This is a genomic window from Comamonas piscis, from assembly GCF_014109725.1.
GTDB lineage: Bacteria > Pseudomonadota > Gammaproteobacteria > Burkholderiales > Burkholderiaceae_C > Comamonas > Comamonas piscis.
Genome location: NZ_CP058554.1, coordinates 57,322 through 114,043 on the forward strand (window position 1 = coordinate 57,322; position 56,722 = coordinate 114,043).

Below are 56,722 nucleotides of genomic sequence, written 5' to 3' on the forward strand. Positions count from 1 at the left end.
GATGAGGATTCCTGCTGCGTGGTCTCGGCGCTCAAGGTACCCGTCCATTGCTTGGCCACCTTGCGCGTGATGATGTTGACCACACCACCCATCGCATCCGATCCGTAGAGCGAGGACATGGGGCCCCGCACCACCTCGATGCGTTCGATGGCGCTCAGGGGTGGCAGCCAGCCTTGCTCGATGCCGGCGCCATCGCTGTTGGGGCGGGTCTCGCGCGAGTTTTGCGGCTTGCCATCCACCAGGATCATCGTGTAGTTCGAGGCCATGCCCCGGATGCTGATATCGCTGGAGCTGCCGCCTCCGGTGATGACCACGCCGGGGACATCGCGCAGCGCATCGGTCACATCGCGGTAGGCCTTTTTCTCCAGCTCCTGGCGCGGAATCACGGTGATCGAGGCCGGCGCATCTTCCACCGCCTGCTCAAAGCCCGATGCCGTCACCACCACGGTCGACAAGGTCTTGTCCGCGTCCACGTTCGCCTGGGCCTGCGCCATGGCTGGGCCGCTCAGCATGGCTGCGGCCACCAGCGCGGTGGCGCGCCATGCATGGGGCACGGCACTGCGGGGCGACGGGCCTGCATGCAGCAGCGAGGTTGGGCGGGCAGCGCGGGCTGCAGCAAAAGCTGCAGAAAGCGGGCGGGCGGTCATGGAAAAAGCTCCGGTTCATCAACAAGGTTGGCGCATGGCTGCGCCGCCAGAGCGCTCGTGGCATTCAGGCAAAGCGCAGGCCCAGGGCCGGCGTTTATTCGCGGGGTTTGGCGGTGTCAGTCACGGCGGGGCAGGCAGCAAGTGCTTGCGGCTGGGCCGTCCTGGCGTGCATGCCGGGCTGTGCGGCATGGAGATGGCAGAGGCGCCATCTGGCTGGGCAACGAAAAATAGTCGAGGGACAATCAACAAATGCGAATGCTTCTTATTATATCCAACGATAAAGAAGTGTTGACTAATGTGAAGCTGCGATGAAGCACTTTGGTACCCAGCTGTCGCTGTTATGCCTACACCGTGCCAGCACCCAAATGGTTCAGCAGCCAGCCCAGCCAGAACAGCACAAAGCCGATCAAACCGCCCACCAAGGTGCCATTGATGCGGATGTACTGCAGGTCGCGGCCAATGTTCCACTCGATCAGCTCGCCCAGCTCACGCGCGTCCCAGCGCTTGACGGTATCGGCAATATGGGTGCCGAAGAACTGCGAGATCTCGGGCGCCAGCTCCTGCACCCAGAGCTCCATGCGGGTGTTCAGCGCGCTGCGCAAGGCCGGGTCACCCGCCAGCGATTTGCCCAGCCACAGGCCCATGCCGCGCACATTGCGCGACATGGCCGAATGCTCGTTGGCCAGGTCGGCCTGCAGGCTGGCACGCAGGCTTTGCCACAGCTCCTGCACATACGTGCCCACGGCAGGGTCGTGCTGCAGGTAGCGGCGCACTTCCTCGCCCTTGGCATGCCAGGCGGGGTCCTGGGCCAGGCGCTCTACCCATTCCTGCATGGTCTGGTCAAACTTGGCGCGCAGCACATGGCTGGGGTTGTCGGCAATCGCATCGAGCAGGTGCTCCAGGCTGCTGGCGATCATCGCCGAGCCCTTGTCACTGAGCCAACCGGTGGGCAGCATTTTTTCCTTCATCGGGTGCTCGGTCTTGAGCCAATGCGCAATGGTCTGCGCGATCAGGGTCCGCGTCTCGGCCTCGTGCAGCAGCTCGACCAGCTTGTCCAGCGCCTGCGCCAACAGCACCTGGTGGCGGCCATTGTGGGTCAACACCGTCAGCAGCTTGGACAGCGACTGCGACAGGTCCAGCTGGCCCAGCAAAGTGCGCAGCGCCAGCTTGATAAAGCGCTCCACCTGCGCATCCTGCACGGTGGCCAGCGCGGCGGCGGCCAGGCGCGCCACCTGGTGGCCCAGCAGCTCGGCATTGGCGGGGGACTTGAGCCACTGCGCCAGTTTATCGGCCGGCTGGTGCGTGCGCACCAGCTGCACCAGCGAGTCGCCATCGAGAAAACGCTCGCGCACAAACACGGCCAGGTTCTCGCCAATGCGGTCCTTGTTGCGCGGGATGATGGCCGTGTGCCGGGAGATCCACGGTATTGGAATGTGCTTGAACAGCGCCGCCACCGCAAACCAGTCGGCCAGCGCGCCGACCATGCCCGCCTCGGTCATCGCGCGCAGGCAGCGCAGCGCCAGCTGCCAGTGCGGCGACTGCGCAAAAGGCTGGCCCAGGCACCAGCTGGTCAGGACGAACAGCAGGCCCACGGCCAGCAATAGCAGCAGGGGCGTGCGCTTGGCGCGGCGCAGCAGTTGTTGCTGCTCATGTGTCAGTAGCAAAGGCATACGGGCCACTGTAGCGGCAAGGAGCAGCGCTTGCCAAGTCAGCCAACAGCGCGGTTGCCCATTCCTGGGCACAGTGCCCGCAAAGTGTGGACAATGTCGGCCTGTGCGGCCGATGGCCGCGTTCTCTTCTGCACCAACCATGACCGATACCACTGCCCGCCCCGAACTGCCCGACCACCTGTCCATCGACCCCAAGAGCCCACACTTTGTGCGCGAGGTTTTTGACCACGATATCGGCATCCGCTTCAACGGCACCGAGCGCGTGGATGTCGAGGAATACTGCGTGAGCGAAGGCTGGGTGAAAGTGCCCGCCGGCAAGACCGTGGACCGCAAGGGCAAGCCGCTGCTGATCAAGATCAAGGGCACGGTCGAGGCCTATTACAAGGACTGAGTCCTGACCTGATGGGCCTCGCAGGGCTGCCCCCGCTGCAGTCCGGTGAACCCAAAAAAGCCGACCCACCCTTGCCAATGCTGGCAGGGTGGGTCGGCTTTTTGCATGGCGCATTCAAGGCCGCGCGTGCTTCAGGGGTTCGCGATCAGGCCAGCGCCTCGGCCGGGCCAAAGAACTCGTAGCGCACCTGGGCATCGGGCACGCCCAGCTTGCGCAGCGAGGCCTTGACCGAGCGCATAAAGGGCTTGGGGCCCAGAAAGTACACATCGGCATCGCGCGAGGCCGGCAGCCACTGGCCCAGCAGGTCCTCGGTCAGATGGCCCTGGGCAGCGACCGCCTCACCATCGGCCACCTGGTCATACACATAGAGCGGCTGCAGCTGGCTGTGCGCCTGCGCCAGCGCATCGATCTGCGGGCGGAAGGCATGCACGGCGCTGTCCCGCGCGCAGTGGATAAAGGTGATGGGGCGGTCGGTCTGCAACGCGGCTTCGAGCATCGGCAAGGTGGGGGTGATGCCCACCCCGCCGCTGATCAGCACCAGCGGGCGCTGGCTGACCTGCAAGGTGAAATGGCCGGCGGGTGCAAACAGCTCCAGGGTGTCGCCCACTTGCAGGTCATGCAGGTAGTTGGAGACCTTGCCACCGGGCTCGCGCTTGACGCTAATGCGGTAGCTGCGGCCATTGCTCGGGGCCGACAGCGAGTAGTTGCGGCGCTGCTCGGTGCCATCGACGATGGCGCGCAGGCCGATGTACTGGCCCGGCTGGTGGGCGATCACCGCCTTGCCGTCCACCGGCTCCAGGTAGAAGGAACTGATCTCGGCGCTCTCGGCCACCTTCTGCACGAGCTTGAAATTACGCGCACCGCGCCAGCCGCCTTCGGCATGGGCAATGTCGTCATAGGCCTTGGCCTCGGCAGCGATCAGGATATCGGCCAGCTGGGTGTAGGCAGCTGCCCAGGCATCAATCACCGCATCGGTGGCAATCTCGGCGCCCAGCACCTCGCGGATCGCGCGCAGCAAACAAGTGCCCACGATCTGGTACTGGTCCGGCTGGACCTGCAGCGCCACATGCTTGTTGATGATCTGCGCGGGCAGGTCGCCCAGGTTCTCCAGCTTGTCGATGTGCTTGGCGTACATCAGCACGCTGTGGGCCAGTGCGCGGGGCTGGGCACCGCTTTGCTGGTGGGCCTGGTTGAACAACGGGCGCACCTCGGGGTACTCGCTCAGCATCATTTGGTAGAAATGCGTGGTCAGCGCCTCACCGCCGGTCTCCAGCAGGGGGACGGTGGCCTGGATGATCTGTTTTTGGCTATCGCTCAGCATCTAACTCTCCTTGCATGTGGTTGGTCTTAACAATGCATGCAACGTGCCAACACCGCGTTTGTGGAATATCAATACCTTGCACAATGCATGCAGTCATACTGACAACTGATTAATGCTGTGTTTTTGACACCTCGAGTCGTTTTGACATCCTCCAAAATCCTCAACGCCGTCATTCCGCTGGTGGCCGACCTGGCCCAGGAACTGCCCGAGCGCGAACGCCTGCGCCGCCTGCTCGCCGCCTTGCGCACCCTGCTGCCCGCCGATGCAGTGGCACTGCTGCGCCTCAACGGCGAATGGCTGGAGCCGGTGGCCATCGATGGCCTGGTGCCCGATACCCTGGGCCGGCGCTTCAAGGTGGCCGAGCACCCCCGCTTGGCCCAGCTGCTGGCGGCCGGTCAGGCGATGCGCTTTGCGCCCGACAGCCCCCTGCCCGACCCCTATGACGGCCTGATCACCACCCCGGGCGAGCTGCATGTGCATGACTGCATGGGCTGCGTGCTGCAGACCGGCGGCCTGGCCTGGGGCCTGTTGACCCTGGATGCGCTGGAGCCCAACCGCTTTGCCGATGACAATGCGCTCGAACTGCTGCAGGCCTTCAGCAACCTGGCCGCCGCCACGGTGGCCACGGCCGAGCGGGTGCAGCAGCTATCCCATGCCGCACGCAGTGCCACTGCGCCCTCGCCGCGCAACGCCAGTGCCGATCGCAGCCGCCAGATCCTCGGCACCAGCCCTGCGATCCGCCAATTGCAAAGCAGCATTGCGCTGGTCGCCGCCAGCGACCTCTGCGTGCTGATCACCGGCGAGACCGGCACCGGCAAGGAGCTGGTGGCCCAGGCGGTGCATGCGCAATCCCCGCGCGCAGCGCAACCGCTGGTCAGCATCAACTGCGCAGCCCTGCCCGACAACCTGGTTGAGAGCGAGCTGTTTGGCCATGTGCGCGGCGCCTTTACCGGCGCTTTGAGCGAGCGGCGTGGCAAGTTTGAACAGGCCCAGCACGGCACTTTGTTCCTTGACGAGGTGGGAGAGCTGTCGCTGTCGGTGCAGGCCAAGCTGCTGCGTGTGCTGCAAAGCGGCCAGCTGCAGCGCCTGGGCTCGGACCGCGAGCACCAGGTCGATGTGCGCGTGATTGCGGCCACCAACCGCGACCTGCCTGCCGAGGTGCAGGCCGGCCGCATGCGCGCCGATTTCTACCACCGCCTCTGCGTCTACCCCGTCGTCGTGCCACCGCTGCGGTTGCGGGACAGCGACACCCTGGTGCTCGCCGGCTGCTTTCTGGAAGAGAACCGGGCCCGCCTGCAACTGGGCGGCCTGCGCTTGGATGCCGCTGCCCAGGCCGCCCTGCTGCGCTACCCCTGGCCCGGCAATGTGCGCGAGCTGGAGCACTGCATCAGCCGCGCGGTGCTCAAAGCACTGAGCCGCACCCGGGGCCAGCGCAAGGACAGCGCCAAGCCCCGCATGCTGAGCATTGGCGAGGAAGATCTCTGGGACGGCGCAGCCGCCGCACCGCTGCCACCCGGCCATCAGGCAACGGGCCTAATCGCGACCCTGCCCACTGCCGAAGTGGCTGAAGGGCCAGCCGCCAGTGCCGATACCCCCGGCCTGCGCGCCCAAGTGGAGCGCTACGAGCGCCAACTGCTCAGTGCCAGCCTGGCCCGCCACCACGGCAACTGGGCCGCAGCCGCGCGCGAACTGCAACTGGACCGCGCCAATCTGCAGCGGCTGGCCAAGCGCCTGGGGGTTGAGCGACACTAAGCGGGACAGCATCCGCACAGGAGGCACATGAAAAAGAAAAAGCTCAGTCAGTCAGCCGACTATGTACCGCACCCGCGCTATGGGAGTGAACCGATACCATCGGATGTAAAAGGCGTATCAACAGAGACAATTTTGCGGAGCCATTGGTCCTATAGGTCCAGTGACATCTTTCCTGAGTCGGTGCTGATGGCTGATACCAGCAAGCAACATTTCAATGTTTTCCCGCGCGAGTGCTATGTCGACATGCGCAAAACTTGCCGCAACTGCCAACGCCCCTTCATCTTTTTTGCAGCCGAACAAAAACACTGGTTTGAGGTGCTGCAGTTTTACGTAGACGCGGACTGCGTGCATTGCCCTGAATGCCGTGTGCAACGCACCGCCGCCAAACGCGCGTTTCAACGTTATTCCTCTTTGATTCTGCTTGCCAATCCAACCCAAGACGAGCTGCAGCAATTGGTAGATGCAGCCGCTTTGCTACATGCGCAAGGCACGCTAAAGAGTCGTGAACGCTTGGGCCAGCTTAAAAATGCTGCGCTCCGGCTGATTCCAGATTACCCGGGCACCTTGGCCTTGGTCGAGGCGCTGCGAAACCAGGACGCGTTTCCTGCGACTGAGGAAGGCGACTAAACAAAATAGCCTCCGAGCCAGCAAGACGCGGAGGCTTTTCAGCTTGTGGAGCAGCAGGTTTTACTGGCCCTTGATGCCCAGCAGTTCCACTTCAAAGTTCAAGGTGGCATTGGGCGGGATCACACCGCCAGCGCCACGGGCGCCGTAGGCGATGGAGGCTGGGCAGGTCAGCTTGGCCTTGCCGCCCACCTTCATCAGCTGCACGCCTTCGGTCCAGCAGGGGATCACGCCTTGCAGCGGGAACTCGATCGGCTCACCGCGCTTGTAGGAGCTGTCAAACTCCTTGCCGCTGTCGGGGAAGGTGCCTTTGTAGTGCACCTTGACGGTGTCGGTCTTCTTGGGGCTGGCGCCAGTGCCATCCTTGATGCTTTCAAACACCAGGCCGCTCTGGGTCGTCACAGGCTTGCTCTGGGCCTGGGCGAAACCGGCGGTCAGGGCGATGGCAGCGAACAGGGCGCTGGCAGTCAATGCTTTCATTGCGAAATCCAATCCAATGTTGTCAAACCAAGCAGCATTCTGCACCGGGATTGCCAGCGCAGCGTGACTTCAAACAGTAATTAACCCTTGATACCTAAACCATCCAGCGCCTGGCGCAGATGGCCCACGGTGCGCTCCACGTTGTGCCATTTGTCGAGACCAAACAGGCCGATGCGGAAGGTTTTGAAGTCCGGACCCTCGTCGCACATCAGCGGCACGCCGGCAGCGGTCTGCAGGCCCACGCTGGCAAATTTCTTGCTGTTCTGGATTTCGGGGTCGGTGGTGAAGCTGACGACCACGCCAGGCGCCTGAAAGCCCGCAGCCGCCACGCTGGGGAAGCCACGTGACTGCAGCAGCGCACGCACTTCCTGGCCCAGCTGGGTCTGCTCTTCGCGCAGCTTGTCCAGGCCATAGGCCTCGGCCTCCTGCATCACCTCGCAGAGCTGCACCAGCGAATCGGTGGGCATGGTGGCGTGGTAGGCATGCTGGCCCTTTTCGTAGCCTTCGGCAATCTGCATCCACTTCTTCAAATCGCAGGAGAAGCTGCTGCTCTTGGTGTCCTCGATGGCCTTGCGGGCGCGCTCGGAGAACATCACCATTGCGCAGCAAGGCGGGCCGCTCCAGCCCTTTTGCGGCGCGGTGATCAGCACATCGACACCGGTCTTTTGCATGTCCACCCAGATGGCGCCGCTGGCCACGCAGTCGAGCACCATCAAGGCGCCCACCTCATGCGCGGCAGCGCTGATGGTCTGGATGTAGTCATCGGGCAGCACAATGCCGCTGGCCGTCTCGACATGCGGGGCAAACACCACCTGGGGCTTGTCCTTGCGGATGGCGGCTGCCACCTCTTCGGCCGGGCAAGGCGCCCAGGCATCCTGGGGGCCTGTGCCTTGCGGGCGGGCCTTGCAGATCACCGCGCTGCCGCCCAAGCCACCTTCTTCAAAAATCTGGGTCCAGCGGTAGCTGAACCAGCCATTGCGCACGATCAGCACCTTGGCCTGGTTGGCAAACTGGCGGGCCACTGCCTCCATGCCAAAGGTGCCACTGCCCGGCACGATCACCGCCGTGTGGGCGTGGTAGGTGGTCTTGAGGATGCGCAGTACTTCGCCCATCACACCGATAAAGCGGTGCGACATGTGGTTGAGCGCGCGGTCGGTGTAGACCACCGAAAACTCCAACAGGCCATCGGGGTCAACGTCGGGTAGCAATCCTGGCATGGGGGTCTCCTGTTTGTGGGAAGGGGTACACAGAGAAATTGGGGAGCCAGCTTAGCACGCAGCCACCGGCGTTGCTGCTGTCTGGCTGGCAGGTGGGTGGGAGCCGGTCAGTGGGCGCTGCCGTAGTCGCGCTGGCCAAAGATGCCGCTGCCCACGCGCACCATCGTCGAGCCGGCCTGCACGGCCGCCTGCAGATCGGCGGTCATGCCCAGCGAGATGGTGTCCCACTGCGCCAGCTGCGGCAGGCCCAGCGCGGCGATCTCGTCAAACACGGCCTTGACCCGCTGGTGCACGGCCAGCTGTGCGGCAAAGTCAGCCACCACGTCGGGGATGCTCATCACACCCCGCAACTGCAACTGGGGCAGCTGCGCCACTTGCTGCACCAGCGCTGCCACCTCATCTGGCGCAACGCCGGACTTGGTGCTGCCGCCATCGACATTGACTTGGATGCAGATCTGCAGCGGCGCCAGCTGGGCCGGCCGCTGGGCGGACAGGCGCTCTGCCGTCTTGAGCCGGTCCACCGTATGCACCCAGTCAAAGTGCTCGGCCACCAGGCGGGTCTTGTTGCTCTGGATCGGGCCGATGCAGTGCCAGACCAGGCCCTGGTCCTTCCAGGCGTCCTGCTCGGCAAAGTAGCGGATCTTCTCGACGGCTTCCTGGATGTAGTTTTCGCCAAAGGCGCGCTGACCGGCCTCGGCCGCCTCGGCAATGGCGTCCACCCCAAAGGTCTTGGAGACGGCCAGCAGCTGCACGCTGTTGTCAGGCCGACCACAGGCGCGGCAGGCCTGGTCTATTTGCAGGCGAACCTGCTGAATTTTTTCGGGAATCGTGCTCATAATGTAAAAATATGCACGGCCTTGGAACTGATTGACAACAAGGCCTTGCACGCAAAGCGTACCAAAACAACGAGGGAAATGCAGTGGATATCACCCAATTGCTGGCATTCAGTGTCAAAAACAAAGCGTCTGACTTGCACCTGTCTGCCGGCCTGCCGCCGATGATTCGGGTCCACGGCGATGTGCGCCGCATCAATGTCGATCCGCTGGACCACAAGCAGGTCCACGCCATGGTCTACGACATCATGAGTGACGCCCAGCGCAAGCAGTACGAAGAATTCCTCGAAGTCGACTTCTCGTTCGAGATCGAAGGCCTGGCCCGTTTCCGCGTCAATGCCTTCAACCAGAACCGGGGCTCGGGCGCCGTGTTCCGGACCATTCCGAGCAAGATCCTGACCCTGGAGCAGCTCAACGCGCCCAAGATTCTGGCAGAGCTGTCGCTCAAGCCGCGTGGCATGGTGCTGGTGACGGGCCCTACCGGCTCGGGCAAATCCACCACCTTGGCCGCCATGGTCAATTACCTGAACGAAAACGAGTACGGCCATATTCTGACGGTGGAAGATCCGATCGAATTCGTGCATGAATCGAAAAAGTGCCTGATCAACCAGCGCGAAGTTGGCCCGCAAACGCTGTCGTTCAACGCCGCGCTGCGCTCGGCACTGCGTGAAGACCCGGACGCGATTCTGGTGGGTGAAATGCGCGACCTGGAAACCATCCGCCTGGCGATGACCGCTGCAGAAACCGGCCACTTGGTGTTTGGCACCCTGCACACCTCCAGCGCCGCCAAGACGGTGGACCGGATCATCGACGTGTTCCCCGCCGATGAAAAGGAAATGGTCCGTGCCATGTTGTCAGAATCGCTGCAGGCCGTGATCTCCCAGACGCTATGCAAGACCAAGGACGGCCAGGGCCGGGTCGCCGCCCACGAGATCATGCTCGGCACTCCGGCCATCCGCAATCTGATCCGCGAGGCCAAGGTGGCACAGATGTATTCGACCATCCAGACCAGCAGCAATATGGGCATGCAGACCCTGGACCAGAACCTGACCGACCTGGTGCGCCGCAATGTGATCAGCCCGGCCGAGGCGCGCAGCAAGGCCAAGACGCCGGAGAACTTCCCGGGCTAAGGGCTTATTCATTCGTCAACTGACAAACGGTTGCACGAAGGGCACCAGCGGTCATTGCCAGTACTGCTGGTGCCCTTTATGCTTTGCGGGATCAAAGGAGACCATGGGCCATGAACCGCTTGCATTCCGCATCCCCGGCAGACGATGCCGCCGAGGCAGACACCGGCTTCTTCCTCCATGGCTTTCAGCAGGCCAGCACGTCTGAGGCCCCCTATGTACTGTGGAGCCAGCGCCGCAAGGCCATCCACGCCCAGCTTCTCGCGCCGGCCGACCCTGCCACCGCGCTGCGCATGGTCTGGGCCCAGGATGCGGCGCTCTCCCTGCTCCAGTCCCCCTTTATCGACCAGATGGTGCAGTACCTGGAGTTCTACCAGGTGCCGGCCGATCAAACCCTGATCCAGCAAGGCGAGCTGGGTGACTACCTGCTGATTGTGCTCAGCGGCCAGGTGCGGGTGGATCGGCAACTGGCCAATGGCCAATCCGTGCATCTGGCCGATACCCACCCCGGCGAAGTGCTGGGCGAAATGTCGCTGTTTGACAGCAGTCCCCGTTTTTCTTCGTGCACCACGAGCACCGACTGTGCACTGGCTGTCCTGAAGGCCGATACACTGGACGCCATGATGGAGTTGGACGCGTCCACGGCCGCCTATTTGCTGGCCTTGTTCACGCGCAAACTCTCCACGCGGTTGCGGCAGACCAGCGCCCGGATTGAGCCCTGAGCCTCTCAGGGCGACCATTCCAGGGCGCTTCTGTTGCATCAGCAACAATAACGGTGCCCAGAGAGGATTGTCATGGAACGGGATCAGGCCAGTAAGTTCATCAACGACCTGTTGAAGCTGATGGTGCAGCGCAATGGCAGCGATTTGTTCATCACCGCAGACTTTCCACCGGCCATCAAGATCGATGGCAAGGTCACCAAGGTCTCCAGCCAACCGCTGTCGCCCACCCACTCCCTGACCCTGGCCCGCTCGATCATGAGCGACAAGCAGGTCGCCGAGTTCGAAAAAACCAAGGAATGCAATTTCGCGATCTCGCCCGCTGGTATCGGGCGTTTCCGCGTCAACGCCTTCATGCAGCAAGGCCATGTCGGCCTGGTGCTGCGGACCATCCCGCTGACCCTGCCCACCATTGACGGCCTGGGCGTGCCCCAGGTACTCAAGGACCTGGCGATGTCCAAGCGCGGGCTGTGCATCATGGTGGGGGCTACCGGTTCGGGCAAGTCCACCACCTTGGCGGCCATGGTTGATTGGCGCAACGAGAACTCCTACGGCCACATCATCACCATCGAGGACCCGGTGGAATTTGTCCACCCACACAAGAACTGCGTCGTGACCCAGCGCGAAGTGGGCCTGGACACCGACACCTGGGAAGCGGCACTGAAGAACACCTTGCGCCAGGCGCCCGACGTCATCCTGATGGGCGAAATCCGCGACCGCGAAACCATGGAACACGCAGTGGCCTTTGCCGAAACCGGCCACCTCTGCCTGGCCACCCTGCACGCCAACAGTGCCAACCAGGCGCTGGACCGGATCATCAACTTCTTCCCCGAAGAGCGCCGCGCACAGCTGCTGATGGACCTGTCGCTTAACCTGCGCGGCCTGGTGTCGCAGCGCCTGCTGAGCAAGCAGGACAGCAAGGGCCGGGTGGCGGCTGTTGAGGTGATGCTGAACTCGCCCCTGATCTCGGACCTGATCTTCAAGGGCGAGGTCAACGAGATCAAGGAGATCATGAAGAAGAGCCGCAACCTGGGCATGCAGACCTTTGACCAGGCGCTGTTTGACCTCTACGAGGCCAACCTGATCACCTACGAAGACGGGCTGCGCAACGCCGACTCCGTCAACGACCTGCGCCTGCAGATCAAGCTGGGCAGCCAGCGCGCCAAGCGCAGTGATCTGGCCGAGGGCACGGAGCACCTGACAATCGTTTAAGCTGTCAGCGTTTTGGGTTTTCAGCTACACGGCACCCAGGCCCGCCTTGGGTGCCGCTCTTTTTGGAGTCACCGCAATGGCATCGAGTATTCAAGCGCGCAGCTATGACAGCACCCCCTCCCTGAACCTCGCCTTTCTGGGCCTGGGCGTCATGGGCTACCCCATGGCCGGCCACCTGGCGCAGTCCGGCCACGCCGTCACCGTCTACAACCGCACCGCGCAAAAGGCACAAAACTGGTGCGACGAGTTTGCTGCCACCAAGGCAGCCCAACATGCGGCCACACCGCGCGAGGCCGTCGCCAACGCGGACATCGTGTTCTGCTGCGTCGGCAATGACGATGACCTGCGCTCGGTCGTGCTGGGTGCCGATGGCGCGCTGGCCGGCATGAAGCCCGGTGCCATCTTTGTCGACCACACCACCGCGTCGGCCGATGTGGCGCGCGAGCTGTATGCCGCCGCCCAGGCCAAGGGCCTGCACTTTATCGATGCGCCCGTCTCCGGCGGCCAGGCCGGAGCGGTCAACGGCCAGCTCACCGTCATGTGCGGCGGTGACGAGGCCGTGTTCAACACCGTCAAGCCGGTGGCTATGGCCTTCTCGCGCGCCTGCACCTTGCTGGGCAGCAGCGGCGCGGGCCAGCTGGCCAAGATGGTCAACCAGATCTGTATCGCCGGTGTCGTCCAAGGCCTGTCCGAAGCCATCGCCTTTGGCATGAACGCCGGCCTGGATATGCCCCAGGTGCTGGATGTCGTGAGCAAGGGCGCCGCCCAAAGCTGGCAAATGGAGAACCGGGGCAAGACCATGGTCGAGGGCAAGTTCGACTTCGGCTTTGCGGTGGACTGGATGCGCAAGGACCTGGGTCTGGTGCTGGACGAGGCCAAGCGCAATGGCTCGCGCCTGCCGCTGACTGCCCTGGTTGACCAGTTCTATGCCGATGTGCAGCAGTCGGGTGGCAAGCGCTGGGATACATCGAGCCTGATCACCCGCCTGAACAAGAAGGCCTGATCCAGCTGCTTGACCCGTAAAAAAGGCCGCTGACGCGGCCTTTTTGCTGAGCAGGTGTGCCCATCAGGGCTTGGTCGTAAAACCATCGTTGATCGGTTGCACCGGCGTGGTGTTGACCGGCGAGGTGGTCACACCGGAAGACACCGGCGCCGCAGCGGGTGCGGCGGCGGAAGGTGCTGGCACCACGGTCGCGGGCTGGGTGCTGATGGCCGCAGCGCTGCTGTCGTTGACGACGGGCGCGGCATTGCCGGTGCTGCGGTTGTTGCTGAGCGACTTGAGGTCGTCTTCGCTCAGGATCTCGAACACCCGCACCACTTTTTGCACATTGGCGACGCCCCGGGCGATTTCGGCGGCGCGCTTGGATTCGCGCTCGGTCACGCGGCCCATCAGGTAGACCACATTGCGCTCGGTCAGCACCTTGATGGCGCTGGAGCTGAGGTCCTTGGCATCGATGATGCTCGCGCGCACCTTGCCGGTGATGAGGGTATCGGTCGAGCGCTGCGACAGGCTGGAGTTGAACATCACGCCCACGTCGTTGACGACGGAGCGCACGTTCTGCGCGCTCTTGGCGGCCTCTTCCGCCTTTTGCTTGAAGGCCTCGTTCGGCGCCTCACCGGTCAGCAGCACCTGGCGGTTGTAGCTGGTGACATTGATATGCCCGTCGTTGCCGGCACGCTCACGGATGGCGCTGGCCACGCGCATTTCAATGCTTTCGTCTTCCACCTGGATACCGGCGGTGCGGCGGTCAATCGCCATCACCGTGCCGCCGACGGCAGCGCCGCCGATCACCAGCGGAATGCAACCCGAGACGGTCGCAGCGACCGTTCCAGCCGCCACCAGACACAAGGTCAATCGCTTCCAAGACACAGGCATCATTCCTCTTCTCCTAACAATTGGGTATCGATTCCGTCAATCAGGCAGTGCAGCACCAGCTGGTGCACTTCGCGCACGCGGGTGCTGCGGTCATGCGGCACTCGCATCAGTACATCGGTTTCGCTCAGGGCATTGGCCAGCAGGCCACCTGTGCGGCCGGTCAACACCACCGTCGACATGTCGCGCTCATGTGCCGCGTCCACCGCGCCCAGCAGCGCTCGGTCATGGCCATCGGCACTGATAACCAGCAATAGATCGCCGGGCTGGCCCAAAGTTCGCACCTGGCGTGCCAGAGTTTGCGCATGGCCTTCGGCGGTGAGGCTGCTGCCCAGTTGGGCCTGCGCCAGCGCACCGTTGTCGAGCACCATCGCGGCTAGCTCGGGGCGCTCGCGCTCCATGCCGCTGATGCACATGGCGGCAAACTGCGCCGCCTGCGCCCAGGACAGGCCATTGCCGCAGCACATCACCTTGTTGCCGCTGGTGACACAGGCGAGCAGCGCGTGGATCGCGCTGGCGACGCTTTCGCTCATCTCCTGTGACACCTGGTAGTGGAGATCGGCGCTATCGATAAAGTGCTGTTGGATGTGTTGCTCAAGCATGGAGGCCCGATGATAACCTTGGCAGGTTTCCCCCTCGGGTCGGGATGATGACTTTTCTCAGTCCCACCGTGCGTGTAAAGCCCAGCCATTGCGCACTTCATCCGCCCTCGGGCACATCAAAGGCCGCTTGCAGCCAGACGATCTCCTGCTCGACCAGCACCGCATCAAAACGGCAGGCGGGCTGATGGCGCAAGCTGGCCAGGTAGTGCCGGGCCGCCAAGATAATGCGGCCTTGTTTGCTGCTGCCAATGCTGCCGCCCGCGCCGCCAAAGCCGCTGTGCTGGCGCTGGCGCACCTCGACAAACACGACGGTGCCATCGCGCTCCTGCATCACCAAGTCGATCTCGCCACCGCCGCGCCCGGGGGTGCGGTAATTGCGCGCCAGCAGGCGCAGGCCTTGTTGTTGGAGATAATGGAGCGCGGCATCTTCTGCCCTCTGGCCCCGCAGCTTGCTGGTTTCCGCCCCCTCGCCGGGGACCATCGGCGACACGGCAGGCGCGCTCGGGCCACGCCATTTTTCAAGGATCTTCCACGGTGTCTGCATCTTTCACCTCCGCTTTGCAAGCAGCCCAGGCTGCGGCCGGCACCCAGCACTACCCTGCCTCCACTTTGTATGTGGTGGCCACGCCCATCGGCAATCTGGCCGATATCACCTTGCGCGCGCTGCATGTGCTGGAGCTGGTCGATGCCGTCGCCTGCGAGGACACCCGCCACACCCACAGCATGCTACGTGCCTACGGGGTTGGCAAGTCGGGTGGCCAGCTGATTGCGGTCCACCAACACAACGAGGCCGAGGCGGCAGAGCAAGTCATCAGCCGCCTGCAGCAAGGCCAGCGCATTGCCTATGTGAGCGATGCCGGCACCCCCGGCGTAAGCGACCCCGGCGCGCGCCTGGCTGCTGCCGTGGCCCGCGCGGGCCTGCGCGTCAGCCCCCTGCCCGGCGCCAGCAGCGTGACGGCGCTGGTCAGTGCCGCCGGTGCGGTGGGGGGCGAAGGCGCCAGCAACGGTTTTGCGTTTATTGGTTTTCTGCCCACCAAGGCGCAAGAGCGCCAGCAGGCGGTGGCGCAGCTGGCGCAAGACCCGCGCAGCTTGGTGCTATTGGAGGCACCCCACCGCATTGCCGACCTGGCCCAGGCACTGGCGGTGCTGCAAGATCGCCCCATCACTTTGGGCCGCGAGCTGACCAAGCAGTTTGAAGACATTGCCACCATGCCGGCCGCCGAGGTACCCGCCTGGCTGGCCGCTGACCCGCACCGCAGCAAGGGCGAGTTTGCGCTGCTGCTGCACCCGCAAGCGGTGCAAACCGATGGCCTGGCCGAGGCCCACCGCGTGCTGGCGCTGCTGCTGGCCGAGCTGCCAACCAAGACGGCCGTCAAGCTGGCCGCCGACATCAGCGGCGCGCCCCGCAATGCACTGTATGACACGGCTTTGGCCTGGAAGCGCGATGCCGAGCAAGGCGATGATTAAAGGCCGATAAACGCGCCCGAGGGCATCACAGTGCCTGGCCGTGCACCAGGCCTGCCGCCACCCCACCAAACAGATCGCCCTCGACCTGCGGGGTGTCCGGAAAAGCCAGCGCCAGCGCCGCGCGCAGCGGCTGCAAGGCCGAGGAACCGCCGGTCAGGTAGATCGCATCGATCTGCCCTTGCTGCAGACCAGCGGCCTGCACGCAATCGAGGGCGCATTGCGCCACCTGGGCCAGCAGGGCCTGCAGGCATTGCTGCAGGTCGGCCGGCAAGACCTCAGGGCTCAGGCTCTGCTCCAGCCAGTCCAGTTCCAGCTTTTGCGCGCTTTGGTGGTTGGACAGACCGATCTTGGTCTCCTCGACCGCATTGGCCAGGCGGTGGCCCCAGTGCTCTTGCAACAGGCGTACCAGCCGGTCGTGCAAGACCGTATCGCTGTAGCTGCTACGCAGCGCCTGCACCTCGCGCTGGCGCTGCGGGCTGTACAGCCACTGGATCAAATGCCAGGTCGAGAGATCGTGGAACACCGCGCTGGGCACCTCGCGCCCGCTGGGGCCCACATGCTGCAGGCCCAACAGCGGCATGGCGGCCAGCAGGCTCAGGCGCCGGTCAAAATCGGTGCCTCCAATGTGTACACCGGTGGTAGCCAGAATGTCGCTGCTGCGCTCAGGCTTGTTGCGGCGATCGGGCCCCAGGCGCACCACGGTGAAGTCCGAGGTACCGCCGCCAATGTCAACCACCAGCACCAGGGCCTCATTGACAATGCGCTGCTCGTAATCCAGGGCCGCTGCAATCGGTTCGAGCTGAAAGCGCACATCCTTGAAGCCGGCGGCCTGCGCCGCATGCTGCAAGGCGTTTTGTGCTGCCTGGTCGCGCCCGGCGTCCTCGTCAACAAAATGCACCGGCCGGCCCATCACCACGGTGGCGGGCAAATGGCCCATCTGGCGCTCGGCGGTGGCGGCCAGCTGCTGCACAAACAGCGCCACGATGTCCTGGTAGGCCATCAGCTTGCCATGCACCACCGTTTTCTCCTGCATCAGCGCGCTGCCCAGCAGGCTTTTGAGCGAGCGCATCAACCGGCCTTCGGTGCCTTCCAGGTAGCGCAAAACGGCATCACGCCCATAGTGGGTGCGGTGGTCTTCGGTGTTGAAGAACACGGCCGTTGGCATGGCCAGCGATGTGCCCTCGGCCTGCAGCAAGGTGGACGGGCCGGGCGCGGCCAAATCGGCCTTGAAGGCCATGGCCGAATTGGAGGTGCCGAAATCAATGCCCAGGATGGAAGATGCAGATGACATAAAGACCAGATCCGACGGGGGAATCGGACGAATAAAAAGCAAAGCGTGCTGGCCTGTGCAAACCGCAGGCAGCAAAAAGGGAAAAGCCTCTGCACCCTTGCGGGTGCAGAGGCCGAAATTCGACGGGCCCGAAGGCCACCATGGCTGGCCCCTGCGCAGAAGGAGCGCCAGCGCCTGGAAAATTATAGGCCAAGCGCTTGTTCCCTGTGGCCAGACGGCTGCTGCTATGCTCTGCGCTCGCTGCGCCAGGCGCCCGCCGCTCTGCAGCCCACCGGACCCGATTGCCCGCCATGCAAATCACCCACACCATCGCAGAACTTCGACAAGCCCTGGCCCAGCGCGGCCGGCCCGCCTTTGTGCCCACCATGGGCAACCTGCACGCCGGCCATATCTCGCTGCTGCACGAGGCCAAGCGCCATGGCGCAGTGACGGTGGCCAGCATCTTCGTCAACCGCCTGCAGTTCTTGCCTACCGAGGACTTTGACAGCTACCCGCGCACCTGGGACAACGACTGCGCTCAACTGCGGGCGGCTGGCTGCGACATCCTGTTTGCGCCGCGCGAGAAAGACCTCTACCCCGAGCCCCAGCTGTTCAAAGTGCAGCCCGACCCGGCGCTGGCCGACATTCTGGAAGGCGAGTTCCGCCCCGGCTTTTTCACCGGTGTCTGCACCGTGGTGATGAAGCTGTTCAGTTGCGTGTTTGCCAGCACCGGCGGCGGTGCCGCTATCTTTGGCTGGAAGGACTACCAGCAGCTGATGGTGATCCAACGCATGGTGGCGCAGTTTGCGCTGCCCATCGAGATCATCGGCGTGCCCACCGCCCGCGCCGACGACGGCCTGGCGCTCAGCTCGCGCAATGGCTACCTGAGCGCGGCAGAGCGCCAGCAGGCCATGGCCTTGTCGCAGGCGCTGCAGGCCCTGGCCGCCGCCGCCCGCAGCGCACCGGGCAGCCTGGCCGACCTAGAAGCAACAGCCATGCAAGCCCTGCGCGCCCAAGGCTGGGAGCCCGACTACCTGAGCGTGCGCCAGCGCCACAACCTACTGCCGCCCGCCATGGGCGAGCTGGCCCTCGCGCCCCTGGTGGTGCTGGGTGCGGCACGGCTGGGGAGCACGCGGCTGATTGATAACCTGGAGTTTTGACGCGGCGCCTGCGCCCGGGCACCGCTACCTTTGCGGATGGAGGCGCCGGCTACAACCCATGAAGCCCTGCAGCCTTGCCGTTGCGACTTCGTGCCATTTCGCTTCTTTTTCGATAGCGTTCATGGCCTCTTTTGAGTGCCTTTGAGCGGCTTGCCTTCTGCTGACAATTGTTTGCCACGGCCGCTAGGTTACAGCCGAAAAACATACGCATGTATCCATCTATAGACGGTACATTTTTATCCGAATAGTCAATGCATAGCGGGGTCTGAATGCCCAGACTCCGCGAGGCTCGCGTACCCGCATAGGGTTTTGCACGCCTAGACTATGATGCATATTGATACAAATAGACGCTGTTGGTTACTCAGTCATCTTCCATGAGGTGATGTTGGTCGCCATGGCATAGCAGATTCCAAGGGAAGAGAAATGACCCATCCAATGCGCTTTTTCAGGCTGCTGCTGGCAGCCTTTTTACTGTGTGCGGGGGCGCAGCATGCCTTTGCACAGAAAGTTTTGCTGCTGACCACTAACGTCGAAGCTCCCAATGCAGAGCAGGACGATGCCATCCGTGCTTACAACAATTTGCAGAGCGAATTCTCTTCCCAACTGGCTAACCCGGGCGATCTCACACGGAGGTCCTTTTTGGGCAATGCCAATGCCATCTCAGCGACTACCTTTAGCGATGCGCCCGGCCCCTATGACATCGTGATTGTTGCCGGTACCTACCGTGCCATCCATGACAGCAACTGGACTGTTCTGCAAAATGCAGTCGCCAACCGCTGGGCCAATTCCATCGTGTTTTTTGTCGATGGATGCTGCGAAGGGCAGAACACGGGCAACGCCCGAAAGATGGTTGCAGCCTTGAATGCAGGCACCTTGTCCACGTTTTCACTTGGCAGCACGGTCAATAGCTTTGGCTCTTTTCCATTGAACACGAACTCGCCCTACGCACCCTCGTTCACGGGCCTGAATCCTCTGCAAGGTGGCTACATCACCTATATCGACAATGTGCCCGCCAACAACGCGCTGTATGTGTCAGGTGCCTTGCCGGCAGCAGGCGTGACCCCCACCAACAATGTCTATGGCCTGCTGATTCCCACCGTGCAATCCAACGCGGGTCGAGGGGCTTGCGTGTTCGCCGTGGTGGATATCTCCATTTTTGACGGCAACCCCTGGACCAGCAACCAAGGCAAGATCGCGCCCGCCTTCCTCAACGCTGCCACCTCCGAAACCGGCGCCTGCGGCCTGCCCAAAGTCAGCAAGCGCTTTGACAAGACCGACCTCTACCTGGGCGGCAGCGACAACACCACGCTGCTGACCATAACGCTGTCCAACAGTACCCCCCAGGCCATCAACAATGTCAACCTGACCGACAACCTGCCCGCGCCTTTGCTGGTGGCTGCCGGTACGGTCGGCAACACCTGCACCGCTGGCACGCTCAATGCCGATGCAGGCGCCAACGCCATCAGCTACACCGGTTTCACGATTCCTGGCGACGGTTGCACCCTCACCGTGCCCGTGCAATGGCCCAATAGCGCCGCAGGCCGCCAGGCCTGCATCGACACCCCGTCAGTGACCAATACCATCACGCCGGGCACCGACTTTGTCTCGCCCACCGGCCAGGTCAACACCCCTGCCACCGCATCGCTCGCTTGCCATGCCGCACAGCTGGGCATTGCCAAACAAGTGGTCTGGCCTGCCAATGTCACGCCAGTGGATCTGACGGGCTCAAACTTCCCGGTGTCGGTGGTCTGCACCGGCAGCGATGGCGTAGTCTCGCCCGCCATCGACACCAGCATCACGCTGGATACCGCCACCACCGGCAGCGTCTCGATCACGCCAGTGATCTCCAGCGGCAGCTGCGTGGTGACCGAAGGCACCCGCCCCGCGCCCCCAGCCAACCATATCTGGGTGGAAGACCCGGCGCCGAGCGTCTCCGTCACGATGTCTGCGCCGCCGACAGCCAACAGCGCGCAACTGGTCAACACCCTCGCACGCGCCAACACCGATATCACGATCAGCAAGACGGTGGCAGGCGGCCCGGCTGCGGGCATCAGCGGCAGCTTTAGCTTTAGCGCCAACTGCGGCGTGGATGGCAGCTTCAACACCACGGTGGCCTTGAACGGCAGCAATGCCGGTGCGATGGCAATCATGAATGTGCCCCAGGGCGCCAGCTGTACAGTGAGCGAGGATCCCGCCATGCCAGCGGCCCCCGCAGGCTACGCCTGGAGCGCCACCCTGCCTGCGCCGGTCAGCTTGGTCACCGCGGCCAATGGCAACACCGCGAGCTTCACCAACACCCTGGTGCGCACGGCCCCCGCGGTACCTGCGGCGGTGCCCATGCTGGATAGCGTCAAGCTGCTGTGGATGGCTGCGGCCGTGGCGCTGCTGGGCATGCTGCTGCTGCGACGCACGCAGCGCGGCTAAGGTGAGAAGGTCCCGAGGGACCCTCTGCAAAACCCTCTGCCGTGGTCTGAACGCGGGCTCGGGCGATCGGCGTCCATCCCGCTTGGCGAGGGTTTTGCCGAGGATCCCTAACGGATCTTCACGTTGCCAGGCGGTTCGTAGCGCTGGCCAGGAAAGAACACCCGCTCGATCTCGCGCAGCGAGCCTTCGCCGAGAGAGCGGATTTTCAGCAGCGCATGCGGGTAGGCTTGGCGCAGTTGCTCGGGTGTGGTGATATCGCCGCGCGCCAGTGCGCGGACGATGGCCACCGGCAGCGATCCATTGAGGCAGGAGCCCGATACAAAAGGCAGGGTCGGCATGGCATGCGTCGGGATATAGGCCTGGCCGGGCATAAAAGCGCGTTCAATCTTGCGCAAGCGAAGCAGGCCAATGCCTTTGATGGCCAGCAGGCCCAGTGGATAGGCCTTGCGCACGGCCTCTGCTGAATCGATCCCGTTTTTCAGCAGAATGCGAATGACTTGGACAGGCAGCTTCCCATCCAAGGATGTGGGCGGGGATGAAGCTGAACCATTTGCCATATTGATGACATCATAATCATCTTTACTTAATAGTATTTCTGATTGTTTTCCTGGACTTCATAGGCTCGAAGCGTTGTCCGTCAAAGAAAGTGGCTTCCACCTCACGCAGTGCCTTGATGCCAAAGCCTGTGATCTCCACCAGGCGCCTCGGGTAGGCGGCCACCAGCTGCTGCACGGTTTTGATGCCATGTCGCCGCAGCGTGATCAATACCCGCCGAGACACTAGGCCTTCCAGCGACGTGCCATCCAGGTCATCCGTTTCAATCAGTGCAGGTACAGGCACTTCGTAGCGCCGCCCCGGAAAAAGCAGTTCCTCGATCTGCCGAAACCTGACGGGCCCGAGGTAGTGGATTTTCAGCAGTTTGGCTGGATACAGCGCATCGACTTGGGCCAGCGTTGTGATGTCGTGTCTGGCCAGCAGTTTCCACAGGTCGGGCGGCAGCAGGTCCTGGAGTGGCTTGTCGGGCCGTACAAACGGAGGGGATGGGGATGTCGTCATCTGTAACCATCGTATCTCCTAGGGCTTGCAAAATATTACATGCGAGGCTGAGATTAGATTTGTTGACATGTCTCATATACAGTCCCTAATACCAGCAGCTTTTTGCGTATATGCCCTCCTTGAGCGCCCAGTGCCTGCCTTGTAAAAAGCTATGGCCTCATGCCTTTGACCGGCCCGGCTGCGCGTCATGACGCTGGGCCACCTTGGCCATGTACAGCGTCCCCAGAACGCACAGGCTCAGCGCCGGCCAGCCCACGACGAACAGGCCCAGGAGCCCCTCTACAAAAAACAGCAAACACAGCCCTATCTGCACGGCACCAAACCGGCGGCGCGCCGGGCCTCTGGCTGCGACGGACCCGGGCGTGGCGCTGTTCGGGCCAGCGCCCTCTTTCGGGGCTGGCTCTTCCCGGGCTGGGTCCATTTGTTCAGGTTGCTGGGCATGCTGCATGGCAGGGGTTCCTTTCGTTCGGTGGCGTTGCCCTCGTCTTCAGATATAGCGAAATTACACTGGATTCCACAAATTGAATTCTGGCTCATTCCACTCCAACACACAACCATATCTGTTGGATTTCAACTAGACAGATATGATCAATAAGAAGCCTGCCGACAAGCCCTTGGCCCAGCTGTTGGGACAGCGCATTGCCGAGTTGCGCAAGTCGCGCCAGTGGACGCAGGCGCAATTGGCAGAGCGGCTGCAGGTAGAGCCTGAGACCATCAGCCGTTTTGAACGCGGCGCCTCCGTCCCCTCGCTGCATACGCTGGAAAGCCTCGCTGCCATCCTGCGCGTCAGCATCGGCGACCTGCTCGCCCAAAGCTCCACCGCTCCGGATGACCAGGCCATGCGGATCAGTGCATGGCTGTCGGAGCTGGAGCCGGCGGACCGTGCTTTTGTCACCGGCATCGTGCAGCAGCTTTGTGAGCGGCTGAGATCGCCTAGTGGGTGAACAACGCTGTTTTCCGTCATCGAAATCGCGGCATCCTCGCATCGCAAAGCAGACAAAAACCGTAGTTCAACAAGGGAACGCAGCTTCCATTGACCCCACCGGACTGTGCCATCAACGCGCCTGTTTGTTGTCACGTATTTCGTGACGACAGCATTTGAAGAAATCGCGAAACTCGTGCCCTGCCCCCTTCTCTGCTTGTGCTTGAAGCTGAGGCAGATGGGAGTTGAACGAATATGGCGAAAAAGAGAGAGTACATCACCAAGCGAGTTGGAAATCGCATTGCGGAGCTCAGACAATCGCGCAACTGGTCGCAAGCAGAATTGGCATTCCGCCTGCAGGTCGAGCCCGAAACCATTGACCACCTCGAATGCGGAACATCAACGCCTTCGCTGCAAACGCTAGAGAGCCTCGCGACAGCACTGCAAGTACGCATCAGCGACTTGGTCATCGAACACGCAGCCATTCCCGATCAGCAAGCCATGCAGATCAGGGCATGGCTTGCTGAGTTGGATCCAGCCGACCACGCGATTGTGACCGGCGTCATACAGCAACTGTGTGAGCGCATGCGCGCACGCGGCGGCCACCACTAACAACCTACATTTATAGAAGCAAGCATGACTGCAGCAACCCCATGGCGCCCACCCCAGCACATCCAAGTAAAAGCCATCGGCCTGCACTGGCGCGACGGCCAATTGCTGGCGGCCGAGGTCTTCGATGACGCAGGCCATTTGGTCGGCGTGCGCCCCCTGGGCGGTGGCCTGGAGTTTGGCGAGCGCTGGCAGGAGGCACTGCAGCGCGAGTTCCAGGAGGAGCTGGGCGTAGCGGTGGAAGTCCAGGGTCCGCCCATCGTGATGGAGAACATCTACACGCACCAAGGCAGCGCGGGCCATGAGGTGCTGTTCATCGCCGAAGTCGTTTTTGATGCAGCGCGCTTCGCGCACCAGGACCAGATCCGCTTCCGCGAAAACAATGGAGCGCTCTGCACGGCACGCTGGTTTGATCTGGCTGCGCTGGATAAGCCAGGCAGCCCAGCACTCTACCCGGCGGGACTGAAGCAAGCGCTGCGCAAGCCGGTCGCTTGAGCGGCATTCGCGGCCCCAAGCGACAGCCCCAGACGCAAAAAAGCCCATCACGGAGGATGGGCTTCAGAATGCGTTTGGTGGCCTGGCGCGGAATCGAACCACGGACACGCGGATTTTCAATCCGCTGCTCTACCAACTGAGCTACCGGGCCAACACAAGCTAGCATTATAGCCCGCCAGCGAGCCTGGTTTGGAAAATTGGGGAAATAGATGCGCAGGGCACACAGGCCAGATACAAGAAAGCCTCTGCACCAGATCTGATGCAGAGGCTTGTTGTTTTGTGGTGGCCTGGCGCGGAATCGAACCACGGACACGCGGATTTTCAATCCGCTGCTCTACCAACTGAGCTACCGGGCCCACGAGTGGAATTATAGCCCGAAAAAAAGGGGGCTTTTTCAAAAAACTGAAATCAGTTCTTTTTATTGCGCGTGAGATCCACACCCAGCTGGCGCAGCTTGCGGTACAGGTGGGTGCGTTCCAGGCCGGTCTTCTCGGCGACGCGGGTCATCGAGCCGCCTTCGCGCGCGAGGTGGAACTCAAAGTAGGCTTTCTCGAAACCGTCGCGTGCTTCGCGCAGTGGGCGGTCCAGGTCAAAGCCTTGGTGTGCATTGGGCGCAGCATCGGCTGCCGCGGCAGCAATGGCCACACTGGCAACCACCGGGGCGCTGTAGCCCGTGGGGGTGAAGGTGGGAACCACCTTGCCCGGCGCCGCCACTGGCGCTGCAGCGGCGGGCGCTGGCACGTTGCGCTGCAAGCCCTGCTCCACTGCCTTGAGCAGCTTTTGCATGGTGATGGGCTTCTCCAAAAAAGAGAACGCGCCAATGCGCGTCGCTTCCACTGCGGTATCGATGGTGGCGTGGCCACTCATCATGATCACCGGCATGGTGAGCAGGCCGGTCATCGACCACTCTTTGAGCAGCGACACGCCATCGGTGTCCGGCATCCAGATGTCGAGCAACACCAGGTCGTAGCCGCTTTCGTTGCGGGCCAAGCGCGCCTGGGTGGCGTTCTCTGCAACGTCCACGCTGTGGCCCTCATCGTTCAGGATCTCCGACAGGAGATCCCGAATTCCCAATTCGTCATCGACAACCAGAATATTTGCCATATTTTTTGAAAATCCAGTGCAGCAGGTGTGAGAGCTATTTTAAATCGCCAACTCTTTTTCGATAGCGAATGATAACGACACTTGAGCACCCAAGATTTTTTCCCCCTCGACTCGATTAGAGATTTCTACGCGAGCGCCATGCTCGTCCGCTATTTTCTTGACAACGGCCAAGCCCAAGCCGGTACCCCTGGGCTTGGTCGTCACGTAGGGCTCGAATGCCTTTTGTAATATATGTTCTGGAAAACCGCAACCGCAGTCAGCAATTGTCAACCGTACCCGCTTGCTGTTGCCTCCAAACCGGGTGGAGATCCGCACCGCCGGTGCGGAGGTCTCCTTGTCCACCCAGGCCTGTTGGGTTGCATCCTGTGCATTTTGCAGCAAGTTATGGATGACCTGCCGCAATTGTTGCGCATCGCCCATGATACGTGGGGCTGCGCTATCTAGCTCAGCCTCTACCGGTACCACTGCATTTTCCGCGCCATAAAGATGGAGCACGTCCATCACCAAGGCATTGAGGTCCACCGCATGCAGCTCGGCCGCCGGCAAACGCGCGTAGTCGCGGAACTCGTTGACGAGGCGCTTCATCGCATCGACCTGGTCCACGATGGTGGTGACTGATTTCTTCAGGATGGCCTGGTCCTGGCCTTCGAGCTTGTTTGCCAGCTTCATCTCCAGCCGCTCGGCCGACAACTGGATCGGCGTGAGCGGGTTCTTGATCTCATGCGCCAGACGCCGAGCCACCTCGCCCCAGGCCTGGGCGCGCTGGGCCGAGACAATTTCGGAGATGTCATCGAACACCAGCAGGCGGCGGTTGTCGGGCAAGGTCGCGCCCCGAGCGACCAGATTGATGCTGTTCTGGTTGGGCAGTTGGTTGTTGCCATGCAGCTCATAGGGCTGCTGCCAGTGGTCGAGGTAGTGCTCGTCGGTCACATCGTGCAGGCGGGAAAACTGCTGGTCCACCTCTTGGGCAAAGGCCTGCAGGCCGGGCAGATCACGCAGCGCGCGGCCCTCGTAAGCAGCCAGCGGTGCACGCAGGATGCGGGTGGCGCCGGGGTTGCTGGAGTGGATGATGCCGTCGGCATCGAGCACGATGACGCCCGCGGTCAGGTTATCGAGAATGGTCTGCAGGCTCTGGCGCGCCTCGTCGGTCTGGCGCATGCCGCGCTCCACCGCACGGCGGGCATCCAGCAGCTGCTGGGTCATTTCGGCGAAGGAGCGGGTCAGGCCGCTCAGCTCGTCCTTGCTCGGCAGCACCGGTTTGGGCCGCAGATTGCCCGATGCGACCTCGCGCACGCCTTCGGCCAGCACCAAAAGCGGGCGCACCAGCTGGTTGCCCAGCAGCGCTGCCAGCACCACGGCGCCAAACACGGCCAGGAACAGGCTCAGGGTCAGGGTGCCGATGTACATGCGCCGCAGGCCATCCCGCGCCAGCGCGCGCTCCTGGTATTCGCGGTTGGCCTCTTGCACCTTGAGCGCATTGATCACCAGCGCGGCGGGCAGCGACATGGTGGCCTGCAAAAAGCGGCCATCGGGGATCACGCCCACGTCGCCATTGGCCACCTGCACCAAGGTTTTGACGCGCACCTTGGACGGGTCGCCGGTGATGGCACCGTTGATATCAGCCACCTCTTCGAGACCATCAATCTGAAACGCCCGCTGCTGCTGGGTGGCATTGCGCAGCAAGGTGGCCGAGGGCTTCTCGGGGTTCAGTACAAAACGGGACAGGCCCGTGCTGGCGATGGCCTGGGAGCTGGCCGACCACAGCACCACATCGTCTGCGCCGAGCTGGTCCTTGATGCGCTCCAGCACCAGGCCGGATGCGGCGTCGGATATCTGGGACAGCTGGCTGCTGGCGGTGCGGGTGCGCTCGGCCATGGCGTTGGAGGTGGTATCGAGCGTGATGCGTGCGAGGTTGACGCCGGCGTCGAGTGCGCCTTCGACCTTCACATCGAACCAGCTCTCGATGGAACGCGAGACGAACTGGTAGGACACAAAATAGATCACCACGCCGGGCAACACGCCTACCAGCGCAAAGGTGGCCGCCAACTTGAGCAGCAGCTTGCTTCCAAAGCGCCGCGCCATCAGGCGCCGCACCAGGATGACCACACCCCAGAGCACCACCAGGCTCAGCACGCAGGCCACGCCGATGTTGACACCCAGCAGCACGCCGTAATAGCGCTCGTACAGCACCCGGTTGTTGGTGGCGAAAGACAGCAAGAAGAGCAAGACCAGGCCAATGCCGATCATCGTCGACAGGCCCACGATCACCGACCAGCGCGCGCGGCTGGGCCGGTAGGCCACGCGCATGGACGATGTCTTTTCTATTTTCACTGCGCGCTGGCCTCCGGCAGTGGCAACTGGCTTCTGATCTGCAGGTTCAGGCCCTCGTTGTTAAAAGGAGTGAACTGAAAGATGCGGGGCAGCTGGCTGCTGTCGAGCCGGAAATTGAACTTGACCAGGTAGTCCACATCGTTGAAGAGTTCATCGGCGCTGGCGATCTTCCAGTTGCGCACACGCTTGACGACCAGCATCACCTCGTCGAGGCTGTCAAAGCTCTGGCCCAGCGAGGTGACGGCGCCGGCATCGGTGAGCGGCATGCTGGAGACATGCAGGCGCCAGCGCCGCGTCAAGGGCTGGTAGCTCACACGCAGATAGCGTGCGGTCTTCTTGGCGGTCTTGTCGCGCCAGTACCAGCGCTCCGAGATGATCTGGGCCTCTTGCACAAAATACAGCGCCACGCCTTTGTTGAGCGCATCCTCGATCTGGTCGGGCAAGGCAAATTGCAGTGCCACGGTGGCGAAGGCACCGTCGGCATTGCGTACCAGCTGCAGCTCGACTTTCTTCTCGGTATCCGACGCCATGGCCGGTGCCGCTGCGGCAAAGCACAGCACCAGCGCAAGGAGGAAATGGTGGATCAATCGCATACGGACGGGCTCAACGAAGCGGCTTGTGCAGCAGCGCGTAGTAGAAACCGTCATGGTCCCGCGCCAGGCTGCCCAGGCTATTGTGACCGGCCTCGCGCAACTGTGGCAACAAATGCCCTGGCGCCGGCAGGCGTTGGGCATCCGGGTGGCGGCTCAGGAACTGCGCCACCTGGCCCTCGCCCTCTTCATGGAAAACCGAGCAGGTGCAGTACAGCAGCCGGCCGCCGGGCACCACCAGGGGCCATAGCGCTTCGAGCAGCTCGCGTTGTATGGCGGCGAGCTGGGCGATGTCGGTAGCGCGGCGCAGCCAGCGCACATCGGGCTGGCGGCGCACGATGCCGGAGGCCGAACAGGGCGCATCCAACAAAATTGCATCAAATTGCTGCACACCGTGGCGCGCTTGCACCGCTGGCAGCCAAGTTGCCACGTCGCTGCCGCTGGCCACCACCACATCGGCCTGCAGCGACAGGCGCGCCAAGGTGTCGCCAATGCGTTCGGCGCGCTGGGCATCGATTTCCAGCGCCACCACGTCGATGGGCAAGCTGTCGGTTGCGCATTCCAGCAGATGCGCGGTCTTGCCACCGGGCGCGGCACAGGCATCGAGCACATGCAGCGGGCGGCCATCCTGCGGCGCCAGGCCATCCAGCAGCAGCGGCGCCGCCATTTGCGCCGCGCTGTCTTGCACCGATACCCAGCCTTGCGCAAACTGCGGCAGCTGGTCAACCGGCACGCCGCGCGTCAGCACCAAACCCGCATCGCCCACGCCGACCACGGCCTCAATGCCTGCCTCATCGAGCAGGGCCTGGTAGTCCGCACGGCTGCAGCGCTGCAGGTTCACGCGCAGCGCCATCGGCGCCTGGGCATTGTTGGCGGCCACAATGGCCTGCCAATCTTGTGGATAGTCTTTTTGCAAGCGGCCCAGCCACCACTGTGGATGGTTGTACTGCGCCACCGACTCTTGGGCCACGGCGCGCAGCAGGTCATCGCGCTCGCGCAAAAAGCTGCGCAGGCAGCCGTTGATAAAGGCTGATTGCGACTTGGTGGCCGAGCGCTTCTTGGCCGCATCCACCGCCTGGTTGACCACGGTGAAGCCGTCGTAGCGCGGCACCTCGGGCAGCAGCAGCGCAAGCGATGTGCACAGCAGCGCATCAACTGCGCTGCCGGGCTTGCGCGGTGCCAGCTCAGCACGCAGCGCCTCGGCCGTGCCCAGCACGCGCAGCACATCCATCAACAAGGCCTGCACGCCGGCACGCAGTGCCGGATCTACACCGCCCAGCACGGCGCGAGCCGATTGGCCTTGGCGCACATCCTGCAACGCGCGGGCTACCGCAAGCAGTTGTGCGGACAGGCTGGGGCCTTGGTTGGGCGCCGGGGCGGCGCGGGAGGGTTGTCGTGGACGGGAAGAGGGGTTCATGCCAAAGGAGTGCAAAGGCCTGGATGCCGTTGCGGATCAAAAGGAATACTAATCGATATGCCCTGAAAGGACGCTCTGCAAAGCACCCAGCCCTGCGCCGAGCGCGGGCGAGATGTTTTGCAAAGAGCCATCAAGGGAATGGGAATGGACTGGCGGCCCGACTTCCAGACATTAAAAAACCCGTAATTCCGCGGCGCGAAATTACGGGTTTTCAAGAACGCTTTGACGATCTACGCCCCAAACCTGGCCGGTTCGTACCGGCCAGAGATTGGCGGTTTAGTCAGCAGCGGGGTCCGCAGCGCTGTCCGCAGAGGCCACTTCTTCCGAAGCACCGGCCAGGTCCGCAGCTTCGGAATCGGCGATGGCGCGGCGCTCGGCCTCGTCCATCTCGTCCTTGGCCTTGCGTGCCTGGTGGTAAGCCATACCGGTGCCGGCAGGGATCAGACGGCCCACGATGACGTTTTCCTTCAAGCCACGCAGCTCGTCGCGCTTGCCCATGATGGCAGCCTCGGTCAGCACGCGGGTCGTTTCCTGGAAGGAAGCGGCCGAGATGAAGGAGTCGGTCGACAGCGAAGCCTTGGTGATACCCAGCAACACGTTGGAGTAGACCGCAGGGATCTTGCCATCGCGTTGAGCCGCTTCGTTGGTGTTGAGCACCTCGGAGCGCTCGACCTGCTCACCCTTGATGTAGGTGGTATCGCCTTGGGCTTCGATGACCACGCGACGCAGCATCTGGCGAACGATCACCTCGATGTGCTTGTCGTTGATCTTCACGCCTTGCAAGCGGTACACGTCCTGCACTTCGTCAACGATGTAGCGCGAGAGCTCTTCGATACCCAGCAGGCGCAGGATGTCCTGCGGATCGGCCGGGCCGTCGACGATCAGCTCGCCCTTGTTAACCACTTGGCCTTCGTGCACCAGGATGTTGCGTTCCTTCGGAACCAGCTCTTCCCAGACCTTGCCTTCCAGATCGGTGATCTGCAGACGCACCTTACCCTTGGTTTCCTTACCGTAGGACACGGTACCGGTCATCTCGGCCAGCGCACCCTTGTCCTTTGGCGTACGGGCTTCGAACAGCTCGGCCACACGTGGCAGACCACCGGTAATGTCGCGGGTCTTCTGGCCTTCCATCGGGATACGGGCCAGCACTTCGCCGGGGCCCACTTCCTGGCCATCGCGCACTTGCAGCAGCGCGCCGACCTGGAAGCCGATCGTCACGGCGTGGTCGGTACCAGGAATCTTCACTTCCTGGCCCTGGGCATCCGCCAGCTTGACCTGTGGACGCACCACCTTGGCCGAGCCACGGTGCTTCGGATCGATCACCACCAGGGTGGACAGACCGGTCACTTCGTCGACCTGCTTGGCCACCGTCAGACCTTCTTCCACATTCTCGAACTTCACCTGGCCGGCGTATTCGGTAATGATTGGGCGGGTCAGCGGATCCCAGTTGGCCAACACGGTACCAGCCTTGATCTGTTGATCAGGCTTGATCGACAAGATGGCGCCGTAAGGCATCTTGTGACGCTCACGCTCGCGGCCGTACTCGTCCTGGATGACGATCTCGCCGGAGCGGGAAATCACCACCAGTTCGCCCTTGTTGTTGGTCACATAGCGCATCTGTGGGTTGAAGCCCACGATACCGTTGGACTTGGCTTCCACGCTGGAGGCCACAGCCGCACGCGATGCCGCACCACCGATGTGGAACGTACGCATGGTCAGCTGCGTGCCAGGCTCACCGATGGACTGTGCAGCGATCACACCGACGGCTTCGCCGAGGTTGATCATGCCGCCACGGCCCAAATCGCGGCCGTAGCAAGTGGCGCACAGACCGAAGCGGGTTTCGCAGGTCAGTGCCGTACGCACCTTCACTTCGTCCACACCAGCCAGTTCCAGCTCTTCGATCAGGTCTTCGTCCAGCAGATCGCCGGCCTTGGCCAGAACGGCACGGTTCTCGGGGTGCAGCACTTCGTCCGCAGCGGTACGGCCGAGGATACGGTCGCGCAGCGATTCGATCACTTCACCACCTTCAACCACAGCGCGCATCAAGGTGCCGTTGTGCGTGCCGCAGTCGAGCTCGGTGATCACCAAGTCTTGCGTCACGTCCACCAGACGACGCGTCAGGTAGCCGGAGTTAGCCGTCTTCAATGCCGTATCCGCCAGACCCTTACGAGCACCGTGGGTGGAGATGAAGTACTGCAACACGTTGAGGCCTTCGCGGAAGTTCGCGGTAATAGGCGTCTCAATGATCGAGCCATCAGGCTTGGCCATCAGACCACGCATACCCGCCAGCTGGCGAATCTGTGCGGCCGAGCCACGGGCGCCGGAGTCGGCCATCATGTAAATCGCGTTGAACGATTCCTGATCGACTTCCTTGCCATGGCGGTCAATGACCTTTTCCTTGGCCAGCTGGGCCATCATGACCTTGGAGACTTCGTCACCGGCCTTGCCCCAGATGTCCACCACCTTGTTGTAGCGCTCACCAGCGGTCACCAGACCGGAGACGTACTGCTGCTCGATTTCCTTCACTTCGGATTCGGAGCGGGCAATGATCTCGGCCTTTTGCGGTGGCACCAGCATGTCGCCAATGGCGATCGAGATACCGGAGCGGGTTGCCAGACGGAAGCCGTTTTGCAGCAGCTTGTCAGCGAACACCACGGTTTCCTTCAAGCCACACTTGCGGAACGAGATGTTGATCAGCTTGGAGATTTCCTTCTTCTTCAACGTCTTGTTGATCGAAGAGAAAGGCATACCCTTGGGCAGGATCTCGGACAGCAGCGCACGGCCCACGGTGGTTTCCACCAACTGGGTCGAAGGCTCGAAGTCACCCGAGGTCTTGTTCTTGTTCCACTCGGTCAGACGCACGCTGATCTTGGTGGCGCGTTCAACTTCCTCGGCATCCAGTGCGCGTTGCACTTCGCCGATGTCGGAGAACACCATGCCCTCGCCCTTGCCGTTGATCTTCTCGCGGGTGGCCTGGTACAAGCCCAGGACCACGTCTTGAGAAGGAACGATCGACGGTTCGCCCGATGCGGGGAACAGCACGTTGTTGGAGGCGAGCATCAAGGTGCGCGCTTCCATCTGTGCTTCCACCGACAGCGGTACGTGGACAGCCATCTGGTCACCGTCAAAGTCGGCGTTGAATGCCGCGCAGACGAGTGGGTGCAGTTGCAGGGCCTTGCCTTCAATCAGGATAGGCTCGAACGCCTGGATACCCAGACGGTGCAGCGTAGGTGCGCGGTTGAGCATGATCGGATGCTCGCGGATCACCTCTTCCAGGATGTCCCAGACCACGGGGGTGCCGGTTTCGACTTCCTTCTTGGCGGCCTTGATGGTCGTGGCAATGCCACGCGCTTCGAGCTGCGCGAAGATGAAAGGCTTGAACAGCTCCAGCGCCATCAGCTTGGGCAGACCGCACTGGTGCAACTTGAGCGTTGGGCCCACGGTAATCACGGAACGACCGGAGTAGTCCACGCGCTTGCCCAGCAAGTTCTGGCGGAAACGACCGCTCTTGCCCTTGATCATGTCGGCGAGCGACTTCAGAGCGCGCTTGTTCGCGCCGGTCATGGCCTTACCACGGCGGCCGTTGTCCAGCAGCGAATCGACCGCTTCTTGCAGCATGCGCTTTTCATTGCGGGCAATGATCTCTGGAGCCTTCAGCTCCAGCAGGCGGCGCAGACGCGAGTTACGGTTGATGACGCGGCGGTACAGGTCGTTCAGGTCGGAGGTCGCAAAGCGGCCACCGTCCAGCGGCACCAGCGGACGCAGATCAGGAGGCAGCACAGGCAGCACTTCCATCACCATCCAGCCGGGCTTGATGCCGGACTTCTTGAACGCTTCCAAGAGCTTGAGGCGCTTGGCGTTCTTCTTGACCTTGACTTCGGAGCCGGTCAGATCGTTGCGCAGGCGCTCGATTTCCGACTCGATCTCGATGCCTTCGAGCAGGTCCTTGATGCCTTCGGCGCCCATCTTGGCCACGAATTCATCACCGTACTCGTCGACATTCTTGTCGTATTCGTCTTCGGACATGATGCTGAATTTCTTCAGCGGGGTCATGCCGGGATCGGTCACCACATAGGCTTCGAAGTACAGCACGCGCTCGATGTCGCGCAGGGTCATGTCCAGCACCAGGCCCAGGCGCGATGGCAGGGACTTCAGGAACCAGATGTGCGCGCAAGGCGCAGCCAGGTCGATGTGACCCATGCGCTCACGACGCACCTTGGTCTGCGTGACTTCAACGCCGCACTTCTCGCAGATAACACCGCGGTGCTTCAAGCGCTTGTACTTGCCGCACAGGCATTCGTAGTCCTTGATCGGGCCAAAGATCTTGGCGCAGAACAGACCATCGCGCTCGGGCTTGAAGGTACGGTAGTTGATGGTCTCGGGCTTCTTCACCTCGCCGAAAGACCACGAACGGATCTTTTCGGGCGAAGCCAGGCCGATTTTGATGGCATCGAAATGCTCATCAGGCGTGAATTGTTTGAACAGGTCGAGTAGCGATTTCATAGACTCTTTCCCCCTTCAATTAAGAACGTTCCAGTTCGATGTCCAGGCCCAGGGAACGGATTTCCTTGACCAGCACATTGAACGACTCCGGCATGCCGGCTTCGATAGCGTGTTCACCCTTGACGATGGATTCGTACACCTTGGTACGGCCCACCACGTCATCGGACTTCACGGTCAGCATTTCCTGCAGCACATAAGCGGCGCCATAGGCTTCCAGCGCCCACACTTCCATCTCACCAAAACGCTGACCACCGAACTGGGCCTTACCGCCCAGAGGTTGTTGCGTCACCAGCGAGTAAGGACCGGTGGAGCGAGCGTGCATCTTGTCGTCGACCAAGTGGTGCAGCTTGAGGTAGTGCATGTAGCCGATGGTGGTGGGGCGCTCGAAGCGATCACCGGTGCGGCCGTCATACAGATACGCTTGCGTGCGTGGCTCGGTCAGACCCTTGCGTGCCTGGATGTCATCCGGGTACGCCAGCTTGAGCATGTCCTGAATTTCCTGCTCGGAAGCACCGTCGAACACGGGCGTTGCGAATGGCACGCCGTTCTTCAGGTTCTCCGCCATGAACATGACCTGGTCATCGGACAGTTGCTTGAGGTCTTCCTTGCGACCACGGCTGTTGTACACCTCTTCCAGGAAGGAGCGCACTTCAGAGGCACGGGCTTCTGCTTGCAGCATGTCGCCGATGCGCTGGCCCAGACCCTTGCCGGCCCAGCCCAGGTGGACTTCCAGCACCTGACCGATGTTCATGCGCGAAGGCACGCCCAGCGGGTTCAGCACGATGTCGGCGGTGGTGCCATCCGCCATGAAAGGCATGTCTTCCACCGGCACGATCTTGGAGACCACACCCTTGTTACCGTGGCGGCCGGCCATCTTGTCACCAGGCTGCAGGCGGCGCTTGACGGCCAGGTAGACCTTGACCATCTTGAGCACGCCAGCGGGCAGCTCGTCGCCTTGGGTCAACTTCTTGCGCTTTTCTTCAAAAGCCAGGTCGAAGTTGTGGCGTTGCTGCTCGATGGAGTTCTTGATGGACTCCAGCTGTGCTGCGACATCGTCTTCTGCAGGGCGGATATCGAACCAGTGGAATTTCTCCACGCCGTCCAGATAGGCCTTGTCGATCTTGGTGCCCTTGGCCAGCTTTTGCGGGCCGCCGTTGGCCACGCGGCCGTTGAGCAGCTTGGCGATACGGTCGAAAGCGTCGGCTTCAACAATACGCAGCTGGTCGTTCAGGTCCAGACGGAAGCGCTTGAGTTCATCGTCGATGATCTGCTGGGCACGCTTGTCGCGCGTGATGCCTTCACGGGTGAAGACCTGCACGTCGATCACGGTACCTTGCGAGCCCTGGTCCACGCGCAGCGAGGTGTCCTTCACGTCGGACGCCTTCTCACCGAAGATGGCGCGCAGCAACTTCTCTTCTGGGGTCAAGGTGGTCTCGCCCTTTGGCGTGACCTTGCCCACCAGCACATCGCCGGGTTGCACTTCTGCACCCACGTAGATGATGCCGGACTCGTCCAGACGGTTGAGCTGTTGCTCAGACAGGTTCGGGATGTCGCGCGTGATTTCCTCGGCACCCAGCTTGGTGTCACGGGCCATCACCACCAGTTCCTCGATGTGGATCGAGGTGTAGCGGTCTTCCGCGACCACGCGTTCGGAGATCAGGATCGAGTCTTCGAAGTTGTAGCCGTTCCAGGTCATGAAGGCGATCAGCATGTTCTGACCAATGGCGATTTCGCCCAGGTCGGTCGATGCACCGTCCGCAATCACATCACCCTTGGCCAGCTTGTCGCCACGGCTGACGACAGGACGCTGGTGGATGTTGGTGTTCTGGTTGGAACGCTGGTACTTGATGAGGTTGTAGATGTCCACACCCACTTCACCGGCCACGGCTTCTTCGTCGTTCACGCGGATCACGATACGGGTCGCATCCACGTAATCCACGATACCGCCACGGGTCGCGGTCACCACGGTGCCCGAGTCGACCGCAGCAACGCGCTCGATACCGGTACCGACCATGGGCTTTTCAGGGCGCAACACAGGCACGGCCTGGCGCGACATGTTGGCACCCATCAATGCGCGGTTCGCGTCATCGTGTTCGAGGAACGGAATCAGCGAAGCAGCCACCGACACGATCTGTGCGGGCGACACGTCCATGTACTGCACGCGCTCGGCGGACAGCAGGGTCGATTCACCGTTTTCACGGGCAGAGACCAGGTCACCGGTCAGACGGCCTTCAGCGTCGAGCTCGGCATTGGCCTGCGCGATCACGTACTTGCCTTCTTCGATGGCCGAGAGGTAGTCCATCTGGTCGGTCACCTTGCCGTCGATCACGCGACGGTAAGGGGTTTCGATGAAACCGTACTCGTTCAGGCGTGCGTACAGAGCCAGCGAGTTGATCAGACCAATGTTTGGACCTTCAGGCGTTTCAATCGGGCAGACGCGGCCGTAGTGGGTGACGTGAACGTCACGCACTTCAAAGCCTGCGCGTTCGCGGGTCAGACCACCTGGACCCAGAGCGGAAACACGGCGCTTGTGCGTGATTTCAGCCAGCGGGTTGGTCTGGTCCATGAACTGTGACAGCTGCGACGCGCCGAAGAATTCCTTCAGTGCCGCCGAGATCGGCTTGCTGTTGATCAGGTCGTGCGGCATCAGCGGCTCTTGCTCAGCCTGGCCCAGACGCTCCTTCACAGCCTTTTCGATACGTGCCAGACCGGTGCGGTACTGGTTTTCGGCCAGCTCGCCCACGCAACGCACGCGGCGGTTACCCAAGTGGTCGATGTCATCGACTTCACCCTTGCCGTTGCGCAGATCCACCAGGATCTTTACGACTTCGAGGATGTCTTCGTTGGACAGCACCATGGGGCCCACAGCAGAGTCGCGGCCAATCTTGGCATTGAACTTCATGCGGCCGACGCGCGACAGATCGTAGGTGTCTTCGTTGTAGAACAAACGCTGGAACAGCGCCTGCACTGCATCTTCGGTTGGCGGCTCGCCGGGACGCATCATGCGGTAGATGGCCACGCGTGCAGCGAACTCGTCCGCGGTTTCATCGGTGCGCAGGGTCTGCGAGATGTAGGCGCCGTGGCTCAGCTCGTTCGTGTAGATGCAAGCCAGATCCTGGATACCGGCCGAGCGCAGCTTCTTGAGCAGCGCTTCGGTCATTTCCTCGTTGGCCTTGGCGATGATTTCACCGGTGTCAGGGTCAACGATGTTCTTGGCAGCGACGCGGCCGAGCAGAAAGTCTTCAGGCACGCTGATGAACTTGGTGCCCGATTGTTCCATTTCGCGGGTGTGGCGCGCGGTGATGCGCTTGTCCTTGGCCACGACCACCTTGCCCGACTTGTCGGTGATGTCAAAGCGTGCGACTTCACCCTTGAGACGGTCAGCCACAAATTCCATTTGTGCGCCGCTGTCCATCAGGCGGAAGTTGTCGTTCTCGTAGAACGTTGCCAGGATCGACTCAGGCGTCATGCCGATGGCCTTCAGCAGGATCGACACCGGCATCTTGCGGCGGCGGTCCACACGGAAGAACAGCAGGTCCTTGGGGTCGAACTCGAAGTCCAGCCAGGAGCCGCGGTAAGGGATGATGCGTGCCGAGAACAGCAGCTTGCCCGAGCTGTGGGTCTTGCCCTTGTCGTGTTCAAAGAACACGCCAGGCGAGCGGTGCAGCTGCGAGACGATCACACGCTCGGTGCCATTGACAATGAATGAACCTTTGTCCGTCATCAGGGGCACTTCGCCCATGTAGACTTCCTGCTCTTTCACTTCCTTGACCACCTTGGATTGGGGCGTGGAGGATTCGCGGTCATAGATGATCAACTGCACCTTGGCGCGCACAGCGGACGAGAAGGTCAGACCACGGGTCTGGCATTCGCGCACGTCGAAAGCGGGCCTGGCGAGGTTGTACTCGACAAACTTCATCTCGACAAAACCATTGTGCGAGACGATAGGGAAAGCAGAGTTGAAGGCGGCTTGCAAGCCCTCATCAGTACGCTTTTTAGGGGCCGAGTCTGCTTGCAAAAATGCGGTGTAAGCATCTTTTTGCATTTGCAGCAGGTAAGGCACTTCGAGCACGCTATCGCGGCTGCCGAAACTTTTGCGGATTCGCTTGCGTTCGGTGTAAGAATAGGCCATGAGATCTCCGGGCAAAGACATGAGTCCTGGGTCTTCGACGACACCCCCGCGAGGGGGTTGCAGCTTGGTGGGTTGGCCACTACCAACCATGGCAGACGGTGGTGCATTGCACACCACCCGAACCAAGGGGTTTTCTAGTGTCGGATGTTAGAAAACACTAAAAATCAGCCATCAACCGGCCAGTTTTTGGTGTGCTCTAGCGCACGCGATTCCAGAAGCGCCAAAGGCTGGAGCACCTTTTCGGGTACTCCAGCCTTGGCGAAACGCTCAATTACTTGAGTTCAGCCTTACCGCCAGCGTCAACCAGCTTCTTCACAGCGGCTTCAGCGTCGGCCTTAGGCATGGCTTCCTTCAGCACCTTAGGGGCGCCGTCAACCATGTCCTTGGCTTCCTTCAGACCCAGGCCGGTGATTTCACGCACGGCCTTGATCACGCCAACCTTGTTAGCGCCGGCTTCCAGCAGCACCAGGTTGAACTCGGTCTTTTCTTCCACAGCAGCAGCACCGCCGCCACCAGCAGCAGGAGCGGCCATAGCAGCAGCGCTCACGCCAAACTTCTCTTCAATTGCCTTGACCAGGTCGTTCAGTTCCAGAACAGTCATGCTGTCCAGGGAGGTCAAGAATGCGTCTTTATCGAATGCCATTTTGATTTCCTAAATATATTGGTTGGTTTTGCCGCAATTAAGCTGCAGCAACTTCGGCGACTTCGGCGACTACTTCCGCGCCTTCGCCCTTTTTGGCCGCCAGAGCGCCCAGCACAACGGCCGTACGCGAGATTGGCGACATGAGCAAGCCACACAATTGGGCCAGCAGCACTTCCTTGGAAGGCACACTTGCCAGTTGCTTAACGCTGTTAGCGTCCAACGCTTTTCCTTCGAATGCACCACCGCGAATCACCAACTTGTCGTTGGTCTTCGCGAAATCGGCCACTACCTTGGCAGCGGCGATTGCATCTTCAGAGAAACCGTAGATCAGCGGGCCGGTCATTTGGTCAGCCACCACTTCGAAGCTGGTACCAGCAACAGCGCGACGAGCCAGGGTGTTCTTCAGAACACTCAGCGTCACACCTTGCTTGCGCGCTTCCACGCGCAGCTTCGTCATGTCAGCGACCGTAATGCCGCGGTATTCCGCCAACACAAGCGTTTGAGCTTTTGCGGCGAGGCTGGTCACTTCAACGATGACCGCTTCTTTCTCACTGCGATTCAGACTCAAGGTCTACTCCTTCAAATGCGCATTAGGGGCAAGCCCCACCTGCGCGCTCTTGTTGCAGCGACCAACTGTTTCGGAAATTCATCCATCTGCAGCGGGATCGCCATCTGCGTTGGCAAAAAATTTAAGTGATCCAACATCACACCAACGGTCTTGGATGGCCTGGCATAGCGTCTTTTTCAAAACCCCTGGCCAGCCCACCACACCAGACGGGTGCAAGCACCCATCTGACGATTTTTTAGCAATTACGCTGCGATGGTCTGTGCATCGACGCGAACGCCGATACCCATCGTCGACGACACCGCCACCTTGCGCAGGTACATACCCTTGCTGGTAGCTGGCTTGGCCTTGTTCAGTGCATCGATCAGAGCAGCCAAGTTGCCTTGCAGCTTGTCGTTGTCGAACGAGCGACGGCCGATGGTCGAATGCACAATACCGGCCTTGTCGACGCGGAACTGCACTTGACCTGCCTTGGCGTTCTTCACAGCCGTAGCAACATCGGGGGTCACGGTGCCAACCTTGGGGTTAGGCATCAGGCCACGTGGGCCCAGGATCTGACCCAGGGTACCCACAACGCGCATGGCGTCAGGGGCAGCGATCACGATGTCGAAAGGCATGTCACCAGCCTTGACCATGGCGGCCAGGTCGTCCATACCGACGATGTCGGCACCAGCGGCCTTGGCTTCTTCAGCCTTGGCGCCTTGTGCGAACACAGCCACGCGGGTGGTCTTGCCGGTGCCGTTAGGCAGCACGACAGCGCCACGAACCACTTGGTCCGACTTCTTGGCATCCACGCCCAGCTGAATAGCCACGTCGATGGATTCATCAAACTTGGCCGTTGCGGCGTCCTTGACGAGTGCAACTGCTTCGGCGAATGCGTACAGCTTGGTGGCTTCCACCTTGCCTTGCTGGGCCTTTTGCTTTTTGGTCAACTTTGCCATCTTAGAGGCCCTCCACCGTAACGCCCATGGAACGGGCAGAACCAGCCAACGTGCGCACTGCGGCGTCGATGTCAGCAGCGTTCATGTCCTTCAGCTTGGTCTTTGCGATCTCTTCCAGCTGAGCGCGGGTGATCTTGCCAACCTTGGTAGCCAGAGGATTTGCCGAACCCTTGTCGAGCTTGATCGCCTTCTTGATCAGCACCGTTGCGGGTGGCGTCTTGATGATGAACGTGAAGCTCTTGTCCGCAAAAGCGGTGATGACCACGGGCAGTGGCAGACCTGGCTCAACACCTTGGGTCTGGGCGTTGAACGCCTTGCAGAATTCCATGATGTTAAGACCACGTTGACCCAGTGCTGGACCAATGGGTGGCGATGGATTGGCTTTACCAGCTGGTACTTGCAGCTTGATGAAGCCGACAATTTTCTTTGCCATTTATAGCTCCTTACGGGTAAAAACGCCCACACTGCAAAGTGCGGGCTCCCCGAGGGTTAAGACTCTGTTTAGGCACCGAGTCCGTAAGTGCATGAAAAACAATCAGGTTTTTTCAACCTGCGCAAATTCCAGCTCAACCGGAGTGGAACGGCCAAAGATCATAACAGAAACGCGAAGTCGACTCTTTTCGTAGTTTACTTCCTCGACGGATCCGTTGAAGTCCGTAAACGGACCTTCCTTGACGCGGATGAACTCGCCCACCATGAATTCGACCTTGTGGCGTGGCTTTTCCGAGCCCTCTTCCATCTGCAGCACGATCTTCTGAACTTCGGCTTCGGAGATGGGCGCGGGACGGTTCTTGGCACCGCCGACAAAACCGGTCACCTTGCTGGTGTGCTTGACCAAGTGCCAGGTGTCGTCATCCATCACCATCTCGACGAAGACATAACCGGGGAACAGGCGGCGCTCGGTGGTCTTCTTCTGACCATTGCGCACTTCCACCACTTCTTCGGTAGGCACCAGGATGCGACCGAACTTGCTTTGCATGTCCGAGCGGTGGATGCGCTCCAGAATATTGCGCTCAACGGCCTTTTCCATACCGGAATAGGCATGAACGATGTACCAGCGCAGATCGGGATTAGCAACAGTTGTAGGCGCCTCAGCGCCTGTGTTGGTGGTTTCGTCCGTGTTCGACATTACTTCCTCCAGCCCAGAACCAGGTCATACAAGACCCACTCCAGCGTTTTATCAGTCATCCACAAGAACAAAGACATGACGACGACAAACGCGAACACGTAGGCCGTCATCTGCAGCGTCTCTTTGCGCGAAGGCCAGACCACCTTCTTGACTTCACGCCAGGAATCCTTGGCAAAACCAACAAATTGCTTGCCTGGTTCAGACACCAGAAAAACGGTGACAGCCGCAATCAGCCCAACAATCAGCACGGCCCACTGGGCGATCGCACCTTGTTTGGACAACAGGTAAAAGCCGGCGATACCGGCGATGACCAATGCAGCTACGGCGAACAGCTTGAGCTTGTCCGCACCAGAACTAACAGTTTCAACTTGTGTAGCAGCCATGTCGACAATCAGATGAATGAGGCGTCACGTAAGACGCCGAAGCCCGCCTTGTAATCGGGCGGGCTTGGTTGACCACTTATTCAGTGGCAGGGGCAGTAGGAATCGAACCTACAACCTTCGGTTTTGGAGACCGACGCTCTGCCAATTGAGCTATACCCCTACGAATCAATACTTAAGCAATGATCTTGGCAACCACGCCAGCGCCCACGGTACGGCCGCCTTCGCGAATAGCGAAACGCAGACCTTCTTCCATAGCGATGGGGTTGATCAGCTTGACGGTGATCGACACGTTATCGCCAGGCATAACCATTTCCTTGTCAGCTGGCAGCTCGATGGCGCCGGTCACGTCCGTGGTACGGAAGTAGAACTGAGGACGGTAGTTGTTGAAGAAGGGGGTGTGGCGGCCGCCCTCGTCCTTGCTCAGCACATACACTTCAGCGGTGAAGTGGGTGTGTGGCTTGATCGAGTTAGGCTTGCACAGCACTTGGCCACGCTCAACATCTTCACGCTTGGTGCCGCGCAGCAGCAGGCCAACGTTGTCACCAGCTTGACCTTGGTCCAGCAGCTTGCGGAACATTTCCACGCCGGTCACGATGGTCTTGACGGTGTCTTTGATACCGACGATTTCGATTTCTTCGCCGACCTTGATGATACCGCGCTCGATACGGCCGGTCACCACGGTGCCACGACCGGAGATGGAGAACACGTCTTCCACGGGCATCAGGAAAGCACCGTCCACAGCGCGCTCAGGCGTTGGGATGTAGGTGTCCAGAGCTTCAGCCAGACGCAGGATAGCGGGTTCACCCTTTTCGGATTGGTCGCCTTCCAGAGCCAGCTTAGCCGAGCCGCGGATGATAGGGGTGTCGTCACCTGGGAAATCGTACTTGTCCAGCAGTTCGCGGACTTCCATTTCCACCAGCTCCAGCAGCTCTTCGTCATCGACCATGTCGCACTTGTTCAGGAACACGATGATGTAAGGCACGCCCACCTGGCGAGCCAGCAGGATGTGTTCGCGGGTCTGGGGCATGGGGCCGTCAGCGGCCGAGCACACCAGCACAGCGCCGTCCATCTGGGCAGCGCCGGTGATCATGTTCTTCACATAGTCAGCGTGACCTGGGCAGTCCACGTGAGCGTAGTGGCGGTTAGCCGTTTCGTACTCAACGTGGGCGGTATTGATGGTAATACCGCGGGCCTTTTCTTCAGGAGCAGCGTCGATTTGGTCGTAAGCCTTGGCTTCGCCACCAAACTTCTTGGACAGCACGGTTGCAATAGCAGCCGTCAGCGTGGTCTTACCGTGGTCGACGTGACCGATGGTGCCTACGTTGACGTGCGGCTTGGTGCGCTCGAATTTTCCTTTTGCCATTCTTGACTCCGAAAAAACCTAAACCTAATGGGATATAGCGCAACAAGAACCGTGCGCACTTAAAATGGTGCCCATGGGCAGGATCGAACTGCCGACCTCCCCCTTACCAAGGGGGTGCTCTACCACTGAGCCACATGGGCAATTTTTTCAAATTGCAACAGGATCGCTTTACTGCAGACTGGAGCGGGAGACGGGAATCGAACCCGCGTCATTAGCTTGGAAGGCTAGGGTTCTACCATTGAACTACTCCCGCATCAACCGCGCCATAAGCGCAATTGCTGCAAAGCTTTCTTCTTCAACCATTTCTGGTGGAGGGGACTGGATTCGAACCAGTGTAGGCGTAAGCCAACAGATTTACAGTCTGCCCCCTTTAGCCACTCGGGCACCCCTCCGAAGAAGAACTAGATTGTAGCATCATTTTTGGCTGTTTTTAGAAACTTCCGATTTCTCGTAAATTTCTTCCGGGAACGCAACCCGAACAAACCCCAAACAAAACTACTCTCTATATAAAAAGCCCCGAGACCTGAATCTCGAGGCTCTTATCTGGTGCGGCTGGCAGGAATTGAACCCACGACCCCTTGGTTCGTAGCCAAGTACTCTATCCAACTGAGCTACAGCCGCTAAGCTGCGTATTGTAGGGGGTTTTTGGATGCCTCGACTGAATTCGCGACATTTTTTCCAAGAAACCCGAGAATCACCTGCTGAACAGCGCCAAAAGCCAGCTCAACGCCTCATGGCCATCCCTTCTAGACACAGGATGCGCCTCGGTCTTGACCGCAGCACGGCGAGAGCTACCGCGTTGGGTGCATGCAAATGTCGATTGCCCCGGGCGCGCGGGTAGCCGAACAGCCAACAAAAAACCCGCCATGTGGATCCACATGCGGGTGTTGTGATGCGCGGCTAGCGCTGAGATGCTGAATTGGTGCGGCTGGCGGGGATCGAACCCACGACCCTTGGCTTCGGAGGCCAATACTCTATCCACTGAGCTACAGCCGCACAAGCTGCAGGCGCGCGGCCCACAGATCAGACTCGGCGATTATGGCATGGCTTGGGTACCCCGGGCTGCGACTTGCGCACAACGCAGGCAGAACCCTGCCGAACGCCGCAAGCCCTTCCCTACCCGCCTGTAGCCAGCTTGCTTGGCCCAAAGCCCAGGCCGGCCAGATAGGCCTCCACCGCCTTTTCGCCCATGCTGCGCAGCGGAAAGTTGCCCTCATTGAGCACCCATCCGTGGATCAGCCCGACAAACAAGGAGTGCAGACCCAGCGCAGCCTCTTGCGGGCTCATCTTCATGGCGACCTGATCCCGGCTGGCGGCCTGCTCCAGGTCGATGGCAAATTTGCGCTGTGAGCAGGCAAAGCTCTCGACATGGCCTTCGCGCACGCTCTCCAACTCGCCCACGTATTCGAGCTTGAACAGCGCGGTGTCAAACACCTTGCGGCGGCGTTCGTCCCCATCCATACTGTCAAAAACTGCATAAATTGATCTGCGAATTCGATCAAGAGGCGCCAGGTCGCCGTATTTGTCGTCACAAATTTCCTCAAAGGGCATGCAGATGCGATCGAGCATCGATGAAAACACATCGACCTTGTCTTTGAAGTGCCAGTACACCGCGCCGCGGGTTGCGCCTGCGCGCTGGGCGATCTCGTTGAGCGAGGCGCGGGCCACGCCCTTCTCGAAGAACACCTGTTCTGCCGCATCCAGCAGCTTGATGCGCGTCTCGTCCGCCTCTGCTTTGGTACGTCGTGCCATGCCTTTTTTCCGTTCTTGCAAGCACATGACCCCGGTTTGTCAACCCAAAGGCCATGCGATATTTATCAAATTTCCACAATTATACATTTACGCATGTATGTATAATCGCGCAGCAATTTCATGGGAATTGAGGATCATCCGCGACCGGATGTGAGACAAGCCCTGCAGGAGCCTTCGGGTTCGCCATCTTTCCATCTCTATCTACCGAAGGGACTTTCATGCAGCAAATGTATGAAGCAAACCAATCTACCGGGAACCTCCCAGCCTCTACCAGCAAGCGCCGCAAAGCCGGCGTGCTGGCCTTGACGCTGGTCGCCGCCCTGGTCTTGACCGCCTGCGGCAACAAAAAGGACGAGCAAGCAGCCCCACAAGGCGGCGCGCCCAAGCCTCCCGAAGTCAGCGTCCTGACGGTGAAGCTGGAAAGCATTCCTCTGGTCGCCGACCTGCCCGGTCGCCTGGAGCCCGTGCGCGTGGCCCAAGTAGGTGCGCGCGTGGCCGGTATCCTGCAAAAGCGCCTGTTCACCGAAGGCTCGGATGTGAAGGCCGGACAGGTGCTCTACCACATCGATAATGCGCCCTACCGCGCCAATCTGGAAAGCGCACAGGCGACTCTGGCCCAAGCCCAGGCCACCTTGGCCCAGGCTGCATCCACTGCCCGCCGCTACAAGCCGCTGGTCGAGGCCAACGCCATCAGCAAGCAGGAATACGATGTCGCCGTCGCCAACGAAAAGGCGGCGCTGGCCCAAGTGGCTGCTGGCAAGGCTGGCGTGACCAATGCCAACATCAACCTCGGCTATGCCGCTGTTACCGCGCCCATCTCCGGTCGCATTGGCCGCTCCTTGGTGACCGAAGGTGCGCTGGTCGGCCAAAGTGGTGTGACCGAGCTGGCCGTGATCCAGCAGATCAACCCGCTGTATGTGAACGTGACGCAGTCCTCGTCCGAGATCCTGCGCATGCGCGAAGCCCTCAAGACCGGCAAGCTGGCCAAGGCGGGCGATAACGCCGCCAAGGTCATCGTCTACACCGATGACGGCAAGCCTTATCCCCATCCCGGCAAGCTGCTGTTCACCGATCTGACGGTAGACCCCGCTACCGGCCAAGTGAGCGTGCGCGCCGAGCTGCCCAACCCCGAAAACATGCTGCTGCCGGGCATGTATGTGCGCGTGCACATCCAGGAAGCCCAAGTGGACAACGCCGTGCTGGTGCCCCAGCAAGCGGTGACCCGCAATGAGAAGGGCAATACCGTGATGATCGTCGCCGCTGACGGCTCGGTCAGCCCACGGGCCGTGCAGATCAGCCAGTCCAAGGGTACCAACTGGGTGGTGAGCGAAGGCCTGAAGGCTGGCGACCAAATCATGGTCGATGGCTTCATCAAGCTGGGCATGGGCGCGACACACGTCACGCCGGTGCCATGGAAGAACCCGAGCGACAAGGCCGCAGCGCCGGCGGCGCCAGCAGCAGGGGCAGCGCCCCAGGCGGATGCGCCGGCTGCGGACAAGCCCGCCGCTTCGGCAGATGCTGCAGGCAACGCCGCCTCCAGCAAATAAACAGGACACAGCGGAATGTCAAAGTTCTTTATTCACAGACCGATTTTTGCCTGGGTGATCGCGATCTTCGTGGTCCTCGCAGGTATCGTGTCCATTACCCGACTGCCAGTGGCGCAGTTCCCGAGCGTGGCACCGCCCACCATCACGGTGACGGCCACCTACCCTGGCGCAACCGCGCAGACCTTGACCGACTCGGTGCTGCAGCTGATCGAGCGCGAGATCAACGGCGCTGAAGGCCTGATGTACATGTCGTCGTCCGCCTCTGCCACCGGCAGCGGCGAGTTGACCGTGACCTTCGAGCCCGGCACCAATCCCGACCTGGCCCAGGTGGATGTGCAAAACCGGCTGGCCCGCGCCACGCCGCGCTTGCCCAGCATCGTGCAATCGCTGGGGGTGCGCGTCGACAAGTCGATGAGCAACTTCCTGATGATTCTGACCTTCCAGTCGGACACTGGCGAGACCTCACGTGACGAAATCTCCGATTACGTCAACCGCAATGTGGTGCCGGAAATCCAGCGCCTGAACGGCGTGGGCAAGGCCCAGCTGTTTGCGTCCGGCCGTGCCATGCGCGTCTGGGTCGATCCGGCCAAGCTGCAGGGTTACAGCATGTCGATCGCGCAGATCAATGCCGCGATTGCCGCGCAGAACCAGCAGATCTCAGGTGGCGCGCTGGGCGATACGCCAAGCCTGCCGGGCACCATGATGAATGCCACCATCGTTGTGCCAGGCCAGCTGTCCACGCCCGAAGAGTTTGGCGAGGTGGTGCTGCGCTCCAATTCGGATGGCTCGACCGTGCGCCTCAAGGACGTGGCCCGCGTGGAGCTGGGCGCTGAGAGCTATGCCACCAACTCGCGCCTGGACGGCAAGCCCGCCGTGGCGCTGGCGGTGCAGCTGACCTCGACCGCGAACGCGATGGCGACCGCCAAAGAGGTCTACAGCAAGATGGACGAGCTCGAACCCTTCCTGCCTGCGGGTGTGAAGTGGGCGGCGCCGTACGACACCTCGAAGTTCGTCAAGATCTCCATCGAAAAAGTGCTGCACACCCTGCTTGAAGCCATCGTGCTGGTGTTCATCGTGATGCTGATCTTCCTGCAGAACATTCGCTACACCTTGATCCCGACCATCGTCGTGCCTATCGCACTGCTCGGGGCCTTTGCGGTGATGTACAGCGTGGGGCTGACCATCAACATCTTGTCGATGTTCGCGATGGTGCTGGTGATCGGTATCGTCGTGGACGATGCGATTGTGGTGGTGGAGAACGTCGAGCGGATCATGTCCGAGGAGGGCTTATCGCCCAAGGACGCGACCATCAAGGCCATGGGCCAGATCCAGGGCGCTGTGGTCGGTATTACCGTGATTCTGGTGACGGTGTTCATCCCGCTGGCCATGTTCTCGGGCGCTACCGGCAATATCTACCGCCAGTTCTCGCTGGTGATGGCGATCTCGATCTTCTTCTCCGGCTTCTTCGCGCTGACCCTGACGCCTGCGCTCTGCGCCACCATGCTCAAGCCCATTCCCAAGGGCCATGCGCATGACAAGAAGACCGGCCTGCTGGGCCCCTTCTACAACTGGTTCAACCGCATGTTCGGCAAGGCCACCAAGGGCTACCAAAAGACCTTGATCGGTGTCGTCAAGCGCACCTTCCTGGCCTTCCTGGTCTATGCGGCGGTGATCGTTGGTGTGGTGTTCGGCTTCAAGGCCCTGCCCACCGCGTTCTTGCCGGTCGAAGACCAGGGCTATGTGATCTCGCTGGTTCAACTGCCCCCGGGTGCCACCCAGGAGCGCACCAGCGACACCATGAAGCAGCTGGAAGACTTTGTGTTGGCGCAACCAGAAACGGCCAATATCGTGAGCATTCTGGGCTTCAGTTTTGCGGGTCAAGCGCAGAACATGGGTCTGGCCTTTACCGTGTTCAAGGACTGGTCTGAGCGCACGGCACCGGGCTCGGATGCCTCGTCGTTCGCCGGCCGTGCCATGGGCGCCATGATGAGCCTGCGCGATGGCTTCATCTACACCCTGGTGCCACCGTCGATCTCCGAACTGGGCAACAGCGATGGCTTTACCTTCCGTCTGCAGGACCGGGGCAACCACGGCCATGCCGAGCTGCTCAAGGCCCGCAATGACCTGATCGCCAAGGCCAGCAAAAACGACATCCTGACGGGTATGCGTTTTGACGGTGTGGAAGATGCGCCGCAGTGGCAGGTGGATATCAACCGCAACGCGGTGTATGCACAAAAGGTCAACATGGGCGATATCGCCACGACCTTGTCGACCGCACTGGGTTCGAGCAACTCCAGCGACTTCCCGAACAATGGCTACATGCAGCGCGTCACTATCCAGGCCGACGCCGCTACCCGCATGCAGCCAGAGGACGTGCTGAAGCTGACGGTGCCCAATGCCGATGGCAAGCTGGTCGAGCTGTCGACCCTGGTGACTGCCAAGTGGATCACCGGCCCGATGCAAATGTCGCGCTACAACGGCTACCCCTCGATGAGCATCACCGGTCAGGCCAAGCCCGGCTACACCACGGGTGACGCCATGGCCGAGATGGAAAAGCTCTCCGCCGAGCTGCCGCAAGGCTTTGGCTACGAGTGGACCGGCCAGTCGCTGGACGAAAAGAAAGCCGGCTCGTCGGCAATGATCCTGTACGCGTTCTCGATCCTGGCGGTGTTCCTCTGCCTGGCAGCGCTGTATGAGAGCTGGAGCATCCCGCTGGCCGTGCTGCTGGTGGTGCCTTTGGGTGTGTTGGGCGCGGTGGCCGGTATGCACCTGCGCGGCATGCCCAATGACATCTACTTCCAGGTGGCGCTGATCACGGTGATTGGCTTGTCAGCGAAGAACGCCATCTTGATTGTCGAGTTCGCCAAGGACCTGCATGACCAGGGCATGAGTGCGCTTGATGCAGCGCTCGAAGCCGGTCACCTGCGCTTCCGCCCGATCTTGATGACCTCGCTGGCCTTCATCCTGGGTGTCGTGCCGCTGTACATCGCCTCGGGCGCCAGCGCCGTGAGTCAGCATGAGATCGGCACCGGCGTGTTCTGGGGCATGATCATCGGCACCTTCTTGGCCGTGTTCTTGGTGCCCGTCTTCTTTGTCGAGGTCTTCCGCCTGTTCGGCCGCAAGGGCGATCAGGACAAGGGACCGCACGGCAGCCCGCCTGCGCCGCATTCGCCTGATAGCGGACACGACGCGGTTCTGTCTGCCAATGTGGGGAAAGGAACCCACCATGAATAAGAAACTGATACCAACCGTTTTGGCTGCAGCCCTGCTGGCCTCGGGTTGCTCGCTGATTCCATCGCTGGACAAGCCAGCCACCCCGGTGGCTGCGCAGTACCCGGTGGCCACCGAGCAGACGCAGCAGGCTGCTGCCGATATTCCCTGGCAGAACTTCTTCACCGATACGCGGCTGCAGCAGCTGATCCAGACGGCGCTGGACAACAACCGTGACCTGCGCGTGGCGGTGCTCAACATCGCCCAGGCCCGTGCGCAGTACCAGATCCAGGACGCCCAGCGCTTCCCTGAAGTGGGCGTGTCTGCTGCGGCTTCGCGCCAGCGCAGCCAGATCACCAGCGGCTATGCCAATGCGTTCAGCGTCGGCGTGGGCATCCAGAGCTGGGAGATCGACTTCTTTGGCCGCATCAGCAGCCTCAAGGAGCAGGCGCTGGCCCAGTACCTGGCTACCGAAGAAGGTCGCAAGTCTGCCCAGATCAGCCTGGTGGCCTCGGTCGCCAATGCCTGGCTGACCTTGCAAGCCGACGAGGAGCTGATCGACATCTCGCGCCGCACCCTGGAGACGCGTGAGGAATCGATCAAGCTGTCCAAGCTGCGCCTGGATGCGGGTGTGGCCTCGGAGCTGGACTACCGCCAGGCCCAGTCGCTGACGGAGAACGCCAAGGCCACCCTGGCCCAGCAACTGCGCCAGCGCGCGCTGGACATCAACGCCCTGACCCTGCTGCTAGGCCAAACGCCGCCCGCCGAGCTGCTGACCAGCCTGCAAGGCAAGGGCCTGAGCGACCTGCCGGTGATGGCCGACGTGCCTCCCGGCCTGCCCTCGGACCTGATGCTGCGCCGCCCGGATCTGCGCCAGGCGGAGCTGACCATGGTCGCTGCGAACGCCAACATTGGCGCCGCACGTGCGCTGTTCTACCCGACGATCTCGCTGACGGCCAGCGCCGGTTTTGCCAGCTCCGAGCTGTCTGACCTGTTCGACTCCAAGTCCAAGGGCTTCACGATCGCGCCTTCGCTGTACCTGCCGATCTTCAATGCCGGCCGCAACCAGGCCAACCTGGAAGTGGCTGAAGTGCAGACCAAGATTGCCGCAACGCAGTACGAGAAGACCATCCAGACCGCGTTCCGCGAAGTCTCCGACGCGCTGGTCAGCCGCCAGACCCTGGCCGACCAGCTGCAGTCGCAGATGGCCCAGGTCGAAGCTGAATCGGCGCGCCTGAAACTGTCGGACCTGCGCTACAAGAACGGCGTGGCCAGCTACCTCGATCTGCTCGATGCCCAGCGTTCGCTGTTCACCCTGCAGCAGGCCGTGGTGCAAGTGCGCCTGACCCAGCTGCAAAACCAGGTGGGCTTGTACAAGGCCCTGGGTGGCGGCTGGACCGACGCGGCAGCGGCCGACACTGTCGCCCAGGCGGCCCCGACTGCTGGCAAACCATAGGTTCCAGCCCGCGACTGCGGCCCCACAATGGCTTGCCAGACCTGCTGGCAAGCCATTTTTTTATGCGCGCGTGGCGCCACTGTGGCTGATTGCCTGCAGGTATTTGCCCGGAGGCCCTGTAAAAAGACCCGTCGATATAATGATTTTGGCCTCTGCACGATGAACAACAAGCCCCCGAGACTTTGAGGAAGCCATGAGCGACATCCATCAAGAAGAAGCACATACAGGCCCCGTCAAATCACCCAAGCAATTTTTGTGGACGGTGATCTTCGCTTTTGTGGTTCCGGTCTTTGCCATCATTGGCTTGGTGACCTATGTGACCGCTGCCAACAAATCCGGCCCCGGTGCAGCCGATAACGCGGGCTCCATCGAAAGCCGCTTGCAAAAAGTCGGCTCGGTCGAGATACGCGATGCCAACCGCCCGCTCAAATCCGGCCAAGAGGTCTACCAGGCCCAGTGCGCCGCCTGCCACGCCACAGGTGCAGCCGGTGCCCCCAAGTTTGAAGACGCAGCCGCCTGGGCGCCGCGCATCAAGACCGGCCTCGAAGCGCTGGTGCACTCGTCCATCGCCGGCAAGGGCGCCATGGCCCCGCAAGGCGGTGGCGACTTTGAAGACACTGAAATTGCACGGGGTGTGGTCTACATGGCCAATGCCGCCGGCGCCAAGTTTGAAGAGCCCCAGCGCCCTGCTGCTACCAGCGCCGATGCAGGCAGTGCTGCTCCAGCCGCTACAGCGCCAGTCGCTGCTGCCACCGCAGCTCCTGCTGCGGCAGTTGCCGAACCAGCAGCAGCCGCTGCCCCTGCAGCCGCCGCAGCCACCGCCAGCGCTGCCGTCAATGGCAAGGCACTGTATGACAAGGCCTGCTTTGTCTGCCATGCCGCTGGCGTGGCAGGGGCGCCCAAGTTTGGCGACAAGGCCGCCTGGGCGCCTTATATCGCCCAGGGCATCGACAGCATGGTGAAGATCGCCATCAGCGGCAAGGGTGCGATGCCCCCGCGCGGGGGATCGAGCGCGTCGGATGAAGAGATCCATGCCGCCGTGCAGTACATGGTGGAGCAAGCGCAGTAAGCAGTGTGCGCACTCCATTCCCTCATAGATCAGGCCTCGCCCGCCGCCTTCCGCGCGGCTGGTGAGCGCACAAAGCCGTAGCGCTTCTCCAGCAGCACGCTGGCAACCTCGGAAGGCTCGGGCAACGCCCCCCGCTCCAAGGCCTGCGATACATCCAGCACATCCTGCGTATGCACGATGCCCAGACCCTGGTCGGTGTCCAGGTAAACGGCGCCTTGCTCATCTGCCAGCACCGCCCGCACCTGCACAGGCGCCAGCACCGCTCCAGTATGGGCATGCAAATGCAGGGCCTCATCGCGCCACTGCGCACGCCAGACCCAAGGGGTTGCCTCCAGCTCCACAAACACCTGCTGCGGCCCGTTCTGGAAGTACCAGCAGCCCTGCGCATCGGCCAGGTAGTTGCGGGCGATGAACTGGGCGAGCTTGTCATGCTCCACCCGCGAGCCCTTGGCGCCTGGCAGGCCACTGGTAAAAGCGCCCGCAGCCTGTGCCTGCGCATCACGCATCCACCAGTTGCCGCGCGCATCCAACGCCAGCCAGCCCCAGCAGGCGGGTACATTCGGCCATTTGGCCATGGCTTGTTTCACGATATCGTCCATCCAGCGATCCTACTGCATGCCCCACCGCAGGCATGCCGGTGATGCACCCCTCACACCGTCAATAATCGCTGACAATGCGCCGCTGCCAGATAGGTAACAATGGCGGCACTTAACTGGCAAGGAGCCCTCATGAACGCATGGAAACGATTTCTGGTGGTGGCAGCGGCAGCGCTGGCACTGACGGGCTGCGGCTACAACGATTTTCAACGGCTGGACGAAGAATCCACGGCCGCCTGGAGCGAGGTGCTGAGCCAGTACCAGCGCCGTGCGGACCTGGTGCCCAACATCGTGGCCTCCGTCAAGGGTGAGGCCAACTTTGAGCAGGACACCTTGACCAAGGTGATCGAAGCACGCTCCAAGGCCACCTCGATCCAGGCCACTCCTGAGCTGGTGAACAACCCCGAGGCGTTCAACAAGTTCCAGCAAGCCCAGGGCGAGCTGTCGAGCGCCTTGTCGCGTCTGATGGTGGTGTCGGAGCGCTACCCCGAGCTCAAGGCCAACCAGGCCTTCCGCGACCTGCGCGTGACCCTGGAAGGTACGGAAAACCGCATTGCCGTGGCGCGTGACCGCTATATCGGCACCGTCAAGGCCTACAACATCAAAGCCCGGCAGTTCCCCACCAACCTGACGGCCAAGGTCTTTGGCTACCAGCCCAAGGCCAATTTCACGGTGCAGAACGAGGCGCAGATTTCCCAGCCGCCGACCGTGGACTTCTCGTCTGAGCGGAAGTAAGCGCATGTCCTGGATGCCTGCTTGGCGCCCCCGGCTGGCCTGGCTGCTGGCGCTGGTGGCGGCTGTGCTGCTGCCCTGGCTCACAGTGCCAGCACTGGCCGCCGTGCAGCCGGTGCCGGCACTCAGCGCCCATGTGATCGACCAGACCGCCACCTTGAGTGCGCAAGAGACGGCCCAGCTCGAAGCCCAGCTGACCGCGCTGGAGCGCGACACCGGCGCGCAGGTGGTGGTACTGATGGTGTCCAGTACCAACCCCGAAGACATTGCGGCGTATGCGCACCGCGTGGCCAGCACCTGGATGATTGGCCGCAAGGACGTGGGCGATGGCCTGCTGGTGCTGGTCGCCAAGGATGACCGGCGCATGCGCATCGAGGTCGCCAAAACCTTGGAAGGCGCAGTCCCCGACCTGCGGGCTGCCCGCATCATTGACGAGACGATGAAGCCGGCCTTCCAGGCGGGCAAGTTTGCGACTGGCATTGGCGACAGCGTGGCGCAGATCAGCGCCCTGATCAAGGGCGAGGCACTGCCCGCGCCCAGCACCCGCACCAGCAACCAGACCTCGTCATCCTTGCCGGATGACCCGGCGCAGCTGCTGCTGTTCTTCTTTATCTTTGTGATGGTGGGCGGCAGTGTGCTGCGCGGCCTCATGGGCCGGGCGCTGGGCTCGCTGGCCACCGGTGGCGCAGCCGGCCTGGTGGCGGCCTGGCTCACATCGAGTGTGCTGCTCGGCATAGGCGCTGGCGTCGCCGCGCTGTTTGTCGTTTTGCTGGCCGGCACCATGCGCGGTGGCAGCTCGATTGGCGGCGGGGGCGGTGGCTTTGGTGGCGGAGGCGGATTCGGCGGTGGTGGATTTGGCGGCGGCGGTGGCGGCGGCGGATTCAGCTCTGGCGGTGGTGGCAATTTTGGGGGCGGTGGCGCCTCGGGGAGCTGGTGATGGGCCATTGGTTGCAACGCTGGGGCAGGCAACTGCGCCACCGCTTTCTGGAGCGCGATGCCTCCTATGCCCTGCCCGACGATGCCCGGCAGCGCCTGGCGCACGCCATTGCGGCCTCGGAGGCCAAGCACAGCGGCCAGATCCGCGTCTATGTGGAAAGCGCCCTGCCCTGGAGCTACATCCGCCGCGATGCGCCTGCCCGCGAGCGCGCGGTGATGCAGTTTGGCAAGCAGCGCGTTTGGGACACCGAGCACAACAATGGCGTGCTCATCTACCTGCTGCTGACCGACCATGCGATTGAAATCGTCGCCGACCGCGGCGTTTCGCGCTGCATCAGCGGCCCTGAGTGGCAGGCCATGGTGAACAGCCTGGCCACCGACTTGCGCAGCGGCCAGTACGAAAAGGCATTGCTGGCAGCCATTGGCCAGGTCTCGCGCCATCTGGAGCTGCAGTTTCCGCGCAACGCCCAGTCAGCACCGTCGACCAACGAGCTGGACGACGGCCTGCTGCTGGGCTGAGACAAGCGCAGCCGCGCAACAACAGCCTGCGCGGGACGCGCGCTGGCAGATTTCGGCCGACCAGCCGGAAACGGCAGACGATATAAATGATAATGCGCAATCAATATCATTTGAGACGCTTTCTTCGTCTGCGTTTTTTCGTCTGCCCCATGTCCTCCGACACCCCCATTCCCCTCCCCCGCACCACCCCGGGCGCCAGCCGCCTGCAATCCATCGATGCACTGCGCGGCCTGGTCATTCTCTTCATGCTGATCGACCATGTGCGCGAGACCTTCTACCTGCACCACCAGGTGCCGGACCCGATGGATGTTTCGACCACCGCACCCGAGCTGTTTTTCAGCCGCATGCTGGCGCATCTGTGCGCGCCGGTGTTTGTGCTGCTGACGGGCTTGTCGGCCTTTTTGTACGGCAGCAAGTATGAAGACGGGCGCGCGGCAGCCTCGGGCTTTCTCTTCAAACGCGGGCTGTTCTTGGTGCTGCTCGAAGTGACCGTGGTCAACTTTGCCTGGACCTTCCAGTTCCCGCCCACCAAGATCTTTTTGCAGGTGATCTGGGCCATTGGCCTGTCGATGCTGGCGCTGTCGGCGCTGGTGTGGCTGCCCCGGCGGCTGATCATTCCGCTGGGTGTGTTGCTGGTTGCAGGCCATAACCTGCTCGACCACCTGCACTTTGCGCCCGACCATGCGATGCACACGCTCTGGGCGGTGCTGCATGACCGGGGCTGGATAGAGGTAACCGAGACCTTGCGGTTGCGCACCTCCTACCCGCTGCTGCCCTGGATTGGCGTGATTGCGCTGGGTTATGCGATGGGCCCCTGGTTTGCCAAGGGCACTGATGCGCTGCAGCGCCAGCGCCGCTTGCTGGTCTGGGGCCTGGGCTTGCTGGCGGGTTTTGTGCTGCTGCGTGCTGCCAATGTGTATGGCGACAAACCCTGGGTGGCGGCCGATTCGCTGCTGGTCAGCGTGATGGGCTTTTTGAACATCACCAAGTACCCGCCATCGCTGCTGTTTCTGGCGCTAACCGTGGGTATCGGCCTGCTGCTGCTGCGCGCCTTTGAGCGCCGGGCGGGTGCAGGCTGGCTGCTGCCACTGACCGTGTTTGGCGCAGCGCCGATGTTCTTCTACGTGCTGCACCTCTATGTGCTCAAGCTGCTGTACCTCGGCGCCCAAGCGATCTGGGGCAATAACTATGGTGAGTTGTTTGGCTTTGGCGCGATGTGGATGGTCTGGCTCACCACCGTGGTGCTGGGCTTTGCGCTCTACCCACCGGTGAAGGCCTTTGCCGCCTTCAAGGCCCGCCGACGCGATATCGCCTGGCTCAAGTACCTCTAAGCTGCGCCTCAGGCCGCTGGGCCTGCGCCACTGCGGCAGTCCTCGCACTGGCCGTAGAGGGTAATCTCATGGCCCTCGACCAGAAAGCCCGGCGGCGCCATCCCTTTGAGGTCGCCCGGGCAGGCCTGGATATCAAACACCCGCCGGCAGCTGTTGCATTGGAAGTGGTGGTGGTGGTCATGCGTGGCCGGCTCGTAAAGCGGCAGGCCACCGGGCAAGGTCACCACGCGCAGCAAGCCCTCTTCCGTCATCGATTTGAGGTTGCGGTAGACGGTGGCAATGCCCAGCGCCGGCAGGGCCGCGCCCGCAATCTCCAGCACCTCTTGGGGCGAGAGAGGACGGCCCTGCGATGCAAAGGCATCGGCAATGGCTGCGCGCTGGCGGGTAGGACGTTGCATGGTCTGGCAGGGCGTTCTCAAGAACGGGTGGGCAATCGGGGGAGCGCCCATCATAGCTGCTCAGACAGCAGCCTGCAGTCTGCTCCGCAGCACCTGCGCCCCTGGCCCAGCGTCAGAAGATCTGCATCGGCATCTCGGCCAGCAGCCGCACTTGGTTCACATTCAGCTCGCCCTGGCTGCTGTTGGCCCGGTGTACGCCATAGC

General features: G+C 61.7%; 51 protein-coding genes and 8 tRNA genes (2 of these 59 running past the window's edge). 21 read left to right on the forward strand and 38 right to left on the reverse strand.

Annotated features, from left to right (window positions below; translation table 11 throughout):
• Both HS961_RS00250 and HS961_RS00255 read right to left on the reverse strand, forming a co-directional pair.
• Positions 1-647: the 5' end (the start) of a ligand-gated channel protein gene (locus HS961_RS00250; protein WP_182325838.1), read on the reverse strand. The gene continues 1,438 nt to the left of window position 1, outside the view; only the first 647 of its 2,085 coding nucleotides appear in the window; the start codon lies at positions 645-647; its stop codon lies beyond the left edge, outside the window.
• 344 nt (positions 648-991) lie between these two features.
• Entirely contained in the window at positions 992-2,317 is a 1,326-nt protein-coding gene (locus HS961_RS00255) for a DUF445 domain-containing protein (RefSeq protein WP_182325839.1), read from the reverse strand.
• A 139-nt stretch (positions 2,318-2,456) separates the two neighbouring features.
• Here HS961_RS00255 and HS961_RS00260 point away from each other — a divergent pair, with 139 nt between their 5' ends.
• Positions 2,457-2,708, forward strand: coding sequence for a DUF3297 family protein (locus tag HS961_RS00260; RefSeq protein WP_182325840.1), 252 nt, complete (start codon positions 2,457-2,459; stop codon positions 2,706-2,708).
• A 145-nt stretch (positions 2,709-2,853) separates the two neighbouring features.
• Here HS961_RS00260 and hmpA read toward each other — a convergent pair whose 3' ends face one another.
• Complete coding sequence (hmpA, locus tag HS961_RS00265; RefSeq protein WP_182325841.1) at positions 2,854-4,029, reverse strand: NO-inducible flavohemoprotein; 1,176 nt, start codon at positions 4,027-4,029, stop codon at positions 2,854-2,856.
• A gap of 141 nt (positions 4,030-4,170) precedes the next feature.
• On the opposite strand from hmpA, the gene norR reads away from it, so the two are divergent.
• Both norR and HS961_RS00275 read left to right on the forward strand, forming a co-directional pair.
• Positions 4,171-5,781: a nitric oxide reductase transcriptional regulator NorR gene (gene norR / locus HS961_RS00270; RefSeq protein WP_182325842.1), complete on the forward strand. Its 1,611-nt coding sequence runs from the start codon at positions 4,171-4,173 to the stop codon at positions 5,779-5,781.
• 27 nt (positions 5,782-5,808) lie between these two features.
• Complete coding sequence (locus tag HS961_RS00275; protein ID WP_182325843.1) at positions 5,809-6,408, forward strand: zinc-ribbon domain containing protein; 600 nt, start codon at positions 5,809-5,811, stop codon at positions 6,406-6,408.
• A gap of 60 nt (positions 6,409-6,468) precedes the next feature.
• Here HS961_RS00275 and HS961_RS00280 read toward each other — a convergent pair whose 3' ends face one another.
• From HS961_RS00280 to HS961_RS00290, 3 genes are all read right to left on the reverse strand, one after another.
• Complete coding sequence (locus HS961_RS00280; protein WP_182325844.1) at positions 6,469-6,885, reverse strand: FKBP-type peptidyl-prolyl cis-trans isomerase; 417 nt, start codon at positions 6,883-6,885, stop codon at positions 6,469-6,471.
• 80 nt (positions 6,886-6,965) lie between these two features.
• Positions 6,966-8,102 carry a pyridoxal-phosphate-dependent aminotransferase family protein gene (locus HS961_RS00285; RefSeq protein WP_182325845.1) on the reverse strand — a complete coding sequence of 379 codons (1,137 nt, stop codon included), beginning with the start codon at positions 8,100-8,102 and terminating at the stop codon, positions 6,966-6,968.
• Between the two features lie 107 nt (positions 8,103-8,209).
• On the reverse strand, positions 8,210-8,938 hold the full coding sequence (locus tag HS961_RS00290) for a YggS family pyridoxal phosphate-dependent enzyme (RefSeq protein ID WP_182325846.1): 729 nt from the start codon (positions 8,936-8,938) through the stop codon (positions 8,210-8,212).
• An 83-nt stretch (positions 8,939-9,021) separates the two neighbouring features.
• On the opposite strand from HS961_RS00290, the gene HS961_RS00295 reads away from it, so the two are divergent.
• The 4 genes from HS961_RS00295 (at position 9,022) to HS961_RS00310 (ending at position 12,996) form a co-directional block, all read left to right on the forward strand.
• Positions 9,022-10,065, forward strand: coding sequence for a type IV pilus twitching motility protein PilT (locus HS961_RS00295; RefSeq protein ID WP_182325847.1), 1,044 nt, complete (start codon positions 9,022-9,024; stop codon positions 10,063-10,065).
• Between the two features lie 110 nt (positions 10,066-10,175).
• Entirely contained in the window at positions 10,176-10,784 is a 609-nt protein-coding gene (locus HS961_RS00300; protein WP_182325848.1) for a cyclic nucleotide-binding domain-containing protein, read from the forward strand.
• Positions 10,785-10,856: 72 nt separating this feature from the next.
• Positions 10,857-11,993, forward strand: coding sequence for a PilT/PilU family type 4a pilus ATPase (locus HS961_RS00305; protein ID WP_182325849.1), 1,137 nt, complete (start codon positions 10,857-10,859; stop codon positions 11,991-11,993).
• A gap of 76 nt (positions 11,994-12,069) precedes the next feature.
• Complete coding sequence (locus HS961_RS00310; protein WP_182325850.1) at positions 12,070-12,996, forward strand: NAD(P)-dependent oxidoreductase; 927 nt, start codon at positions 12,070-12,072, stop codon at positions 12,994-12,996.
• A 63-nt stretch (positions 12,997-13,059) separates the two neighbouring features.
• Here HS961_RS00310 and HS961_RS00315 read toward each other — a convergent pair whose 3' ends face one another.
• From HS961_RS00315 to HS961_RS00325, 3 genes are all read right to left on the reverse strand, one after another.
• On the reverse strand, positions 13,060-13,869 hold the full coding sequence (locus HS961_RS00315; protein ID WP_182328046.1) for a BON domain-containing protein: 810 nt from the start codon (positions 13,867-13,869) through the stop codon (positions 13,060-13,062).
• On the reverse strand, positions 13,869-14,468 hold the full coding sequence (locus HS961_RS00320; protein ID WP_182325851.1) for an SIS domain-containing protein: 600 nt from the start codon (positions 14,466-14,468) through the stop codon (positions 13,869-13,871). The genes HS961_RS00315 and HS961_RS00320 overlap by 1 nt, the downstream gene beginning before the upstream one ends.
• Positions 14,469-14,565: 97 nt before the next feature.
• Positions 14,566-14,949 (reverse strand): YraN family protein, encoded by a 384-nt coding sequence (locus tag HS961_RS00325; RefSeq protein ID WP_182328049.1) that lies wholly within the window; start codon positions 14,947-14,949, stop codon positions 14,566-14,568.
• A 53-nt stretch (positions 14,950-15,002) separates the two neighbouring features.
• On the opposite strand from HS961_RS00325, the gene rsmI reads away from it, so the two are divergent.
• Entirely contained in the window at positions 15,003-15,935 is a 933-nt protein-coding gene (rsmI, locus tag HS961_RS00330; protein ID WP_182325852.1) for a 16S rRNA (cytidine(1402)-2'-O)-methyltransferase, read from the forward strand.
• A gap of 25 nt (positions 15,936-15,960) precedes the next feature.
• On the opposite strand, the gene HS961_RS00335 is transcribed toward rsmI, so the two are convergent.
• Positions 15,961-17,226: an Hsp70 family protein gene (locus HS961_RS00335; RefSeq protein ID WP_182325853.1), complete on the reverse strand. Its 1,266-nt coding sequence runs from the start codon at positions 17,224-17,226 to the stop codon at positions 15,961-15,963.
• Between the two features lie 290 nt (positions 17,227-17,516).
• On the opposite strand from HS961_RS00335, the gene panC reads away from it, so the two are divergent.
• A complete protein-coding gene (gene panC / locus HS961_RS00340) occupies positions 17,517-18,365 on the forward strand; it encodes a pantoate--beta-alanine ligase (protein WP_182325854.1) in 849 nt (282 codons plus the stop codon).
• 423 nt (positions 18,366-18,788) lie between these two features.
• On the forward strand, positions 18,789-20,789 hold the full coding sequence (locus tag HS961_RS00345) for a DUF5979 domain-containing protein (RefSeq protein WP_182325855.1): 2,001 nt from the start codon (positions 18,789-18,791) through the stop codon (positions 20,787-20,789).
• 107 nt (positions 20,790-20,896) lie between these two features.
• On the opposite strand, the gene HS961_RS00350 is transcribed toward HS961_RS00345, so the two are convergent.
• The 3 genes from HS961_RS00350 to HS961_RS00360 all read right to left on the reverse strand — a co-directional run bounded on the left by HS961_RS00350 (position 20,897) and on the right by HS961_RS00360 (position 22,293).
• A complete protein-coding gene (locus tag HS961_RS00350) occupies positions 20,897-21,241 on the reverse strand; it encodes a hypothetical protein (RefSeq protein WP_182325856.1) in 345 nt (114 codons plus the stop codon).
• A gap of 127 nt (positions 21,242-21,368) precedes the next feature.
• Entirely contained in the window at positions 21,369-21,845 is a 477-nt protein-coding gene (locus HS961_RS00355) for a DNA-directed RNA polymerase subunit alpha C-terminal domain-containing protein (protein WP_182325857.1), read from the reverse strand.
• Positions 21,846-22,002: 157 nt separating this feature from the next.
• A complete protein-coding gene (locus tag HS961_RS00360; RefSeq protein ID WP_182325858.1) occupies positions 22,003-22,293 on the reverse strand; it encodes a hypothetical protein in 291 nt (96 codons plus the stop codon).
• 136 nt (positions 22,294-22,429) lie between these two features.
• On the opposite strand from HS961_RS00360, the gene HS961_RS00365 reads away from it, so the two are divergent.
• From HS961_RS00365 to HS961_RS00375, 3 genes are all read left to right on the forward strand, one after another.
• Positions 22,430-22,789, forward strand: a complete 360-nt coding sequence (locus HS961_RS00365; RefSeq protein WP_182325859.1) for a helix-turn-helix domain-containing protein — start codon at positions 22,430-22,432, stop codon at positions 22,787-22,789.
• A 233-nt stretch (positions 22,790-23,022) separates the two neighbouring features.
• The gene (locus HS961_RS00370; protein WP_182325860.1) at positions 23,023-23,379 is read left to right on the forward strand and encodes a helix-turn-helix domain-containing protein; all 357 of its coding nucleotides are present in this window, start codon (positions 23,023-23,025) and stop codon (positions 23,377-23,379) included.
• A 24-nt stretch (positions 23,380-23,403) separates the two neighbouring features.
• Positions 23,404-23,871 carry an NUDIX hydrolase gene (locus tag HS961_RS00375; RefSeq protein ID WP_182325861.1) on the forward strand — a complete coding sequence of 156 codons (468 nt, stop codon included), beginning with the start codon at positions 23,404-23,406 and terminating at the stop codon, positions 23,869-23,871.
• A 75-nt stretch (positions 23,872-23,946) separates the two neighbouring features.
• Here the strand turns inward: HS961_RS00375 and HS961_RS00380 are convergent.
• From HS961_RS00380 to HS961_RS00485, 22 genes are all read right to left on the reverse strand, one after another.
• Positions 23,947-24,022: transfer RNA gene (locus HS961_RS00380), tRNA-Phe, on the reverse strand.
• A 129-nt stretch (positions 24,023-24,151) separates the two neighbouring features.
• Positions 24,152-24,227 (reverse strand) — tRNA-Phe (locus tag HS961_RS00385).
• A gap of 52 nt (positions 24,228-24,279) precedes the next feature.
• A complete protein-coding gene (locus HS961_RS00390; RefSeq protein ID WP_182325862.1) occupies positions 24,280-24,975 on the reverse strand; it encodes a response regulator in 696 nt (231 codons plus the stop codon).
• 39 nt (positions 24,976-25,014) lie between these two features.
• Positions 25,015-27,282 carry an ATP-binding protein gene (locus HS961_RS00395; protein WP_202883133.1) on the reverse strand — a complete coding sequence of 756 codons (2,268 nt, stop codon included), beginning with the start codon at positions 27,280-27,282 and terminating at the stop codon, positions 25,015-25,017.
• 20 nt (positions 27,283-27,302) lie between these two features.
• Complete coding sequence (locus HS961_RS00400; RefSeq protein ID WP_182325863.1) at positions 27,303-27,899, reverse strand: DUF4390 domain-containing protein; 597 nt, start codon at positions 27,897-27,899, stop codon at positions 27,303-27,305.
• 10 nt (positions 27,900-27,909) lie between these two features.
• A complete protein-coding gene (rsmB, locus tag HS961_RS00405; RefSeq protein WP_182325864.1) occupies positions 27,910-29,313 on the reverse strand; it encodes a 16S rRNA (cytosine(967)-C(5))-methyltransferase RsmB in 1,404 nt (467 codons plus the stop codon).
• Positions 29,314-29,589: 276 nt separating this feature from the next.
• The gene (rpoC, locus tag HS961_RS00410; protein WP_182325865.1) at positions 29,590-33,816 is read right to left on the reverse strand and encodes a DNA-directed RNA polymerase subunit beta'; all 4,227 of its coding nucleotides are present in this window, start codon (positions 33,814-33,816) and stop codon (positions 29,590-29,592) included.
• A 19-nt stretch (positions 33,817-33,835) separates the two neighbouring features.
• Complete coding sequence (rpoB, locus tag HS961_RS00415) at positions 33,836-37,948, reverse strand: DNA-directed RNA polymerase subunit beta (RefSeq protein ID WP_182325866.1); 4,113 nt, start codon at positions 37,946-37,948, stop codon at positions 33,836-33,838.
• A gap of 271 nt (positions 37,949-38,219) precedes the next feature.
• On the reverse strand, positions 38,220-38,591 hold the full coding sequence (gene rplL / locus HS961_RS00420) for a 50S ribosomal protein L7/L12 (protein ID WP_182325867.1): 372 nt from the start codon (positions 38,589-38,591) through the stop codon (positions 38,220-38,222).
• 37 nt (positions 38,592-38,628) lie between these two features.
• Positions 38,629-39,159: a 50S ribosomal protein L10 gene (gene rplJ / locus HS961_RS00425; protein ID WP_182325868.1), complete on the reverse strand. Its 531-nt coding sequence runs from the start codon at positions 39,157-39,159 to the stop codon at positions 38,629-38,631.
• Positions 39,160-39,401: 242 nt separating this feature from the next.
• Positions 39,402-40,097 carry a 50S ribosomal protein L1 gene (gene rplA, locus HS961_RS00430; protein WP_182325869.1) on the reverse strand — a complete coding sequence of 232 codons (696 nt, stop codon included), beginning with the start codon at positions 40,095-40,097 and terminating at the stop codon, positions 39,402-39,404.
• A 1-nt stretch (position 40,098) separates the two neighbouring features.
• A complete protein-coding gene (gene rplK, locus HS961_RS00435; RefSeq protein WP_182325870.1) occupies positions 40,099-40,530 on the reverse strand; it encodes a 50S ribosomal protein L11 in 432 nt (143 codons plus the stop codon).
• Between the two features lie 102 nt (positions 40,531-40,632).
• Positions 40,633-41,226 (reverse strand): transcription termination/antitermination protein NusG, encoded by a 594-nt coding sequence (nusG, locus tag HS961_RS00440; RefSeq protein WP_182325871.1) that lies wholly within the window; start codon positions 41,224-41,226, stop codon positions 40,633-40,635.
• On the reverse strand, positions 41,226-41,609 hold the full coding sequence (gene secE / locus HS961_RS00445; protein WP_182325872.1) for a preprotein translocase subunit SecE: 384 nt from the start codon (positions 41,607-41,609) through the stop codon (positions 41,226-41,228). Before secE ends, nusG begins: the two co-directional genes overlap by 1 nt.
• An 84-nt stretch (positions 41,610-41,693) precedes the next feature.
• Positions 41,694-41,769: transfer RNA gene (locus tag HS961_RS00450), tRNA-Trp, on the reverse strand.
• Positions 41,770-41,781: 12 nt separating this feature from the next.
• Positions 41,782-42,972: an elongation factor Tu gene (gene tuf, locus HS961_RS00455; RefSeq protein ID WP_182325873.1), complete on the reverse strand. Its 1,191-nt coding sequence runs from the start codon at positions 42,970-42,972 to the stop codon at positions 41,782-41,784.
• A gap of 65 nt (positions 42,973-43,037) precedes the next feature.
• Positions 43,038-43,112, reverse strand: a tRNA-Thr gene (locus HS961_RS00460).
• Between the two features lie 39 nt (positions 43,113-43,151).
• Positions 43,152-43,225 (reverse strand) — tRNA-Gly (locus tag HS961_RS00465).
• Between the two features lie 53 nt (positions 43,226-43,278).
• Positions 43,279-43,364 (reverse strand) — tRNA-Tyr (locus HS961_RS00470).
• Between the two features lie 152 nt (positions 43,365-43,516).
• A tRNA-Arg gene (locus HS961_RS00475) sits at positions 43,517-43,593 on the reverse strand.
• A 299-nt stretch (positions 43,594-43,892) separates the two neighbouring features.
• Positions 43,893-43,968, reverse strand: a tRNA-Arg gene (locus HS961_RS00480).
• A gap of 120 nt (positions 43,969-44,088) precedes the next feature.
• On the reverse strand, positions 44,089-44,724 hold the full coding sequence (locus HS961_RS00485; RefSeq protein WP_182325874.1) for a TetR family transcriptional regulator: 636 nt from the start codon (positions 44,722-44,724) through the stop codon (positions 44,089-44,091).
• A 227-nt stretch (positions 44,725-44,951) separates the two neighbouring features.
• Here HS961_RS00485 and HS961_RS00490 point away from each other — a divergent pair, with 227 nt between their 5' ends.
• The 4 genes from HS961_RS00490 to HS961_RS00505 all read left to right on the forward strand — a co-directional run bounded on the left by HS961_RS00490 (position 44,952) and on the right by HS961_RS00505 (position 52,006).
• Positions 44,952-46,271 (forward strand): efflux RND transporter periplasmic adaptor subunit, encoded by a 1,320-nt coding sequence (locus tag HS961_RS00490; protein ID WP_238347896.1) that lies wholly within the window; start codon positions 44,952-44,954, stop codon positions 46,269-46,271.
• 15 nt (positions 46,272-46,286) lie between these two features.
• Entirely contained in the window at positions 46,287-49,505 is a 3,219-nt protein-coding gene (locus HS961_RS00495) for an efflux RND transporter permease subunit (protein ID WP_182325876.1), read from the forward strand.
• Positions 49,498-50,937, forward strand: a complete 1,440-nt coding sequence (locus HS961_RS00500; RefSeq protein WP_182325877.1) for an efflux transporter outer membrane subunit — start codon at positions 49,498-49,500, stop codon at positions 50,935-50,937. The genes HS961_RS00495 and HS961_RS00500 overlap by 8 nt, the downstream gene beginning before the upstream one ends.
• 193 nt (positions 50,938-51,130) lie before the next feature.
• Positions 51,131-52,006: a c-type cytochrome gene (locus tag HS961_RS00505; protein ID WP_182325878.1), complete on the forward strand. Its 876-nt coding sequence runs from the start codon at positions 51,131-51,133 to the stop codon at positions 52,004-52,006.
• A 29-nt stretch (positions 52,007-52,035) separates the two neighbouring features.
• Here HS961_RS00505 and HS961_RS00510 read toward each other — a convergent pair whose 3' ends face one another.
• Positions 52,036-52,605: a DUF2946 family protein gene (locus HS961_RS00510; protein ID WP_182325879.1), complete on the reverse strand. Its 570-nt coding sequence runs from the start codon at positions 52,603-52,605 to the stop codon at positions 52,036-52,038.
• A 129-nt stretch (positions 52,606-52,734) separates the two neighbouring features.
• On the opposite strand from HS961_RS00510, the gene HS961_RS00515 reads away from it, so the two are divergent.
• The 4 genes from HS961_RS00515 to HS961_RS00530 all read left to right on the forward strand — a co-directional run bounded on the left by HS961_RS00515 (position 52,735) and on the right by HS961_RS00530 (position 56,120).
• Positions 52,735-53,337: a LemA family protein gene (locus HS961_RS00515; RefSeq protein ID WP_182325880.1), complete on the forward strand. Its 603-nt coding sequence runs from the start codon at positions 52,735-52,737 to the stop codon at positions 53,335-53,337.
• A 4-nt stretch (positions 53,338-53,341) separates the two neighbouring features.
• Positions 53,342-54,271: a TPM domain-containing protein gene (locus HS961_RS00520; RefSeq protein WP_182325881.1), complete on the forward strand. Its 930-nt coding sequence runs from the start codon at positions 53,342-53,344 to the stop codon at positions 54,269-54,271.
• Positions 54,271-54,789 carry a TPM domain-containing protein gene (locus HS961_RS00525; RefSeq protein ID WP_182325882.1) on the forward strand — a complete coding sequence of 173 codons (519 nt, stop codon included), beginning with the start codon at positions 54,271-54,273 and terminating at the stop codon, positions 54,787-54,789. Before HS961_RS00520 ends, HS961_RS00525 begins: the two co-directional genes overlap by 1 nt.
• Positions 54,790-54,938: 149 nt before the next feature.
• Entirely contained in the window at positions 54,939-56,120 is a 1,182-nt protein-coding gene (locus tag HS961_RS00530) for a DUF1624 domain-containing protein (RefSeq protein WP_182325883.1), read from the forward strand.
• Between the two features lie 8 nt (positions 56,121-56,128).
• Here the strand turns inward: HS961_RS00530 and HS961_RS00535 are convergent, their stop codons facing one another.
• Together HS961_RS00535 and HS961_RS00540 are read right to left on the reverse strand one after the other, a co-directional pair.
• The gene (locus HS961_RS00535; protein ID WP_182325884.1) at positions 56,129-56,518 is read right to left on the reverse strand and encodes a Fur family transcriptional regulator; all 390 of its coding nucleotides are present in this window, start codon (positions 56,516-56,518) and stop codon (positions 56,129-56,131) included.
• Positions 56,519-56,630: 112 nt separating this feature from the next.
• On the reverse strand, positions 56,631-56,722 hold the end of the coding sequence (locus HS961_RS00540) for an OprD family outer membrane porin (protein WP_202883134.1). It continues 1,243 nt past the right edge of the window; the window shows 92 of its 1,335 coding nt (coding positions 1,244-1,335); its start codon lies beyond the right edge, outside the window — the gene reads right to left on this strand; it ends in the stop codon at positions 56,631-56,633.

Excerpts from the sequence above, each read along its gene's own strand:
- HS961_RS00490 (WP_238347896.1), top strand. The coding sequence starts at position 44,952 with ATGTATGAAGCAAACCAATCTACCGGGAACCTCCCAGCCTCTACCAGC.
- HS961_RS00300 (WP_182325848.1), top strand. The coding sequence starts at position 10,176 with ATGAACCGCTTGCATTCCGCATCCCCGGCAGACGATGCCGCCGAGGCA.
- HS961_RS00360 (WP_182325858.1), bottom strand. The coding sequence starts at position 22,293 with ATGCAGCATGCCCAGCAACCTGAACAAATGGACCCAGCCCGGGAAGAG.
- rpoC (WP_182325865.1), bottom strand. The coding sequence starts at position 33,816 with ATGAAATCGCTACTCGACCTGTTCAAACAATTCACGCCTGATGAGCAT.
- HS961_RS00520 (WP_182325881.1), top strand. The coding sequence starts at position 53,342 with ATGTCCTGGATGCCTGCTTGGCGCCCCCGGCTGGCCTGGCTGCTGGCG.
- nusG (WP_182325871.1), bottom strand. The coding sequence starts at position 41,226 with ATGTCGAACACGGACGAAACCACCAACACAGGCGCTGAGGCGCCTACA.
- HS961_RS00320 (WP_182325851.1), bottom strand. The coding sequence starts at position 14,468 with ATGCTTGAGCAACACATCCAACAGCACTTTATCGATAGCGCCGATCTC.
- HS961_RS00390 (WP_182325862.1), bottom strand. The coding sequence starts at position 24,975 with ATGGCAAATATTCTGGTTGTCGATGACGAATTGGGAATTCGGGATCTC.
- HS961_RS00535 (WP_182325884.1), bottom strand. The coding sequence starts at position 56,518 with ATGCAACGTCCTACCCGCCAGCGCGCAGCCATTGCCGATGCCTTTGCA.
- HS961_RS00335 (WP_182325853.1), bottom strand. The coding sequence starts at position 17,226 with ATGTCATCTGCATCTTCCATCCTGGGCATTGATTTCGGCACCTCCAAT.
- HS961_RS00255 (WP_182325839.1), bottom strand. The coding sequence starts at position 2,317 with ATGCCTTTGCTACTGACACATGAGCAGCAACAACTGCTGCGCCGCGCC.
- HS961_RS00525 (WP_182325882.1), top strand. The coding sequence starts at position 54,271 with ATGGGCCATTGGTTGCAACGCTGGGGCAGGCAACTGCGCCACCGCTTT.
- rpoB (WP_182325866.1), bottom strand. The coding sequence starts at position 37,948 with ATGGCCTATTCTTACACCGAACGCAAGCGAATCCGCAAAAGTTTCGGC.
- panC (WP_182325854.1), top strand. The coding sequence starts at position 17,517 with ATGCAAATCACCCACACCATCGCAGAACTTCGACAAGCCCTGGCCCAG.
- HS961_RS00315 (WP_182328046.1), bottom strand. The coding sequence starts at position 13,869 with ATGCCTGTGTCTTGGAAGCGATTGACCTTGTGTCTGGTGGCGGCTGGA.
- hmpA (WP_182325841.1), bottom strand. The coding sequence starts at position 4,029 with ATGCTGAGCGATAGCCAAAAACAGATCATCCAGGCCACCGTCCCCCTG.
- HS961_RS00275 (WP_182325843.1), top strand. The coding sequence starts at position 5,809 with ATGAAAAAGAAAAAGCTCAGTCAGTCAGCCGACTATGTACCGCACCCG.
- HS961_RS00510 (WP_182325879.1), bottom strand. The coding sequence starts at position 52,605 with ATGGACGATATCGTGAAACAAGCCATGGCCAAATGGCCGAATGTACCC.
- HS961_RS00500 (WP_182325877.1), top strand. The coding sequence starts at position 49,498 with ATGAATAAGAAACTGATACCAACCGTTTTGGCTGCAGCCCTGCTGGCC.
- HS961_RS00310 (WP_182325850.1), top strand. The coding sequence starts at position 12,070 with ATGGCATCGAGTATTCAAGCGCGCAGCTATGACAGCACCCCCTCCCTG.
- HS961_RS00395 (WP_202883133.1), bottom strand. The coding sequence starts at position 27,282 with ATGCGCGTGGCCTACCGGCCCAGCCGCGCGCGCTGGTCGGTGATCGTG.
- HS961_RS00495 (WP_182325876.1), top strand. The coding sequence starts at position 46,287 with ATGTCAAAGTTCTTTATTCACAGACCGATTTTTGCCTGGGTGATCGCG.
- secE (WP_182325872.1), bottom strand. The coding sequence starts at position 41,609 with ATGGCTGCTACACAAGTTGAAACTGTTAGTTCTGGTGCGGACAAGCTC.
- HS961_RS00325 (WP_182328049.1), bottom strand. The coding sequence starts at position 14,949 with ATGGTCCCCGGCGAGGGGGCGGAAACCAGCAAGCTGCGGGGCCAGAGG.
- HS961_RS00305 (WP_182325849.1), top strand. The coding sequence starts at position 10,857 with ATGGAACGGGATCAGGCCAGTAAGTTCATCAACGACCTGTTGAAGCTG.
- rplA (WP_182325869.1), bottom strand. The coding sequence starts at position 40,097 with ATGGCAAAGTTGACCAAAAAGCAAAAGGCCCAGCAAGGCAAGGTGGAA.
- HS961_RS00345 (WP_182325855.1), top strand. The coding sequence starts at position 18,789 with ATGACCCATCCAATGCGCTTTTTCAGGCTGCTGCTGGCAGCCTTTTTA.
- HS961_RS00505 (WP_182325878.1), top strand. The coding sequence starts at position 51,131 with ATGAGCGACATCCATCAAGAAGAAGCACATACAGGCCCCGTCAAATCA.
- HS961_RS00375 (WP_182325861.1), top strand. The coding sequence starts at position 23,404 with ATGACTGCAGCAACCCCATGGCGCCCACCCCAGCACATCCAAGTAAAA.
- HS961_RS00260 (WP_182325840.1), top strand. The coding sequence starts at position 2,457 with ATGACCGATACCACTGCCCGCCCCGAACTGCCCGACCACCTGTCCATC.
- HS961_RS00365 (WP_182325859.1), top strand. The coding sequence starts at position 22,430 with ATGATCAATAAGAAGCCTGCCGACAAGCCCTTGGCCCAGCTGTTGGGA.
- HS961_RS00515 (WP_182325880.1), top strand. The coding sequence starts at position 52,735 with ATGAACGCATGGAAACGATTTCTGGTGGTGGCAGCGGCAGCGCTGGCA.
- HS961_RS00400 (WP_182325863.1), bottom strand. The coding sequence starts at position 27,899 with ATGCGATTGATCCACCATTTCCTCCTTGCGCTGGTGCTGTGCTTTGCC.
- rplL (WP_182325867.1), bottom strand. The coding sequence starts at position 38,591 with ATGGCATTCGATAAAGACGCATTCTTGACCTCCCTGGACAGCATGACT.
- HS961_RS00290 (WP_182325846.1), bottom strand. The coding sequence starts at position 8,938 with ATGAGCACGATTCCCGAAAAAATTCAGCAGGTTCGCCTGCAAATAGAC.
- HS961_RS00355 (WP_182325857.1), bottom strand. The coding sequence starts at position 21,845 with ATGACGACATCCCCATCCCCTCCGTTTGTACGGCCCGACAAGCCACTC.
- HS961_RS00485 (WP_182325874.1), bottom strand. The coding sequence starts at position 44,724 with ATGGCACGACGTACCAAAGCAGAGGCGGACGAGACGCGCATCAAGCTG.
- tuf (WP_182325873.1), bottom strand. The coding sequence starts at position 42,972 with ATGGCAAAAGGAAAATTCGAGCGCACCAAGCCGCACGTCAACGTAGGC.
- HS961_RS00285 (WP_182325845.1), bottom strand. The coding sequence starts at position 8,102 with ATGCCAGGATTGCTACCCGACGTTGACCCCGATGGCCTGTTGGAGTTT.
- HS961_RS00530 (WP_182325883.1), top strand. The coding sequence starts at position 54,939 with ATGTCCTCCGACACCCCCATTCCCCTCCCCCGCACCACCCCGGGCGCC.
- rsmB (WP_182325864.1), bottom strand. The coding sequence starts at position 29,313 with ATGAACCCCTCTTCCCGTCCACGACAACCCTCCCGCGCCGCCCCGGCG.
- HS961_RS00280 (WP_182325844.1), bottom strand. The coding sequence starts at position 6,885 with ATGAAAGCATTGACTGCCAGCGCCCTGTTCGCTGCCATCGCCCTGACC.
- rplK (WP_182325870.1), bottom strand. The coding sequence starts at position 40,530 with ATGGCAAAGAAAATTGTCGGCTTCATCAAGCTGCAAGTACCAGCTGGT.
- HS961_RS00370 (WP_182325860.1), top strand. The coding sequence starts at position 23,023 with ATGGCGAAAAAGAGAGAGTACATCACCAAGCGAGTTGGAAATCGCATT.